The sequence below is a fragment of the Cupriavidus sp. IDO genome, assembly GCF_000812465.1.
GTDB lineage: Bacteria > Pseudomonadota > Gammaproteobacteria > Burkholderiales > Burkholderiaceae > Cupriavidus.
Window position 1 is genome coordinate 57,349 of the sequence record NZ_JWMA01000033.1, and the last position, 56,885, is coordinate 114,233.

Genomic DNA, 56,885 nt, shown 5'->3' on the forward strand with positions numbered 1-56,885 from the left:
ACCGCCGACACCAGTCCATCCCCGATCCTCCTTCTTTATCTCCTTTCCCCGCTGGTAACGCGAAATGCCTTTTTCCTAACTTTGCTTCTATGAAGCGGTCGTCGGGGAACTGATCCAATGTCATAGGCCAGAAATGCCAGCACGAACTGCAGTCCGACGATTACCGGCAGACCGGCGAGCATGACTGTCCCAGCAGACGCAGGTGTGTGATCCTTGAAGGATTGCGCCCACTCGACGACACCAAAAATGAAACCAAATGCCAGCATTGCCAGGCCGAGCGGAAGCTCGAGGGAGGCAATCGAGAGATCACGGAGATAATAATTGTAAAACACACGTTTCGCGAAATTTCGAATATGCTTTACAAGAAACTCACCGACTATCTTGCCGATCTTCAGGTTGCTGATTTCGTCGCCATATCTCGAGTTCATCGGAATATCGACCGCAACCGCCCGCAGCGTATTCAGCCTGAACAACATGTCTGACTCGAAAAAATACCGCCGGCTGATCTTCTCCATTGGCAGCTGCCGAGCCACTTCGCTATGGATGGCGGTATACCCGTTGGTGGGATCGAAGAGATCCCAATACCCGGATGACAGCTTGCTCATGAAGGACAATGCAGCATTTCCAAGTAACCTGACCCTCGGCATTTGATTCAGGCTATCGAGATTGAAGAAGCGGTTTCCTTTGGTGTAATCGGCTTCACCGGCCAGGATGGGCTCGACGAAATCGCCGATGTATTGCGGGTCCATCTGGCCATCACCATCGATCTTGACCATGATGTCCATCTCTTCCTCAATGGCAGCCCGATAGCCGGCCATGACGGCCCCCCCAACTCCCAGGTTCTTGGGCAGCCTGATCACCTTCACCCTGGCGTCCGCGCATTCGCTTGCGACGAGTGCGCCGGATTCCTCCGGACAGCAATCGTCAATGACATAGATGCGGCTGACCAGATCACCGATTTCTGCGATGACGCCCAGGATGTGACTGCGGACGTTATATGCCGGTATTACAACTGCGATATTTGGGGGATGACTCATTGTCATGTTAACTTGGCATCAGACTCGTATGCTCAGTGCTTCGCCTGCACGAGACGAGCGACAACGCCATCGTACTCATCCAATATCCTGCGCCAAAGAAACTGATCGATGCAGCGCTGTTGTGCTGCACCAATCATCGCCGTACGTGCTGCCGGCGCAGGTGGATTGTCCAGGTGCGCGGCCAAGTCCACAGCCTCCTTGAAGTACAGTCCGGACGCATCGCCGCCAAGAACCCACCGATTGAAAGGATTGTCGTGAGCTACCAGCAGCGCACCGGCAGCCATGGCTTCAATCAGGGACGGATTGGTGCCTCCGACTGAATGACCATGGATGTACAGTTTGCTGCGACGCCTCAGTTCATTGAGCACGCGCGTGTTGTAGACGCCACCGGCGAAATGGACATTGGGGTGCCTAGCACGAAGCTGGCGGCCGTAGTCGTTCACCTCGAAGTTGCCCAGAACGACCATCGGACTATTCTTCCGGCTTCGTTCAAATGCCTCGAGTATCACGTGGATCTGGTTTTCCGGTTCCGCGCGTGCAACGACGAGGGAAAAGCTCTGATCCGGGTACTGCGCGAGCAGGGGATGCGAAAGATCGCTCCTGTCGTCAGGCTGCAGGGCATCGTCATCCACACCATAAGCAATCATGGTGGAATCCTTGCCAAGCTCCTCCTGCAGGTAGCGCTGGATTTCGGGGTGATCAGCTATCAGGATATTTGCCTTGCTGGCCGCCGCCCGCTCATTCATGCGCAGCCAGATGCGCGCAAGACGTCCCCACTTCTCGCGCCGCCACTCGATGCCGTCCATGTTGACGGCATGCGGAATACCGCGCTGATTCAGATAGCGCTGGAATATCCCGGTGCCATAGCCAAAGATCAGTGCGACAGCACCTGCCGGGACCTCTTTGAATGAACGCCAGTCATATTCGACGGTGCCGAGCGGGCCACTGCTTCGCACCGGAATGAATCTGCGTCTTACTCCCATCCAGAAGTCCTCGTCAACCCCATCCTTGTTGACAGTAGGATCCTGATTGCAAAACACAGTTACATCATGGCCTTGGCTTACCAGGTGCGGTGCAAGAACCTCTACCAGTCTTTCAAAACCTCCGTAGCGGTTCGGAATGCCGCGTACCCCAATCAGATAAACAGTCGCCATAGCCCTGACTTAGCGTAGATACCGTCCGCGCAGGACGTCACTCATTATTCGAAAAAGACCCGCAACGCCACCGACGCAATACCGCAGAAGACCAGTAGGCCAAGGTGATTTCAAGAGAACCCGACGCGCTGCGAACTCGCCCTTGCGCATCTTCCATATTGCGCCAGATAATCCGCCACTGGTGCCGGCCGGTCGATAGACAATAGATAATTCCTGCGGAAGAAAACAAATTCGAGTGTCGGATTGGACGTAGCGAAGAAGAAAGCACCAGTCCTCACAATGCCGAAGTCGCTCCAACCCGAGTCGCCGCTCTCGACGAATAACCAATGCGGGCGTGACTACGGGATTAAGAAGTGCAATCCACCAGCCGAACGGCATCCAGTTGCTCAGCGCGTTGGTCCAAAAACGGGCAAGCTTACCATATTTCGGCATCCCCTGAACACCATGAAACAGCAGATCAATCGGGGCGTTATCCAGTTGCTGAAGTACGAGATCGATCTTATCTGGAGTGAACGCGTCATCAGAGTCCAAGAAGGCGATGTGGCTGAATTGTGCTCTCCTTATGCCCAGATTCCGCGCTGCCTGTGGCCCTCGATTGTGCACGAACCGATAGCAACGGATCGGAATGTTATGATTGTTGATTTTCGGGAGCTGCGGCCGCAAATCCTCTTTAGAGGCGTCGTCGATGACGATGATTTCGACGCGGTCAGTCTGGTCTGAAATAACCGACTGACATGCCCGAAGCACCATATCCAGGCGATTTAATGTGGGAATCACTACCGACAATCCAGTCGGTCTCGCAGGAGCATTGAATTGCATAATCACCCGAAAAAAGGAAGCTCGCGCATGTAGGTCGAGCCGGCTGCCCAGGTGAGCAGGATTGCAATATTCATCGCAGATAGTGCAAGAAAATTCTTGCCAGATTCGGCGTATGAATCGAGCGAAGGGCTGAGTGTGAGGAAAAGGATTATCGGGTACGTGCCATAGATAAAGCGATACCCAAAATAAGGCAAGCCAAGGAACAGTGTGCAAACAATGGCCAGCCGTAGTGCTATCGCATATGGCTTGTACGACAGGATACCCTCAATCGTGGTCCCAGCCCGACGGGACAGCAACGGCGCCAGCAATGCAGCGATTACGCACGCAAATGCAAGAACACGAATCCAAAGTTCGCTGCTTTCGTGTGCCGCATACTTGTTGATTTCATACAGAAACCGCGAGACGAGCGGTAGCTCAACCGAACTGTGGAGGGAGTGCAGGGTAATAATAATCAGGCCTGCGATCAAGGTCAGAAAAATCTTCCAGTTCTGCCGCGCCAAAAAATACCCCAGCATCACCAGACCGGCACTGGTGTGAAAAGCCATGGCAAGCGCGCCAAACAGCAAGGTAAAAAGCAGACTGACGGGAGCCAACGATACGGCCAGTACCATCAGTCCTACAGACAAGCCCTGCCTCAGTGCATTTGTAGACAGCTCGATACCAATAAGCGACAGCAGGAATGCCGATAGGTAGCATAAACGGACGCGCCACGGTGCAGGCAAGACGAACACTGGCAAAACGATCAGGAAGATCCACACCGCAGGCAGAAGACTCGTATCGCAACTGCCAAACATGGTGTAGTTCAGAACGTTCGTTGCGATCTGAAAACTGGATTCGCGATCTCCGATCAAGCCGCCTTTACAGAAGTCGGTAAAGATCTCGGCGTATGCAACCGTGTCCACCCCAAAACTGAGGCTGCGAAAACACATCATCACGACGATGAAACTGGCTGCCGTGACGCCGCCGACCAGATGCGGCGATGGCTGCCGGACGTTCAGCAGGCGCACGCCGAAGCCCGACGACAGCCCCAACACAGTGGCCATCAGGACAATGTCAGTCAGAAACATAGGATGGTGCGTCCGGTTGCAGCATGCTCAAGGCGAGCCTGACTTGTGCCAGCAGACAACGCTTCATGAGCCGCTCTTCGTCAGTTCCAGTTTCTTGCCCATCTTCCTGATGTGCTGCGAGGCAACCTCAAAAGCTTGCTCGGTATCCAGCACGTCGCGAAGTACCACGGTATTGTCCGGGAGAAACCGTTTCAATTGACGCTGGGCGATCGCGCGTCCGATGCGAGTCGCCTCGCGCACAGCTGCACCAACGAGCTCAAATGTCGTTGCCAGAATGCCGTTCTTGCGTGCGTGCTGCAGCAAGCAGCTCATCACCATGTCTTTGTATTGCGGATCACTGATCAGGCAGCGCAGATACAACATCGAGAAATCCGCCTTCCCCAGCCATTGCGGCTTGTCTTCAATGCCCTTGAGCAGGGAGTATCCCCATACCGTCGGAACGCTGTAGTACTCCGGTACACGGCTGTCCCATACGAGATTCTTGAACGCGCCAATATGTGCGTTATCTCGCAAGCCCCCGACATGGCGGCCTCGCGCGCTCTTTCCGGAAGTGCTCCCGGCACAAGCGCCAGGCACCACGATCGGAAAATTGACGCGATAGCTCTTCCTGCTTTCTATGGAGATCAACGCAGCACTATAGATATCCGGGCTGACACCGCCAAACAGCGCACCGTGCGTCTCGATTATGCGCTTGACCAGTTGACGGGAAATCATTCCCGCATATGCCCGGGGCATGCCCAGCACGCCAGCCCCCATATTGCGCAGGGCTGTTGACAGTTCTTCCTTCGCGTCGAATGGCGTAACCCGACCGTCAAAGTCACTCACCACGAGCGTGCTTCCCTCGGCCTTCCATCGCGTCGTGCTGGCAAAGGTCGGCCAGTAATACAGCATGGGGAAGCTGAAGCTGAAGGCATCGACATTGTTGGCGACGCCCCAATGGGCGATCTCCGCGATCTGCGGAGACACCAGATCATCATCCCCGATGAATGCGAGGTACTCTCCGCTCGCGTGGCTCAGCGCGTAATTGAAGTTGTCCACCACGCTGAGCGGCTCGCCGGGCCGAAGTAGCTTCAGGCGAGGGATACCCTGGCCCCCAAAATGCGGCGATATCCTGTCCTCAGTGCTGGTGTCGCTGACGACAACCTCTAGCTCCTCGGAGGCCGCCAGCACAGCGCGAATCGTAGAGACTGCGCATTCCGGGCGACCGTGAGTGGGGATGATGACTGATACAAGCGGCCGCATTACAGCTTCACCTGTTTACGAACATATGAAAGTGTTAGCAGCAGTTGTTTGATGCGTTCCACATTCAATCGCTCGGTGTTGTGGGAGGTGTAGTCGTCAACGTCGTTGGCGTCGGGCTGGCCTTCCAGAATAAACTTGTCATAGTTCAGGTCGCGATTGTCCGCAGGGATTCGGTAATAGCGGCCCATATCTTCCGCCTTTGCCATTTCTTCGCGGGATACCAGGGTCTCATAGAGCTTTTCGCCGTGCCGCGTACCGATAATTTCGACGGGGGCGGAGCTATTGAGCAGTTCCTTCAGAGCTTGTCCCAGATCCTCGATGGTGGAGGCTGGGGCCTTCTGCACGAAGATGTCGCCTTGCGTGCCATGCTGGAAGGCGTGCAGTACGAGATCGACGGAGTCTTCCAGCGACATCAGGAAGCGGGTCATCTTGGGATCGGTCACGGTCAGGGACTTACCGGCCTTGATCTTTTCGATAAATAGCGGAATCACCGATCCACGCGATGCCATTACGTTGCCATAGCGGGTGGCGCAAAGAACCGTGCTGCCCTCGCGGATGGTTCGTGACTTTGCCACCATGATCTTTTCAGCCATGGCCTTGGAAATACCCATTGCATTGATCGGGTACACCGCCTTGTCGGTGCTCAGTACGACAACACGCTTGACCTTGTTGGTGATAGCGGCGTTCAGGACGTTTTCAGTCCCGACGACATTGGTAAGCGTCGCCTCCATCGGGTAGAACTCGCAGGATGGTACCTGCTTCAGAGCCGCTGCATGAAACACATAATCGACGCCTTCCATGGCACGGGCGACGCTTTCATAGTTGCGAACATCGCCAATATGAAATTTGACCTTGCGGTTATTGATGGCAATGCGCATGTCTTCCTGCTTTTTCTCGTCACGACTGAAGACGATGATTTCTTTCACAGAGGAATGCAGGAAACGATTCAGAACCGTATTGCCGAACGAGCCGGTGCCCCCGGTGATCATCAAAACCTTGTTATCGAACATTTGTGAAAATCTCTCAAAAATTAATAATCAAAAATTGAGCCAGGGCGGCAATGACCATGAGTGGTACTATGAGTTGCAGTGCTAATACCGCGGAATATCTTGCCGTCGAACCGACCTTTTCGAGGGTAAGTGCCCTAATCCAACTGCTGGCGGTTGACGATATGTGATAGCCTGCGTACACATAGCATACGGCTTCAACACTCTGTTTATAGGCTGCCAGCGCGGCCAATGCCAACGTGACGATACTCAGAATCATCGAGGCTACTGCCTGGAAGCGAAAGTCCTTCGCGTAGAGCAGCAATGTGTACGGAATATAGCCAAAGGCGCCCACGACAAAGCCCGGCAAGAGAATCTTTACGTAGTGGGATATTATCTCGTTGTCATGATTGTGGCCAACCCACAGGCCAATCAGGAGATCCCGCGCCAGCCAGAAGACAAGGCAAGGTACGGTAGTGATCAGGATTGTGCAGAGTACGAATCTATAGATCGTGGCTTTGGGGAAATCGTTGCCTGCGATATTCTGATTCAGCACACGGGGCTGAAAATACTGGCTGATGGGTCCGCCCAGCAATGATAACGGAACCATACAAACGGTCGTCGCCAGAAAGTAGGGCGACACGCTGTTGGCGGAAATCATGCCGGATACCAGGGGCTTGTCCAACTGCGTAACGGCTGCGCCTGCAGCCGAGAAGAGTACCAGTGCACGCCCCTTTTTTATCAGCTCCCACGCATCCCGGATACTGGCGTGTGGCAGGCTGGACTGTCGCGAGGTGGCGCCGCGCCAGTATGCGAGACAGTAGTGGCGCGTGACCAGTGCCTGCCCCACGGCAAATATGAGCTGTGTGGCGATGAAGGCGGACATCGTGTTCGAGATGGTCGCCAGAACATAGGCCGTGACGCATGCGCGGGCTGCCACGCCAATCACCTGAATCGTACTTGCCGCCGCATACTCGCGGCGGGCTAGCATCGTCCCGTAGTACGTGTTCTGGAGAACCAGCACCCAAAAGAGCACAATCGTACCCACGATTGTGCTCCACTCAATGCTGGCGAAAGCCCCCAGAGCCTTTAGGCCTACGGCGATCGGTAGCAGCAGGAGATAAAAGCCGGTGAGGCTAACCTCTGCCGTATGCACAAGCGACACTAGTTCGGGCGAGCTAGAGCGGTTGACTGCCACCTCACGACCGAGCAAGGTCGACATGCCCAGATCCAGCATGATCAGGAGACTCTGGAGCGACAGGATTACGGCAACAATGCCAAACTGTTCAGGGCCGAGTTGGTGTCGATAGAACGGCAGGAAGATGAACCCTACTAGCACTGCCGACACTTTGCCGGCATACAGCATCACCATGTCGAGTGCGGCGGCACGGAGCAATTTCATCAGTACCTTTCAGCTCTGTCCGGAATTCAGCGACTCGACTGCCGAGCGCGCGAACACGTCGCCGATAGTGTCAACGTCAGTCTGGGTCAGCCACCATCCGCAAGGAATGGCGACAATATGGTTTTGCAAATAGGCGGTATGAGTGAGCGGGCCCAGGCGGTTCGCATGGAACCCGCTATAGGTGTCATTCCGATGGTGCAGGATGGACGCGGAAATGCCCCGGTCTTTCAGTTGCTGAAGCAGCGTGTCCCTGTTTTCGGCCAGGCAGAGCATTACCCAATACGCCGGGTCTGCGCCATTGGCGGCGCGCACGGTGCTAATACCCTCGACTTCCGCGAGCCGTGCCGTAAGCCTGGTCACGTTGGAGCGGGCCTGCTCGACTTTTTCCCGTGCGGTCTCCAACTGGGCGTATCCGAGTGCCGCGCACAGATTGTTCATCGTGTAAGCCCACCCGATCTCGGGGATATCGGCGTCCGGATTGATTTCCCCTTGCGTGGTGCGGAACCCTGAGCTCTCGATGCCAAAGCGCCTGAGCTGAAGAGCCTTGCGTGCCATTTCCGCCGATTTGCACGCCAGCGCACCTCCTTCGGTGCAATTGATCTGACGATTCGGATAGAAGGAATAGATCGAGAAATCCGCGAGACCGCCGACGTGAGCGCCGTCCTGCGTGGCAAACAGGGCGTTGTTGCAGTCTTCGATAAATGCAATGCCACGCGCCTTGCACAGCTCGGCCATTTCCCTGGCCGGGCCAGGGTAGCCGGCTACGTGATACATGATCACGGCCTTTGTCTTGTCGCTGACCTTTCGCGCGGCATCGGCGACGTCCATTTCAACCGAGCGCGGAAGTACATCTACCCATACCGGTGTGGCCCCGCAATGCGCAATCGCGGAATTGGTGGCCATGCAGGAAAAGGCGGTGGTCAGGACTTCGTCCCCGGGGCGGACCCCGGCGAGATGCAAGGCAAGAAACATCGCGCTTGTCATATCCTGGGTGGAAACCACGTGGGGTTGGCCGACAAGGTCGCCAATACCCTTTTCAAACTTTGCCACGTACTCGCCGCTGGCGATGCGACCGGAGCGCAGGACTTCCAGAGCCGCAGCCTCCATTTCGGGGGTGTGGACGACTCCGAACAATGGTATTTGCTTCATTTTGGGTTTCCTTAGCCTTTCCTGATCGCATCGACGATACGCTCGCGATCTTCATCGCTGACCCACCAGCCGCACGGGATGTGAAGCAGCCTTTTGTAGAACGCCTCCAGGCCGGGCAATTCCCTGCGGGATGCGGCGAAGATGCTGTGGAGACTGTTGGGGCGATGAAGTTTCGATGCGGCGATTCCTGCAGCGTTAAGCGCCTTTTCGACGCTCGCGCTGTCGTCGCACAACAGGGTGTAAATCCAGTAGCTTGGCTCGGCGACGGCATCGCAGCGCGCAAAGTCGACCCCGCTGACCGATTCCAGCTGGGCGTCGTAGAACTTGCCATTCTCGATGTGCCGATCGAGGACGGCCGAGATGTTCTGCAACTGAACCAGTCCGATCGTGGCGTTGACGTTATTCATGTTGTACTTGTAGCCAACGCTGGTGATATCGATCTCGGTGCGCGGAACACCCTTGAGCATTCCGAACCAGCGGAATTTCTTTGCCGCGTCCAGTTGCGATTCGTCGCTGAGCGTCAGCAGGCCACCATCGACAGTGGTCATGTGTTTGATGGCCTGGAAGGAATAGATTCCGTAGTGGCCGATCGTGCCGATGGGCCGGTCCTGATAGCGTGCTCCCAGAGCGTGGGCGCAATCTTCGATGAGAGCGATTCCGTGCTCGTCGGCGAGCCGCTTCAGCTCGGCAAGGCGCACCGGGTAGCCAGCATAGTGAACGCAAAGGATTGCCTTGGTCCGGCTCGTGATGCAATTGCGGACCGATTCGGGGCACATATTGCCCGATGCCGGATCGACATCGGCCCAGACCACTTTTGCGCCGTTGTAGAGGATCGACGTATTGGTCGGCTCCGCAGTCATTGGCGTGGAAATCACCTCATCGCCAGGGCCGACACCGGCCAACGTCAGCGCCGCGTGAAGCGCGCCGGTTCCGCTGCTCATTGCGAGCGAATGCTTCAATCCGAATTTCTTGTTGAACTCTGACTCGAATCGGTAAACGGATTCTCCCTCGGCAATCATGCCGCTGTAGAGAACCTCTTCCAACGCGGGCATGAGGGCCGATTTGGCGGGCATTGCTACCTTGACGATCGGGATCATATTGAATATTTCACTTAGATGCGGTTAAGCAATGATATATATGGCAGGTCCGGGAGGCTCTTGCCCGAGAGATTGCTGATCATTCGCTGGGAACTTGCTTGCAGTTCCGAGCGGTAACCCCGATTGACCAGCTCTGCGTAAATTTCCGAGTCCGCCGGAGCATTTAGATTCCATCTTTCTGGAAGAATCTTGTCGATGATCTCAAAAATGGCATCCCAATTGCCGGTCCACTCCGCCAGGGTGTATCCCTGCATGGTCGGGAGTACCGTTATGGAGGCCACGTGATTGCTGAAAGTCACCACGCTTTTGGCGAACGCCGGGACGCCCTGAGTTGACCTGTTCTCTACTGTTATATCGGTCAGGTCGTGACAGAAAACGCTGTCATCGTCAGCCGCCGGATGCCTCCACACAGTTCCATACCTGTCGTGGCTGTCCACGACGAAACCGTGCCTGGCATAGACATCGGGCTTGTTCGTCCAGAGGATCAGCGAGTTGTAGGATTTTTCCTTGCCGACTTCCGTTGCAGCAGCAAGGAGTTTGTGGCTGAGCCCTTGGCCCCGGAACGCTTTGCCGACACAGACCATGCCAACTAGTCCGACGGTCTCGGCGTTGAGAAACGTTGCCTCTTTGATGATGAGAGCCGCAGCCGTCGACTTCACGTCGTTCCCGTCATCCTGACTGATCAGGACAGATGTCACCCCGATCCCGGCGTCAATCCACGGGTAATGCGTGGGCAGGTCGATTCCGCGCCCTCTGGAGCTGAAAAATACCTCCCAGATCAGCGCCTGGGCAGCCGGTGGCACACCTCGATGTACCGAGTACTGCAATGACAGTTCGCTCAATTCACACCTCGTCCCGTTAGTCTCGGCTGGAGAACATCCTGATCGCTGACCCCGGAATCGGCAAACCGCTCCGGTACCCCTGATTTAAGCCTCTTCTTTCCTTTTCGCATTGAAGTCGCCGTCTCCAACTTCGGCCCGCAAGGCCTCGATTTCCGACTTCAGCAGTTCGTACTCTTCCATCTTGCGTTTCAGGAAACGGCTGGTCAGGGCTGCCTTTTCCGCAATACCGCGTGGCGTGAGAATGTATACATAGCCAAACTTGTTCTTGGATTGGCTAAAGTTCTGGACCTTGATCCAGCCCTTTTCCATCAGGGCCCTGAGGCAGTAATTCAGACCTCCCACGCTTACGCCCAGCTTCTCCGCAAGCTCGCGCTGGGTGAGGTCCGGATTCTCCTGCAAGATGCGCATGATCCGAAAATACGTGTCTTCTTGTATCTTGGCTTGGCGACTGGTCATGGGTTGGAGACAATGCTCATTTGCAGAATGACAGTCGCAAGCAAGGTAGCATTCAGCCTCGTCACTGTGAGGCTGTTGACGAGGTGACTAAAGTGCCTTAGACAGTATGTTTGTTTGAAGTTGAACAATTCTACTTGGATCCCGCCGCGCGGTCCAGCGCCTGAGGCCAGCCCCGGCCCTTCCGCCTGCGGGGGATCTACCGATTGTTCTACGTCTGTTGTCTGGCGGCCCCATTTGCCTGTGATAGTTTCCACGGGAAATTGCCTTGCCTTCGTTCTTCCTTGGGTAGCTCTAGCCGTTCAGTCATGCCTGGCTCGCGAAGTTGTACCAGCACGTCAGCAAGTGCAGCTTCGTCCTCGGCGGGAACCGGCATGCCTTGATAAGTCGTCCTACCGACAGGACGGTCCTGGCACCGCGAGGCGCAAGCGATTCTTGGATGGGGAACTGTAGAGGGTTGGGAAGGTACTCGCACGCCGGCGCAAGCGATGCGGCGATCAGCACGATCGATTGCGCAAACTGGAAGTTGCCGAACCCCATCGGTGCCAGCGCGCGCAGGCATGGCCACCAGGCCGATAGCTACGCCGACCTGAAGGCCGCGCTTGGCCAGAATCCATAGCAGATTGCCTGCCACTTGCTGGCGTCAGGCGGCCTCCGGATGGAGCACGCTCGCCGCGCTGGACAGGTTTGCGTAGAGCGTGAGCCAACGCTGTGCAACCGCTTCGATTGAGAACGACGACAGCACGCGATCGCGCCGTTCAGCGGCCTGTGTCGGTGTCCCGCGTCCTGCATGCAGCGCGGCGGCGAGGGCATTGGTGAGTGCCGTCACATCGCCTCGTGGGACGATGGTGCCCTGGCCGCGTAGCACTTCGGCCACGCCCGGGGCATCGGTCGCTACGACCGGGCATCCGCAGGCGAGCGCCTCGACCAGAACCATCGGCAGGCCCTCGATGTTCGACGAGAGCACGAATGCATCGGCAGCATTGAGCAAGGCGGGGATGTCGTCGCGCGGGCCCAGTAGCGTAATGCGTGGGGCCAGGCCATGCGCGCTGATCTGGTTGGCCAGTGCGTGGCGGAGTGCGCCGCCGCCGGCGATCAGCAAGTGCGCAGGCATGGAGGCATCCAATTGCCCGAACGCGCGGATCAGCAGATCTTGCGCCTTCTCCGGCGCCAGCCGTCCCACATTGAGCACCAGCCTCGTATCGTCTGTGATGCCCAGGCGTTCGCGTGCGGTTATGCGCAACGCCGGCTCCGGGCGGAAGCGGCAAACGTCGATGCCATTCGGTATCACAACGATGCGGTCGTCCGGCACTCCGCCGGCTGCGATCATGCCGCTGCGGCCGTCGGCGCTGACGTGCGTGGTCAGGTCTGTCCACCGATCGGTCAGCCGATATGCCAGCATGCGCATACGCCCGCCCTCCCGGAAGCTATGGGCGGTACAAACCAGCGGCGGGCAACGGACGATGCGGGTAAGCAGGCGGGCAAACAGGTTGGCATGCACCATATGCGCATGGATGACGTCCGGGTGCCATGCCTTGATCAGCACGCGCGCCCGCAACAGGGCCCGTGCCATGTCCATGGGCGTTTTGCACATGTTCAGTTCGACCAGGCATGCGTCTGCTGGCAAGTCGATTTCCTTGCCGGACGACAGGCTCAGAATGGTCACGGCGTGTCCCAGCGCAAGGAAAGCGCGTGCCAGCGCGGCTACCTGGAGTTCGGCACCGCCCACCTTCAATCCGGTAGTAACCAGGAGGATCCGCATTGGCGCGATATCGCCGACGTTGGTCGATGCCATCACCGCGCCCCATACCCCGTCAATAACGTCCGCACCGTCTTCACCGCGATCAGCAGATCCAGCGCAAACGAGCAATGCTTGACGTAATACAAGTCATAGCTCAGCTTGGTCACCGTTTCCTCATGCGTGCCGACATACCCCTGCTGCACCTGCGCCCACCCCGACAATCCCGGCCGGACTAAATGGCGGTACGGATAGTACGGAATCGTCCCTGAAAACTCCTCGACCATCGGCGCCTGCTCCGGCCGCGGTCCGATCAGGCTCATATGCCCGACCAGCACGTTCCATAGCTGCGGAGTTTCGTCGATGCGGTATTTGCGGATGATCCGGCCAACCTTGGTGACGCGCGGGTCCTGGCGTGCGGCGAACTGCGCCGTGGTGCTGGGATCCACGCCCATGCTGCGGAACTTCAGCATGACAAATGGCTTGCCAAAGAGGCCGACTCGTTCCTGGCGGAAGATGGCCCGGCCAGGCGTTTCCAGTCGGATCGCAAGTACGACGGCAAGGCCGACTGGCACAACGAACGGCGCCAGGCAGACGACAGCTGCGATATCGACGGCGCGCTTGAGGTAGCCGTAGAGGTAATGCGCCGCGTAGTCATCAAGAAAATTCTCGTCGATATGCGCAAGCCCGACGCGGCCCGTAAGCATCTCGCCGACGCGTTCCACCGAGTACATGCGCACGTGGCTCATCTTGTACTGGGCCAGTTGTCGGGTGCGCTCGGGATCGGCGGTGGTGCTGCGGTCGACCATCAGGCCGTCGCAGTGCCTGGCGTCTTCCAGCGAGCCGATTGGCTCGAAGCGTGTAGGCGAGGGAGGCGCGGCACCTGGCATTGCCAGGATGGACTCGAGTTGTTCCAGCGTATGCGGATCGGTGTAGCCAAACAGCGGCACGTAGTTCTGCACGTAGCGGCGATATCCGATCCAGATCCACGCGAGCGTGGTCACGTAGCTCAGCAGAAGGGCGCCGCGGGAGTACTCGATGTGAAATGCGGCAAAGACGAAGAGCAACGCGACAAACGGGAAGGTTGACGCAAGCCCGGCCAGGCTGTTGCCCTCCATTGCCGGCAAATGCAGCGACCGGTGTAGCATCAAGAAGGCGAACAGGTAGGGGACGATGGACCACAGTAGCGTTCGCGTGAACACGTAGGTCACGACACCGGCATGGTGTGCGACCTCGGCCAGCACGGTGTTGATGCCGAACAGCAACAAGCCTAGGCAGGCCCAGCCTAGCATCCTGCTCACGCGGCGGACGGTCTCCGAGCCGGCAATATGCATGCCGGTTGCGTGGCGGCGCAGGGGTTCGCTCTTGATGATTTCGGTCATGTCTGCATCCGTGCTGCGCGGGGCTTGTCGTCCAGGGCGTCCTGATATACGGCCCATGTGGCCCGCGTCATGCGATCCAGGCCGTAATGCTGTTCCCATCGATTGCGTGCAGCATTGCCCAATGCTGTACGCCAGCTGGCATCAGAGGCCAGGCGCGACAGTGCTTCGGCAAGCGTGGCCTCGTCGTTACGTTCCAGCAGCACGCCGCAACGGCCGTTGTCGAGCTGCTCGCGGATGCCGGGCAGGTCCGATGCAATGACCGGCAGGCCTGCACGCATAGCTTCCAGCACGGATAGCGGGAAGCCTTCATGATCGGAGGTGAGGACGAAGATCTGGGCAGTCAACAATAAGTTAGGGACGTCGCCGATGCCGCCGGTGAAGCGGACCCGCCCCGGAGCAACCTGGTCTGCCAGTTGCTGCATGGCGGAGCGCCTGGGGCCGTCTCCTGTGATCACTAGTTCGCACGCTGGCAAGCTCGCTTGCGCGAAGGCGCGGATCACCAGGTCAGGACGCTTCGGCGCGGCAAGACGGGCGACCATGACGATCCTTTGCACGGGTGCCTCTGGTCGTGCGCGCGCGTTCGTGTCGGCAATGCCATTCGGAATCACGGCAATATGCCGCGCCCGAATTGGCAGTGTCCGGGCCAGGTGCTTCTCAGCCTCGGCTACGCAGATCATGCGCGCGGTCAGCGGCGCTAGCAGCCACTCGGCAATGCGTGCGGCGACGCGCTGCCGCGCGGGAGCTTCGGGCTTGAACGCGAAGCCGTGCACGGTATAGATCACAGGGATGCCAAGCAGGAAGCCCGCAATCCTGCCCAGCGCTCCGGCCTTGGCACTGTGGGCATGGATAAGGTCCGGCGCGGCCTGTCGCAGGGCCAGCAGCAACTCGCGCAGGGCCGTCAATGCACGGGCTGGCGAGAGGGTGTTGTCTAGCTGTTGCAGCCGGATGACGGGGATGCCGGCGCGTTGTGCGATGTCAAGAAGCGGTCCGTCCCCGCCGGCCAGTAGTACCATGTCGGCCTGGCCGTTTGCCGATTGCAGCAAATCCGCCACATGCGACTGTGCGCCGCCGATCTCCGAATTGGTAATCAAGCAGGCTACGCGCGGCCGGTTGGTGGTCTGGGTGTTGGATGGCAAGGGTGAGAGCGCAATCGCTGGCGCGGATGACGGCTGGCAGTGGCGAACCGGGCCGGCTTCAGGTAGTGAGCCGCTATGTGGGTGGCAAGAACAGTGGCCACCGTTCCCAAAGCGGCGATTATACCGCCCGCCCGCCGTGCAATCCGGCAAAATACCTCCTTCGGCACGCAGTGGTTGACCCTTGGGGGCGCGCGGCTGAGCCATTACTTCAGGAATCCCCATGAGACTTGATCCCTCCATCTTCAAAGCCTATGACATCCGCGGCATCGTCGGCAAAACCCTAACCAGCGACGTGGCCCGCCAGATCGGCCTTTCGTTCGGTTCGGCTGCTGCGGAAGCCGGCGAAAAGGCCGTCGTAGTCGGCCGCGACGGCCGCCTCTCCGGCCCTGACCTCATCGGCGGCCTGGTCGAAGGCCTCCGTGCCGCCGGCATGGACGTGATCGACCTGGGCATGGTCGCCACGCCGATGGTCTACTTTGGGACCAATGTCGAGCTGGATGGCGTGAAAGCCACTTCCGGCATCATGGTCACCGGCAGCCACAACCCGCCCGACTACAACGGCTTCAAGATGGTGCTGGCGGGCAAGGCGATCTACGGCGAGCAGATTCAGGCGCTGCGTCAGCGGATCGAGGCCGGCAACTTCACAAGTGGAGCCGGATCCTACCGGGAAGTGGATGTGCGTCAGCAGTATCTCGACCGCATCATCGGCGATGTGAAGCTGGCACGCCCCATGAAGATCGCGCTGGACGCCGGCAACGGCGTCGCCGGTGCCTTTGTGGGCGACCTGTTCCGTGGCCTGGGCTGCGAGGTGACCGAGCTGTTCTGCGAGGTCGACGGCCATTTCCCCAACCATCATCCGGACCCGGCCCACGTCGAGAACCTGCAGGACCTGATGAAGTGCCTGCGCGAGACCGATTGCGAGCTGGGCCTGGCCTTTGATGGCGACGGCGACCGCCTCGGCGTGGTGACCAAGGACGGCCAGGTGATCTTCCCGGATCGCCAGCTGATGCTTTTTGCCGAGGAGATCCTGTCGCGCAACCCCGGCGCGCAGGTGATCTACGACGTCAAGTGCACGGGCAAGCTAGCCCCGTGGATTCGCCAGCATGGCGGCGAGCCCCTGATGTGGAAGACCGGCCATTCGCTGGTGAAGGCCAAGCTCAAGGAGACCGGCGCGCCGATCGCCGGCGAGATGAGCGGGCACGTGTTCTTCAAGGATCGCTGGTACGGTTTTGACGACGGCTTGTACACTGGCGCGCGCCTGCTGGAAATCCTGTCGCGCCACGCCGGCCCGAGCGCGGTGCTGAATGCGCTGCCGAACGCCAACAACACGCCCGAGCTGCAGCTCAAGTGCGCCGAGGGCGAGCCGTTCACGCTTCTGGACAAGATCAGGGCCAACGCGAAGTTCGAGGGCGCTCGTGAAGTCATCACCATCGACGGCGTGCGTGTCGAGTACGCCGATGGCTTCGGTCTGGCCCGTCCGTCCAATACCACCCCGGTGGTGGTGATGCGGTTCGAGGCGGACAACGACGCCGCGCTGGCGCGGATCCAGGCTGAATTCAAACGTGTGATCCTGGCCGAGAAACCGGATGCTCAGCTCCCGTTCTGAGCGCGTGGCGGTGCCGCAGGCATCGGCGGGGACGACCGGGATTGTCCAGTCCGCACCGCTGGTCGCGCCGTTCCCGCTGCCCGATAAGCCGCGGATCCTGCTGGTGAAGGTTTCCTCGCTGGGCGATGTGGTGCACAACATGCCGCTGGTGCATGACCTGCGCGCGCGCTGGCCGGGTGCCGAGATCGACTGGGTGGTGGAGGAGGGCTACGTCGACCTGGTGCGTCTGCTGCCGCAAGTGCGGCGCGTCCTCCCGTTTGCGCTGCGGCGCTGGCGCAAGCGTCTCTACCAGCCCGCTGTCTGGCAGGAAATGGGTGCGTTGCGCGACGCCTTGCGCCGGGACAGCTATGACGCGGTCATCGAAAGCCAGGGCTTGCTGAAGACTGCGGTGGTGGCGCGCGTGGCCAGGCGTACGGCGGATGCGCCGATTATCGGGCTGGGCAATGCGACGCAAGGCTCGGGCTACGAGCCCGCGGCGCGGCTGCTCTACACCGCGCCGGTGCGGGTGCCGCGCCAGACCCACTCGGTGCGGCGTTCGCGGCTGCTGGGTGCGGCGCTGACCGGTGTCGAGCCGGCCGAGCCCCCGCAGTTCTTCGGCTCGGTTGCGCAGACACTGCATGTGGACGATCCGATCTGGGCCGCGCTGCCTGCGCGCTACGCCGTGTGTTTCCACGCGACGGCTGGCGCAAAGAAGAAGTGGCCGGTATCCAGCTGGCATGCACTCGGACGCCAGCTTCAGGCTGAAGGCCTGACCATGCTGCTGCCCTGGGGCAACGAAGCGGAGCGTCGCGCCGCCGAGGAGATCGCCGCAGGTGTGCCACAGGCGCAGGTACTGCCGCGCTTCTCGGTCATGCAGGGCTTTGGCCTGATCAATCGTGCCGAGGTGGTCATCGGTGTCGATACCGGCCTCGTCCATATCGCCGCGGCCCTGTGCCGGCCTACCGTGGAAATCTATACCGCGACCTGGCGCTGGAAGACCGAGGGCTACTGGTCCGAGCGCATTGCCAACGTCGGCGATGACGGCGTGGTGCCGTCAGTCGGGGAAGTCTATGAGGCGGCCTGCCGCGTACGCGGGGTGGGGCGCTAATGCTGCGTTTTGTGTATAGCCTGCTGTGGCTGGTGGCGCTGCCAGCCGCGCTGCTGCGCCTCGTCTGGCGCGCGCGCAAGGAGCCGGGCTACCTCGAGCATGTCGGCGAGCGCCTTGGCGCCTATGGGCATCTGCCGGCAGCCGGGCCGTGGCTGTGGGTGCATGCGGTTTCCGTCGGCGAGACGCGTGCCGCGCAGCCGCTGATCGAAGCGCTGCTGGCTGCTTATCCCGGTCATCGGCTGCTCCTGACGCATATGACGCCGACCGGCCGCCAGACCGGTGCTCAACTGTTCGGCAAGGAGCCTCGCATCATGCAGTGCTACCTGCCCTATGACCTGCCCTGGCTGGTGAGCCGCTTCTTGCGCTACTTCCGGCCCGCGGGCGGAATGCTGATGGAAACCGAGGTGTGGCCCAACCTCGTACATGGCGCTCGCCGCGCGGGCGTGCCGCTGTTCCTGGTCAATGCCCGGCTGTCGCCGCGCAGCTTCCGCCGCACCGCCCGCTTCGGGCGCGCCGCCGCAGCCATGTATGGCGACTTCGCCGGCATGCTGGCGCAGACGGTGGGCGATGCCGAACGCTTCGAGGCGTTGGGCGTGGCAGCGGTGCAGGTCACCGGCAACCTGAAGTTCGACATGCAGCCAGCCCCGGCCAGCGTGGAGCGGGGCAAACGATTGCGTCAGGCATTTGGCGAGCGCGCCGTGCTGGCGGCTGCCAGTACCCGTGAAGGCGAAGAGCCGCTGCTGCTGGATGCCTTCTCGCGCTGGCAGCAGTTGTCCGGCAATACCCCAAGGCCAGCCCTGTTGCTGATACCGCGTCATCCGCAGCGTTTCGATGAAGTTGCGGCGATGGCTGCGCGGGCCGGCTTCACCGTGCAGCGACGCAGCGAGCTGGACATCGACCAGCTGTCCGCGCCGGTCACGGCCGATGTGGTGCTCGGCGATTCGATGGGCGAGATGGCGATGTACTTCGCCGCTTCCGACCTCGCCTTTATCGGCGGGAGCCTGATGCCGCTGGGCGGGCAGAACCTGATCGAGTCCTGCGCGGTCGGCACGCCGGTGCTGATCGGCCCGCACACCTTCAACTTCGCGCAGGCCACGGAAGACGCCATTGCGGCCGGCGCCTGCCTGCGGGTAGCCGATGCCGAAGACCTGGTCAGGACGGCGTCGAAGGTGCTGTCGAACTCCGCCTCGCTGGCTGACATGCGCGCCCACGCGCATACCTTCGCTGGCCTGCATCGCGGCGCGACAGTGCGCACGCTGGCGGCGCTGGCGCAGGCACTTGGGACCTGAGAGGGGCGCCCTGCGAAGCCGCTAGCCCTCGGGACAGGTGACCGTCAGGAAGGGTCCGCCGTGCGCCTGGCTTCCGCGTTCGCAGGAGCTCTCAGCAGAGCGTCCCACCGGGCGGCAATCTGTTCCAGGGCAAAGTCGCCGGCTCTTCTTCTGGCCGCGGCGCCAAGGCGACTGGCGTCTTCCGGCTGGTTGATCACCCGCAACAGGGCATCCGCAAGCGCATCAGGGTTGTCGGTCGGCACGACCAGCGCATCCTGGTCAGGTGTGAGCAACTCTCGCGGTCCCGTCTCGCAATCTGTCGACACGATCGGCAGGCCGAATGCCATCGCTTCGATCAGCACCAGGCCAAAGCCTTCATAGCGGGAGCTCAGGCAGAAGACCGAGGCGCGCGCATAGGACTGCGTCACGTCAAGGCAGACCCCGGGCATGCTGACGCGGTCGCTCAGCCCCAATTGGCCAACCAGTGCAGCAAGAGCGTTGCGCTCCTCGCCTTCGCCATGGATGACCAGTTCCCATTCCGGCACCCGCGCCGCCACTTTCTGCCAGGCGCGCAGCAGCACGTCGAAGCCTTTTGCCGCGACCAGCCGGCCCATGGCGAGAACCGTCTTGCCCGTACGCGCCGATGGTGCAGCGGGCATGGGGAAGGGGAGTGGATTCGGGATGCAGACGACTTCGCTGCGGGGCTGCAGGGCTTCGATCCACCGCCGGCGATCGCGCTCCGTCAAGACCACGACCTGCCTGCAAAAGCGCGCGGCAAGACGCCGGGCCAATTTGCGCGCGGGCCTTCCGAGATCCTCGTCGAAGTGGCAATGCTCCCAGGCAATGTGGTGCACGCCGAGTCCGATGCTCGCCGGCAGTACGAACAACGCCAGCATGGTGTCGACCTGTATCAGCACATCGATCTGGTGCCTGACGCAATGACGGCGAATGCCGGCAACGGTGGCGAAATACGCGCGCTTGAACGAAGGGCGATGTGCGAACAAGGCTTCATGCTGAATGTTCGGATGCAGCGGGAAGCAGCTGGCCGTATCGAACAAGGTCAGGATGGTGACGTTATGGCCGAGTCCGGCAAGCGCATTGGCGACGGTAGCCGTCATTCGCTCGGCGCCGGCCATGACATTGAGCGTGCCGGTAAGAAGGCAGATATTGCGGCCCGCTGTCATGCGTTGACCTCCCGTGCTGCCGCGGCGCTGCGCCCTTCGCGCAGCCAGACACCGAGTCCGAACAGGACGGAAAGCAGGTTCGCGACTGCATAGCCAAGGATCGCGCCATACGCGCCAAGCACCGGTATCGCGACAATATCGATCGCAATGGTGACGACGAACACCAGTCCCCACTTGATGGCAACCAGTCGGGGCCGGCGCAGGTAGACGGGTAACAGAGTCAGGGCGACATCGGCAAAGATGAGCATCGATGCCATGGCCGTCAATTGCAGCAGGCCGGCGGCGGAGGCAAACGCCGAGCCATAGAGCAGGTGAACGATCCAGTGGGCGCTGAGGGCAATTGCAAGCGCGCCCACTGCACCTACGATCGTCATGCCCGCGACAATCTTCATGATGTTACGCCGGGCCTGGGCCAATGAGGGCTGCGCATAGACATAGATCGGGGCGATGCCTGCGCAGAGGATGGTGGCAACCACCACGTAGTTGTCCAGAATCTGCATCGACGCCGCGTAGGCGCCGAACTCGCCAAGCGGTACCAACGGCTTGAGTAGCAACTGGTCGAGACGGCGGGAGCTCATCATTAGCACGAAGCTCACCCAGAAGAGGGCGCCATTGTTGAGCAGCTCCCGGATCAGCGTCGCATCCATGGCGACGCGGGTACGCGGCGCGCGGCCCAGGTAGTAGTGGCCCAGCAGCACCGACGAGAGCGCGGTTTCAAGCACAATGGCTGCGGCATAGGCCGGCACGCTTTGTACCCCGAGCCAGAAAAGCAGCGCCACACAACCCGCCTTGACGGCCAGCGAGGCCAGGCTGACGAGCGCATTGGGCCGGGTGCGCGTATGCGCCTGCATCCAGGCCGTAATGACGCCGAACGGTTCGCGCAGCAGCACGGCCAGGCCAAGGATCATCGATGGCACCCAGAATTCTGGGCCCTGGCGGGAGGCCAGCATGAACCCGCCGATCAGCAGGTAGGCGAGCACGCCGGCTGCAAAGCGCAAGCCAAAGCCGTGCATCAGCAACCGGTGCTGGGCGGTGGGGTCGGGATTGGCGACGAGCCTCGGAACGATGACCTCGCTACCGCAGATCAGCACGAGCGAGGCGGCGATATAGACCACCGCCTGCGCATACTGGAAATGGGCGAAGCCTTCCGGCCCCATGCCGCGTGCCAGCATGGCTACGATGCCGATGCCGCCCGCCACCTGGAGGCCGCGCTCGATCAGCATCCAGGCAAGATTGCCGGCAACCTTCCGTCTTGTCACGCCGGCTCCGTGCCGCAGACCTCCACCTTCACGCACGCCGTGGCGGCGACGTAGAAGACAGGTGTTGTATTCGTGACGGTAGCAGGAGTGCTGGCGGTCAGATGGGCGGACACCATAGGGGGTGAATGATTCGCGACCGCCACTTTCTCACAAATTGGTACATTTGCCAAAGTCGATGCGCAGCTGGCGCTGGCGGGCTGGCCAGTTGGATGGGGCGTAGCCGACATATATGGGTGGCATTCTGTCGGCGGGGCGGGTTCGGGTGGCAGCGGCTGAAGGCGAAGCCGCATAGGCCAGCAGCGTAGGGGCGTCGCCCCTTTTCAGCGTCACTGCGTTCCCGCCTCCTCAGGAACTCCAGTGGTTGACTGCACTGTAGGGTATTGGCGGACCAGCGCGTCCTTTCTGTGGTGTCGGGAGTCCTGGCTCAATGGGCCGCCTGTGCTGCCAACGTATCCTTGCGTGCCACAATGTAGGCAAAACATACAGACATGACAAGGCTGTAGAAGGCATTGATCAATGTCGTGGCGAACATGACCTCGGTAAGGCCGAAGACCATAAAGCCGCAGCACAGGGCCAGTCCCATGGCGCTAGCAACCTGCGTATCCCGGTCTTCGCTGCGAAGGTGGCGGAGGAAGAATGCGGCTGGTACGAGATATAGTGCGAGGATCGCCAATAGACCCGGGGCTCCGAGAGTGGCTGCGGCGTGCAGGATGTCGTTGTGGGCGTGCGGCAACGTGGCTGCCACGGGTGTAACTACGTGCTGTACCGCCAGGGCTTGTAACTCCTGTGGGAAGTTGTCTGGCCCCACGCCAGTCCAAGGATGGGCCTGCAACATCTTGAGCGATGCTCGCCACAACTGAAGCCGTATCCCGGTTGACGTGTCCAGTGTTACATGGTGAGCAAATTTAGACAATTCAGATACAACCTCTGTCGTGCGCTGCTGCACGCGGGTGCTCCCAAACCACGTGAGCGTCATGAGGCCAGCCAGTCCGACCATGACCCCAGCCTTGTGCATCCGTGTCAACCGACGCGATGCGGCCAGCGCAATGAGCGCCAGCACTGGGATGGCGAGCCAGCCGCCACGCGTGCCGCTCATGTATGAGGCGTACAGGCCCGCAAGAGCGGCCAGCAGTTTCAAGCCTGACTGCAGATACTCTCCGGAGCGATTCCACCCGATAGAAATCAGTGCCAGCATCCCCATCAGCAAGGCGAGATTGCCGAAGGGGATGACATTGGAGAACCCGACATGGCTCGGCCGGCCGGCAGCGGCTACCTCATGAAGCCAGACGGCAGACATGAGCGCACTGGCTACAAAGCCCCACTGGACGCTCCGTATGCCGCTGGGGCCCAGCCGCACCATGCCAATGGTCAGCGGAATGAACATGGCAAAGCGCAGGTAGAGATATGGGACATGCGGCGCCTCCACCTGCGTCAGCAGTTGCTGCAGCAGCACTGCAAGCGGCAGCGCCGCCATGGCCAGCATGAACGGCCAGTATCGGCGCAGCAGCGCGCCACATTCCGCCAGGCCCGCGCGTCCGGCGGCAACGATGGCGCAGGCGCTCCAACCAAGCAGGAGTCCATAACAGGTATTGCTGAGCGTCGGCTGGACAAACATCAGCGCTGGGAATACAGCCAGGACGGCGCAGGCGGCCAGGTATAGGGCTTTGTCGATCCCGTGAGATTGGGATCTCTGCAATCTCGTCATCAAGAGCATGGTGGAGGAGCATTCCGATGGAAGGGCTTGTGCACCCCGGGGTGTGCCGTTCCATCCTTCATTGTTGTCACCGCCTTTGCGGCGCCGGAGCCCTTCGGCCAGTTGCTGCGCCAGGCCGGGCGATTATATCGGATGGCCGTGGTGGTATTTCGGGATAACCCACATCCTAGCCGTCTGATCAGGTAGAGGCGTTACAGGATGTATGTGTTGTTTTCGTTGCTTTGGTGGTGACGGTGGGCAGCCGCTTGCTAAGCTGATATTCCCCCGGGGGGTGTGCACTTTCCGGCGGGCACTCTGTCTACCAATTGCACAAGCCATGCGACCGCCCTTTACGTGGCACATTACAGGAGTTCTTCATGCACAGCCGCACCCGCTTGTTTCCCTTCGCTTTGGCTGCCCGCGGCGCGGCTGCTTTGATGGTGGTAAGCGCACTGAGTGCCTGCACGACTGCCCCGGCACCGGACCTGCCCTCCGCCGGCGCCACCCTGAACCAAACCCAACCCTCCGGCCCCAGCCGCTGGGAACTGGTGCGCTGGCAGCAGGCCGACGGCACGCTGCGCGATATCCCGCATGGTGACAACGGGCAGCCGGTCATCTTCGAATTCAATGGCGGCATCGATGCCGCGCAAGGCACCGTCAGCGGCACCAGCGGCTGCAACCGCTTCACCGGCGGCTATGGCAAGACCGATACCGGCATCCGTTTCGACCGGATTGCGGGCACGCGCATGGCCTGCCCGCTGCCCCGCATGGAGCTGGAATCGGCGTTGCTCAAGGCCATGCAGTCGCCGTTCGTGACGGTTGGCACGCAGCCGTCGGCCGGGAGCACGGGCCGGCAGATCATCTGGAAGACTGCGGACGCCGACTTGCTCCAGTTTGTCGAGCGCGAAGGCGTGGGTCAGCGCGGGGCGCGTGTCGAGGCTGCTTCCGGCGTTGAGAAGATCGTCTATATCGATTCCCAACGGGTGGAGTGCAGCGGCGCCGGCAAGATGACCTGCTACCGCTGGCGCGAATCCCCCGATGCTCCGTGGCAGCTCTGGTACGGTCCGATCGAAGGCTTGGACTTCGAACCTGGCGTCGCCTACAAGCTGCGCGTACGTGAGTACCAGGTGCCGAATCCGCCGGCCGATGCTTCGTCGATCCGCTGGCAGCTGCTGAATGTGGAGTCGAGGACGCGGGCGAAGTAGCCTGCCAGGCAGCAAGCACGGCGGCCGCGTTACCAGCGGTGCTGGTACATCGCCGTCAGCGTGATGCCGGCGGCCGGCAGGCGGCTGGTGTTGTTGCTGTTGCGCATGAGCTGGCTGTACAGCGGGTAGTAGTAGCGGTTGAACAGGTTCTCGATCCCCACGGTGACCGTGTCCTTCTTGCTGACCTGGTAGCGGCTGATCAGGTCGACCGTGGTGTAGCTGCTGACATCGCGCCGTCCGAAGCTATTCTGGTCGTTGAGCCGGTAGTCGCGGGCGCCGTAGTAGGTCACCTGCAGGCGGTTGCTCCACTGGCTGAGCGGCCGGTACTGGACGTAGGCGGTCAGCTTCAGCGGCGGAATGCGGTAGCCCGTCATGTTCTGGAAGCTGCTGCTGCCCTGGGGCTGCTCGCGGCCGTTGATCCAGGTGAAGGTGCCGCCGGCCCCCCACATCTCGCTGTCGCTAAGGTAGTCAGCGGAAGCTTCCACGCCCGCGATGTTCTCCCTGGTGCGGGTCAGGATCAGGCCGTTGTTGAAGCTCTGCACATCCCCCAGTTGCGAGGTGGTGTAGAAGACGGCGAGGGTTGCCAGCGTATTGCCGAACGCGCCGCGCCAGCCAATCTCATAGTTGTTGGTCTTGACCGGCTCCAGGCTGGACGAATTGATGTCGAAGCCCGGGCGCGCATTGCGGATCTGCAGGCCGATATCGGGCAACTGGAAGCCCTGGCCGAACGAGGCGTAGAACTCATGGCCTTTCACCGGCGAATAGGCGCCGCCGAGGTTGAACAGCCAGGCGCCGTAGTTGACCGTGCCGCCCTTGACCGCGACGGGGTTGCTGACCTTCGACTGCGACAGCGGCACGAAGTCATCGAAGCTGGCATTGGCGCGCTCATAGCGCACGCCGCCTTCCATCGACCACTGCTCGCTGAACTTGTGCTGAAGCTGGCCGAAGATCCCGCCGCTGCGGGTGGTCAGCGGCGGCATATAGGTCAGCGAGCCGGTCTTGTTGATAACCAGGCCGCCGCTCTGCTCGTAGGCCTTCGGGTCGAACACGTCGAGCGGCATGTCGCTGCGCTCCTGGTTGTAGTCCGCGCCCCACAGCAGCTTGGTCTTCTTGTCGGCGCCCAGTGGAGTGCTGATGGTCAGGCGGCCGCCGAAGACGTCGCTGTTCTGGCTGACCTGGTCCACGTTGCCGCCGCGCGTGGCCACCGCACGCGCATCGAACGGCGGGAAGCGGGTGAAGTAGTCGCGGTAGTAGACCTGGGTGGACAGCGTGCTGCCGAACAGGTCCAGGTTCTGGTAGCCGAGGTTGACCACGGTGTTGCGCAGCTCGTTCTGGTCTTCGAGCTGCAGGCCCTTGATCGCCCGCGCCGCCGCGGTGCCGGGCGGCAGCCTGGCCACCAACGGATCGGAGGCATAGTCGGTGTTCTGCCTGGCCTGGTACTGGCTGACGCTGAGTTCGAGGCGCTGCTGGCTGTCGATGCGCCAGCCCAGCTTGCCGCTCACGTTGTAGACGTTGGAATCGAACAGGTCGCCCTGGCTCGGCTCGGGCGCGATGCGGTGGCCGTGGGCGTCATAGGGGCTGCCGATGTGTTGCGCGCCCAGATGGAAAGCGTAGTCGATCGGCCCCTGGCTGCCCGAGAAGTGCTGCTGGACATTGGCGCTCAGGCCATCCTTGCTCAGCTGCGTCAGCGGGGTGCCCAGCGTCACGGTGGTATCCGCGCTGGGCGGGCCGCCGGCGGGACGCGTGGTGATCGCGATAATGCCGCCATTGGCGCCGGCGCCGTAGATGGCACTGCTGCCGCGCATGATTTCGATGCGCTCGATATTGCTCGGGTCGATCGTGGCCAGGTTGCGCGCGGAATCCCGGTTGGTGTTGAGCGGGATGCCGTCCACCAGGATCAGGGTGCCACGGCCGCGCAGCGTCTGGCCGAAATCGGTGACCGTGCGGCTGGAGTCCGCCATGCCGGGAATGAGCTTGCTCAGCATGGTTGCGAGGTTGTTCGAGCCGGCCTTCAGTTCCTCGATTTCGTCGCGCTCCAGCACCGTGACCTGCCGGGTCGGGCTGACAAGGTCGCTCTTGATCCGGTCGACCCGGACTTCCACTGCATTCAGCTCGCCGCCATCTGCGTTTGCCGGCGGCGCGTCAGGCTTCGTTCCCGCGCCCGAAGCGCGCCCCCCACCACTTTGCGAGACGATGGGTACTCCGGTCCCGCCAGATTCGGCATTGACGGCCTGCGCCTCGGAGAGCAGGGGGGTGCCCGCTCCAAGTGCTGCGACGAGGAGTGCGAGCGGACGCGCCCGGCAGCGGCCGGTTGGACCTGCCAGGGTTTCAAAGCTTGTAGCGGTTTGCATGGAGTGAAGCAGATCGGTGTAATGTGCTGTAATAAGTCCATGCAAATGGTAATGGGAAGTATTCGTATTTACAAGAAATTGTGATGCTCTGTGGATATCTGTCACAGATTCCATCTGACTTGTCCTGGCGCATTCGGGGTAGCCGAACAGGGTGGCTTTGGTCGCCCAGGTCATTCAGCGCTTCAGGAGAGAGGACCTGCTGGTCCCGGGACTGTCCGCCGCGATCGGCCACAATGAAAAACGCCCATAACGTGGGTTATGGGCGTTTGGGCCGCCGACGGCAGCGCTCGTCTACCTTGTCAGGGCGTTCTTACACAATCTCAGTGCGGCTCGTTCTACGCTCGGCCGACCGGATCAGGAACGCGGCGCACCGCTGGCGATCGATTCACGCCGGCCAGCGCGGCGCTCGGTCGCGGCAGATGCAGCTGATGGCGTTGCCACTGCGCCCACCTTTGTCTTTGCCGGCAGCTTGTACATCGCGCCCGGCGACGAGGTCAGCAGCGTATTGATCTGCACGATATCGTCCTCCTGCAGTACGCCCGTGGAGGCCTTCAGCCGCAGGCCGTTCATGATGGTGTCGTAGCGGGCCTTGGCAAGGTTGGCGCGTGTCTGGAACAGCTGGGCCTCGGCGTTCAGCACGTCGATGTTGATGCGCACGCCCACGTCATAGCCGAGCTGGTTTGATTCCACTGCGCTTTGCGCCGAGCGCTCGGCGGCTTCCAGCGCCTTCACCTGCGCCAGGCCGTTGGATACGCCCGAATAAGTCTGGCGCGCGGTCTGCGCGGCGGTGCGTCGGGCGAACTCGAGGTCGCTCGCAGCCTTGTCGGCCAGCGCCAGGGTCTCGCGCACGCGCGACTGGATCTGGCCGCCGGCAAAGATCGGCATGCTCAGCTGCACGCCGATCTGCGAGGCGGTGTAGTGCGTGGAGATCGCCTGCGTGGCACTGCCGGTCTGGTTGTTGAAGCCGTAGGAGGCGACCAGGTCGACGGAGGGCAGATGCCCGGCACGCGCCTTGTTGGTTTCGCGCTGGGCCGTTTCGAGGTTGTAGCTGGCCAGGCTGACCTGCGGATTGGAGGCTTCTGCCTGTGAGGCCCAGGCGTTGACGTCGGCCGGCGCTGGCGCGGGCAGGGGCGCCTCGGGCCGCAGGCCGAGCAGTTCATCCACGGGCTTGCCGGTGATCTGCTGCAGGTTCGCGCGCACTACTTCCAGCGCGCTCTGTGCTGCGATCTCGGTCGACACCGCCAGGTCGTAGCGTGCCTGCGCATCATTGGCATCGGTGATGGTTGCCGTACCGACCTCGAAATTGCGCTTGGCCTGCGCCAGCTGTTCGGAAATGGCCTTCTTCTGGGCGCCGGCCAGATACAGGTTGTCCTGCGCGGTCAGGACGTCGAAATACGCCTGCGACGAGCGGGTGATCAGGTCCAGCTGGGCCTGCTGGAAGGTGACTTCGCCAGCCATCGCCGCCAGTTCACCCTGCTTGTAGGTTTCCCAGCGGTCCCAGCGGAACAGCGGCTGGCTGAGCTGCAGCTGCCAGTTGTTGTTGTTGAAGAAGCGCGTGCCAGAGGCACTGGGACTGGCGCCGATTGGCAGCGAAGCCGTCTGTTCGAGCCTGGTGCGCGACGCGCCGGCGGTGCCGACGACCAGTGGCAGCAGCCCGGCGCGGCCCTGCGGCAGTTTCTCGCGCGTGGCCAGCAGCTGCGAGCGCGCGCTGGCGAACTGGGCATCGTTGGACTGCGCGTCGCGGTAGACCTGCAGCAGGTCGGCGGCGCTGGCCACCGGAACCTGCAGCAGCGCAAACAGCGAAACCGCGATTGCCAGGCGCGTCCTGGTCACTCCGGACACGGCGAAAGGCGCAAACGTCATGACATCTCCAGGTTGCCGGGCACGCGCACGGCCAACGAATTGGTTCTTCTTCGGGTTTTACTTCGCGGGCCGGGTTGCGCTCGGCAAACTGTTTGCAGCGGCCTCTCAGTACTTCGGCATGGCAGGGTCTACCTCATGCGCCCAGGCGTCGATGCCGCCGGTGAGGTTGTAGACCTTTGCATAGCCCTGGCGCTCGAGGAAGCCGGCCACCTGCATGCTGCGCATGCCGTGGTGGCAGATGCAGACGATCTCGGCGTCCTCGTCCAGTTCGGCGGCGCGCGCCGGGATGTCGCGCATGGGGATGTGGGTGATGCCGGGCATGGCGCAGGTCTGCACCTCCCAGCCTTCACGCACATCGAGCAGGACCGGCCTGGCACGGCTGGCGTCAGCCAGCCACTGGGCCAGTTCGGTCGCGTTGATGACCTGCATGGATAACTCCGTACTCAGAACTGGAAGTGCGACGGCTGGGCCGCGCCTTGCAGCGGCTTGACCGCGGTTTCGAACAGGTTGACGACCTGGTACTCCGTTTCGGACAGGCGCGTGACCAGGCGTGCTTCCATTACCGGCAGTTCGCCGACGAAGGCGGCGATGCGGCCGCCAACCTTGACCTGCGACAGGATCGACTGCGGAATCGACGGCAGCGAGCCCGAGATGCAGATCACGTCGTACGGCGCGGCGGCGCTCCAGCCGTCGGCGGCATTGCCTTCGGCCACGTCGACGTTGGTGACGCCGGCGTTGGCCAGGTTCTTGCGCGCCAGCTCGACCAGCTCGGGAACGATATCAACGGTCAGCACGTGGCGCGCGCGGTGGGCGAGCAGGGCGGCCATGTAGCCGGAGCCGGCGCCGATTTCCAGCACGTTCTCGTGCTTGCGCACGGCCAGGTCCTGCAGGATGCGGGCTTCCACGCGCGGGGGCAGCATGTTCTGGCCGGCCGGCAGGGGGATCTCCATGTCGACGAAGGCCAGTGCCGAGTACGCCTGCGGCACGAACTGCTCGCGCTTGACCACTGCCAGCAGGTCCAGGATTTCCTGATCCAGCACATCCCACGGGCGGATTTGCTGTTCGATCATGTTGAATCGGGCTTTTTCGAGATCCATCTTGCCATTCCTTACCAATGCAAACCGCTGTCGGTTCTGTGTAGCGGCCGCGCGGTGCCACGGCCGGACAGTCTTGTTAAACAACCCGGTATTTTAACCTTCCGCGATGTCCGGGCCTACATGACAATTAGCGCAATTAGCGGTTTCATTCCGCGCTTGCTTCCCGCGCCGGGCTGCCGGCCGTACCGGCGGGCTGTCCGGGCAGGGTGGCGGTGGCACTCTTGCCTTTCCACAGCCGCCGTAGCCAGGCAGCGAAGTCATCAAGATACGTATAGATCACCGGAACCACCACCAGCGTCAGGATCGACGAGGTGATGATCCCGCCGATCACCGTCTGGCCCATCGGCGCGCGCTGCTCGGCGCCTTCGCCCAGGCTGAACGCCAGCGGCACCATGCCGAAGATCATGGCCAGCGTGGTCATCAGGATCGGGCGCAGCCGTACGCGGGCGGCTTCGATCAGCGCTGCCTCGCGCGACAGCGGCGCCTTGCCGTCGGCGCCGTCCACATGCCCGTGCCGGGCCTGGTTGGCAAAGTCCACCAGCAGGATCGCGTTCTTGGTCACCAGTCCCATCAGCATGATGAAGCCGATGATCGAGAACATGTTCAGCGTGGAGCGGAACAGCAGCAGCGCCGCGAACACGCCGATCAGCGTCAGCGGCAGCGAGGTCATGATCGCGATCGGCTGGAAGAAGCTGGCGAACTGCGAGGCCAGGATCATGTAGATGAAGATCACCGCCAGCGCCAGCGCGGACACGGCGTAGCCGAACGACTCGTTCATCGACTTGGTCGAGCCGCCGAAGCGGTATTTGTAGCCGGCGGGCCAGCTCATGCCATCCAGCGCGGCCTTCACGTCGCGTGCGACCTCGCCCGCCGAGCGGCCGGCCACGTTGGCGGTCAGCTCCACCTCGCGGTTCAGGTCGCGCCGGCTGATCTGGTTGGCGCCGGTGGTGGGCACCAGGTCGGCGATCTGGCGCAGCGGCACCATCCTGGGCGAGCCGTCGGCGTTGGTCTGGCTGCTGGCGATCATCAGCGCGCTCAGGTCCGCCATCCCGGTACGCGCGTCCTTGGGCAGGCGCACGCGTACGTCGTAGTTCTGGTCGTCCGGGGCGCGCCACGAGCTGATGGCGTCGCCGGCCAGCAATGGCCGCAGCGCGTTGCCGATCTGCGCTACGCCCACGCCGAGGTCCGACGCCAGTTCGCGGCGGATGCGCACCTCGATCGTCGGCCGGTCGTCCTTCATGCTCGAATCCAGGTCCGCCAGCCCGCGTATGGCGGTCATGCGCGCGCTGGCCTTCTTCGACAGCCGCCGCAGTTCATCCAGGTCATCGCCCTGGATCGATACCTGGATGGCCTTCTGCCCGCCCGCGCCGTCGGGCATGCCGACCATCGTCAGCGTGATGCCGGCGATGCCCGCCAGCCGTTCGCGGATCAGCGGGTTCAGCTGCACGGTCGACAGCTTGCGCGCACGCCGGTCGGTCAGGCGCACCGACACCAGCGCGTTATTACGCCCCGATGTGTTTCCCGAATTGATCGTGGCGTAGGTGTAGGCCACTTCGGGGAAGGACTTGAGCGCTGCCTCGACCTGCCGGACCTTGGCTTCCGTGACGTCGATCGACGTGCCGACCGGCGTGGTGAAGCCGACCTGCGTTTCGCCCAGGTCAGCGTTGGGCACGAACTCCGTGCCGATCAGCGGCACCAGTGCAAAGCTGCCGAAGAAGGTCACCACGGCGATCAGTGCCGTGGCCAGGCGATGTTTGAGCGCCCAGCCCAGCATCGCGGCATAGCCATTGCCGAGCTTGTCCATGCGCGCCGAGAACCAGTCCAACAGTCGGCCGACCGTGCGGCCATACCAGCTCTTCTTGTTGCCGGTGCCATGCAGGTCGGGGTCATGCCAGACCGAGGACAGCATCGGGTCCAGCGTGAACGAGACGAACATCGAGATCAGCACGGCCGCCACCACGGTGATGCCGAACTGGTGGAAGAAGCGCCCGATGATGCCGCCCATGAAGCCCACCGGCAGGAATACCGCCACGATCGAGAAGGTGGTGGCCAGCACCGCCAGGCCGATCTCGTTGGTGCCGTCGAGCGCCGCGGTATGGTGGTCCTTGCCCATCAGGTTGTGGCGCACGATGTTCTCGCGCACCACGATGGCGTCGTCGATCAGCAGGCCCACGCACAGCGACAGCGCCATCAGCGTGATCACGTTGAGCGTAAAGCCGCACATATACATCACGCCGAAGGTGCCGATCAGCGCGATCGGCAGCGTCAGGCCGGTGATTACCGTGCTGCGCCACGAGCCCAGGAACAGGAACACAATCGCCACGGTCAGCAGCGCGCCTTCGAGCAGCGTGGAGCGGACTTCCTTGACGCTGCTGCGGATGCCGCGGGCGGTGTCGTTGACCACATTGAGCTGCACGCCGGCCGGGACCAGCTTGCGCGTCTCTTCGGTCATGCGCACCAGCCCGTCGACGGTGTCGACGGTGTTCTGGCCCTGTGCCTTGACGACGGAGAGGAAGAGGGCGCGCTTGCCGTCGAGCAGCGCCAGGCTTTCCTGCTCTTCCTGCCCGTCGCGCACGTCGGCGATTTCTCCAAGCGTTACCGGATGGCCGGCGCGGCGCGCGACGATGATGTGACGGAAGGCGTCGGGGGTCGATACGCGGCCCTTGATCTGCACCACGGTTTCCGTCGCCGAAGAACGCAGTTCGCCGGCCGGCAGCTCCTGGTTCTCGTTGCGGATCGCATTCATTACCTGATCGACGCCGATGCCCAGCGCTTCAAGCTGGGCAGGGCGGATGCGGACCTCGACCTCGCGCTTGGTGCCGCCGACGATATTGATGGCGCCCACGCCGCGCACGGTTTCCAGCCGCTTGCGCACGATCTGGTCGGCGATGGTGGTCAGCTCGCGCTGGCTGCGGTTCGCGCCCGGCGCATTGGAGACCGACAGGTAGAAGATCGGCGCATCCGACGGGTCATAGCGCAGCACGCGCGGCTCCTTTACCTCGTCGCGGAATTGCGGGCGGATCAGCGCGATCTTGTCGCGCACGTCCTGCGCGGCCTGGCCCACGTCGACGCTCAGGTCGAACTTGATGACCACGACCGACGTGCCCTGGTAGGAGTGCGAGAAGATCTCGTCGATGCCGGAGATCGTGTTGACGATCTCCTCGACCTTGCGCGTGACGTCGGACTCCACCGATTCCGGCGCGGCGCCCGGGTACTCGGTCTGCACCACCACCACGGGGAAGGTGATGTCGGGAAACTGGTCTACCGGCAGGCGCTGGTACGAGAACAGGCCGACCACGATGAAAGCCATCATCATCATGGTGGCCAGCACCGGGTTGCGGATCGAAAGGCGGGTGAACCACATGGCGGCTTGCCCTCCGGCCCTCAGGCCTTGACGCGCTTGACCTGGCTGCCCGTGCGCAGGGTGCCGAGGTTGTTGCGCACGATCTCGGTGCCGGCGTCGAGGCCGGAAACGATCTCCACCAGGCCGCTCGCTTCGTCGCGGATGCCGAGCTGCACGGGACGTTCAGTCAGCGTGTCCTTCTCGATGACATAGACGAAGGCACGGTCGCCCTCGGTGCGTACCGACGAGGCAGGCACGGCAATGACACCGTCACGCTTGCCGAGCACCAGCGCGCCGCGCGCGAACATGCCCGCGCGCAGCCTGCCGTCTGCATTCTCGACCCGCACATAGACCATGACGCTGCGCGTGCCCTGGCTCACCGCCGGGTTGATGCGCACCAGCTTGCCGGCAATGCGGCCGGTGCCTTCGACGTCGAGCTGGACGGACTGCCCGACCGAGGCGCGCGCGACATCCGCCATCGGGATCGGCGCTTCCAGTTCCAGCACGCGCAGGTCGACCACATCGATCAGGCGGGTGTCGGGCGAGACCTTCTCGCCGGGCTGCACGGCCCGTGCCGCGACCACGCCGTCGAGCGGCGCCTTGACCACGGTGTCGGCGAGCGCCTTCTGCGCAACCCCCAGTCCGCCCTGGGCCGCGTCGAGATTGGCGCGGGCGACATCGAGGTTGGACTGGTAGTTGTCGAACGCCGTCCTAGAAATAAAGCCCTTGCCGACCAGCTCGCGATTGCGCTCCCAGGTCTGGCGCGAATTCTCGTACTGGCCCTTGGCCGCCAGCATCTGGCCGCGCGCCTGCGCAGCCTTGGCTTCGTACTCGGTCGGGTCGATGCGCACGATGACCTGGCCCGCGCGCACGGCCTCGCCCTCGCGCACCAGCACCTGCTGCACCTCGCCCGACACCTTGGCCTTGACCGAGGCCTGGTTCAGCGCGCGCAGGCTGCCCGACAGCGGCAGCGAAACCTGCAGGTCCCGTGCGGCCACGCTGACGAGGTCCGTCTGCAGGAATTCCACCATGGCCGCGGCCGTCGACTGCGCGGCGGCCTGCGCCTGCCTTGCGCTTCCCGCCTTGCGCACGGCAGCGGTGGCGCTCAGTACCGCGATGGCGCCGAACACGGCGATCAGGATCTTCTTGCTTCGTTTCATTGTTGTTTTGTCTCTGGTCCGCGGCGGGACTTAGCCGTCCGCTTTGTCGTCTGCGTTCTCAGCCGTCCGCTTTGTCGTCTGCGTTCTCGCGCTGGGCCAGCATTTCCTCCCGGATCCGCTCCCAGGCATAGGGTCCCACCTGCGGGGGCAGGGGCCTGTTGCGCGCTTCGCCGGTCGTCAGCCCGAACAGCAGCATTTCCAGCAGGTTGTCCAGGAAGGCATCGGGATCGATCTCCTTGGTTGCGGTCGCGCCAAATGCGCGTTGCCACAGCATCAGGAACACCAGCGGCGCGCAGATCAGCGTGGTGGTGGGGTTGGGCGGCATATCGCGCAGTTCCCCGCGTGCCACGCCGCGCGCCAGCACCCTGGCGAACAGCTCGTCGCCCGGCACCATGACTTCCTCGTGGTAGAAGCGGGCGATGTCAGGGAAGTTGCCGGACTCCGCCATGATCAGCTTGGTCAGCCCGGCCACGGGCGTCGCGCCGATCAGGCCCCACCAGCCACGCAACAGCTCGCGCAGCAGTTCGGGCGTGCTGCCCTCGAAGTTGTCGACCAGGTCGGTACCCCTGGCCAGGGCCGGCACCAGGTTTTCGCGGACCACCGTCTTGAACAGTTCTTCCTTGTTGGCGAAGTAGAGATAGACGGTGCCTTTGGAAACGCCGGCGGCCGCGGCCACGTCTTCCAGGCGCGTGGCGGCATAGCCGCGTTCCACAAAGAGTTCGAGGGCGGCCGCCACCAGTTCCTGCGGGCGGGCTGCCTTGCGGCGGCTCCAGCGCCGGGAATCGGCGTCCTTCTGGGGGGCGGAAGACTTGTTCACGTGGATCTGGTCTGTGTCGGCAGGCCGTTGCGAGGGCAGCTTAATGTTAATAACTTGTGGGTCAGTAATGTAGAGTAGCCAATCTGGAGGGTCAAGCAAGCCCGGCGGAAGGAGGGGGCTCGGGCGAGGTGTGCACGCGACAGGTGATCTGAAGGCTACGTTTTTGCCGCTGTTGCCCGATGTTTCAGATTTCCGTCTGGCTCCTCAATCGGCCTCGGGCACAATGGCGCCTTTGCTTCGCCTTGCCGGTTCGCCTGAACCATTGCCATGACCTGCCTGTCTGACGTTTCCTGCCGCGAAGGCTGCGGCGCCTGCTGTATCGCGCCGTCGATCGCCTCGCCGTTGCCCGGCATGCCTGACGGCAAGCCGGCCGGTGTGCCCTGCGCCCAGTTGTTGCCCGATTCGCGCTGCGCGGTATTCGGGCGGCCCGAACGGCCGGCATTCTGCGGTGGCCTGAAGCCTTCCGCCGAAATGTGCGGAGACTCGCGCGAGGCCGCGCTGCACTGGCTGACGCGGCTGGAAATCCTTACCGCGCCGGGGCGCCCGCAATCGGGTGCATGCGATTCGCGCTGAACCCCACTGCAATCGGAGGCAATATGACCCGGATCACCCGCCGCCGCTGGCTTGCCATTGCGGCCACGTCCACGGCGGCCGCCTGGCTGGCCGCTTGCGGCGCCTTCCGCAACGAATACACCTTTTCGCAAAGCCAGCTGCAGTCGGCGCTGGAGCGCAAGTTTCCGTTCAACAAACGCTATCTCGAACTGTTCGACATCCAGCTCGCCAACCCGCAGCTGACGCTGGATCCGGCGCGCAATCGTGTCAACGTGCAGTTCGACGCCACCGTTGATAACAAGCTGTTCTTCCGCCAGGCGCTGACCGGGCGCTTCGCCCTGGACAGCGGCCTGCGCTATGACCCGGATACCCGCTCGGTCGTGCTGCAGGACCCGGAGGTGCGGCAGTTCGACGTGCAGGGGTTGCCCGGCCAGTTCTCGCGCCAGCTCAATGCGCTTGGCGGCATCCTGGCCGAGCAGCTGCTGCAAGGCTATCCGCTGTATACGTTCCGTCCGGACCAGTTGCACATCGCGGGCGCCAATGTAGAGCCCGGTACAATCACCGTTTTGCCTGACGGCATTAACGTCAAGGTCAATCGCCCCTGAAGGCAGCGCGGTCCGGGCAATATCCGGGTCTCGCTTCACGTCAACGTTTTCCGATCCCGCATGGAAATTGCACTCGCCCTGAAAGCCGTGATACTCGGCATCGTCGAAGGACTGACCGAGTTCCTCCCCATCTCCAGTACCGGCCACCTGATCCTGGCCGGCCAGTTGCTGGACTTCAATGACGAGAAAGGCAAGATTTTCGAGATCGTCATCCAGTTCGGCGCGATCCTCGCGGTGTGCTGGGAATTCCGCCGGCGCATCGGCGATGTAGTGAGCGGGCTGGCGTCCGATCCCAAGGCGCAGCGGTTTGCCATCAACGTCATCGTTGCGACCGTGCCTGCCATTGTGCTGGCGCTGGTGTTCGGCAAATGGATCAAGGCCCATTTGTTCAATCCGGTCACGGTGGCACTGGCCTTCATCGTCGGCGGCGTGGTGATCCTGCTGGCCGAGCGGCGCGAGGCCCGCCGCGGCCAGGTTTCGCATCCGAAGGGCAATGCGCTGCTGGAGGCGGCCAAGGCCGGCGCGCCGCGCATCGAATCGGTCGATGACCTGAACTGGCGGGATGCGCTCAAGGTGGGCCTCGCCCAGTGCTTCGCGCTGGTGCCGGGCACGTCTCGCTCCGGCGCGACCATCATCGGCGGCATGCTGTTCGGGCTGTCGCGCCAGGTGGCCACCGAGTTCTCGTTCTTTCTCGCGATTCCGGTGATCTTCGGCGCGACTGTCTACGAACTGTACAAGGCGCGGGCCCTGCTGTCGGCGGACGACATCGGCCTCTTCGGCGTGGGCTTCGTGTTCGCGTTCCTGTCTGCCTTCCTGTGCGTGCGCTGGCTGCTGCGTTTTGTCGCCACGCATGACTTCAAGCCCTTTGCCTGGTACCGGATCGTCTTCGGCATCATCGTGCTGGCAACGGCGTACTCGGGGCTGGTGTCCTGGCACGCCTGAGCATCCAGGGCGTCAGAAATGAAAAAGGCGTGGCCGATGTGCCACGCCTTTTTGCATTCCGGCCGCTGCGCGTTAGGCGCGCTTGCGGAAAATCACGTCCCACACGCCGTGCCCCAGCCGCACGCCCCGGCGCTCGAACTTGGTGATGGGGCGGTAGTCCGGTCGCTCGGAAAAACCGTCGGCGGCGGATGACGTATTGACCAGGCTCGGCTCGCCGGCAAGCACTTCGACCATCTGGTGGGCGTACTCCTCCCAGTCGGTCGCGCAATGGATGTAGCCGCCGGGCTTGAGCCGGCTGGCGAGCAGCTTCACCAGCGGCGGCTGCACCAGCCGGCGCTTGTTGTGGCGCTTCTTGTGCCAGGGATCGGGGAAATAGATGTGGACGCCATCGAGGCAATCCTCGGTCAGCATATGCGCGATGACCTCGACGGCGTCGTGCTGGATGATCCGCACATTGGCCAGGCCGCGCTCGTCAATCAGCTTGAGCAGCGCGCCCACGCCGGGTTCATGCACCTCGCAGCCCAGGAAGTTGTCCAGCGGACGCAGGCCGGCGATATGCGCGGTGGTCTCGCCCATTCCGAAGCCGATCTCCAGGATCGACGGCGCTTGGCGGCCAAACGTCGCTTCCCAATCGAGCGGCTGCGGCGCGTACGGCACCATCATGCGCGGGCCGACTTCCTCGATAGCCCGCTGCTGCCCGGTCGAAGTCCGTCCCGCGCGGCGCACGAACGAACGGATCCGGCGCGGATGCGCTACGCCTTCGGGGTCGGCGGGGGAGGGGACGGGCGGCTGCTGGGCGTTGTCGACCTGTGTGGCGTCATCGGCCGGCGTCGGTTCAGTGCTGGGGTCTTGGGGAAGCATGGCAACAAAAAAGCCGCCGGGCAGATCACCGTAACGGTGACAAAGGCGGCCTATCTCGACGGGAAGCGCAAGGGGTGGTGGGAACATAACACAGCCCCAGCCCAGGGAACAAAAACGGTTAATTCTCGTGCCCATTGGGTGGGGCCGTATTATGTACTGCGACGTCCTTCTTCGGCAAGCGAAGCTAAAGGTCTTCAGACGTCCCCAGCTCATGCGGATGGGCGAGTCCTGCTTTGAAAACCAAGACAGTATTGGATATGCGCATCGACGATGGGATGCCATGGCCTACTTGCTGGGCAGATTTTGGGAGCCTGACATCTGGGTAAGCGAGGCTGCCCGCCTTGTCTGGCAGCATTCCCACAGGCCACCGCTCAGGACGCACTGATTATGCCTCCAGGCGCAACAATTCATGCAAAATCGGTCTTTGTCAAATGCTGGCAGAGCAGGTCTAATCACGCAGGTGCGCCCCGCGGCATATGTCGATGTGACTGTTGCGCATCGCCTGCCGGAAGAGACCCAGTATCTGCATATAAGCGGTCCTTGGGAGTTGTTGCGTACGCCCGGTTCGCGACGCCGAAGGCAACAGGTGTGCCGAGACGGAAACTCGCGAGATCGCATGCAGGGATTCCAGACTGGAGACTTGGGTGCACGCCTTATTGCCCACTGGCAATAAGCCGGGAACCTACGTTGTCTGCGTAGCGGTTCGAGCGACTGGCAATTTCACTATCCACCGCGGCAGTGATGTGGTCCAAGGCATTGCGCATCGACATTGAGCCGGCTCCAACGGAGTGACGGATACCGACACACAAGGATAGCTAAGACCAAGGAGTAGCGGGAGAAGGCCGAGTTACGCACGGCGCGCTATCCCTTCCCGGCCTGAAGGCCGAGGTTTCCCGCGCATCCGGATGAATCCTCGGGACAATGACGACAAATTGAACGCCGCCAACTTCCAGCGGGCCGTCCCTTCGGTAACAGCTGGGAGCGATCCCATCGCTGGCACATCGATGATTGTGACGCTGGACCAATTGCGCTCGTATGAGCACGATCCGCGCGTTATGCGCAATCCGGCTTATGAGGAAATCAAAGCGTCCATCCGAGCGCGCGGCTTGGATGCGCCACCGGCGATAACTAGGCGCCCAGATGAAGCGCATTACATCATTCGCAACGGTGGCAATACGCGACTGGCAATACTTCGCGAGTTGTGGGCAGAGACCAAGCAGGAACGGTTCTTCCGCATCTCCTGCCTATTCCGTCCGTGGCCGGAACGGGGCGAAATCGCCGCCTTAACGGGCCACTTGGCAGAAAACGAACTGCGCGGCGGATTGACTTTCATCGAGCGCGCCCTGGGAGTCGAGAAGGCGCGCAGACTTTACGAGCAGGAGGCAAGTAGCAAACTGAGCCAGTCCGAACTCGCCCGGCGCCTGACGGCCGATGGCTATCCGGTGCAGCAATCACACATCAGCCGCATGCAAGATGCGGTGTGTTATTTGCTGCCAGCGATACCTACCGTGCTGTACCAAGGGCTCGGCCGGCATCAGGTGGACAAGCTCGTGGTGCTGCGCAAGGCGTGCGAGCGAACCTGGGAACGAAGGGCTCAGGAGGGTCACCTCGTGGTGGACTTCGCCTCGCTGTTCCAGGATGTGCTGTCGCAGTTCGACGCGCTACCGGATGGCTTTTCGCTCCAGCGGGTAAAGGATGAACTAGTGGGCCAGATGGCCGAGTTGCTGGGCACAGACTATGATGCGCTGAGCCTCGAGATCGACGGCAGCGAAAGCCGGCAGCGCGCGCTGAGCAGCGAGCCGGCGCCGGCGAAATCGACGGTCTCTACCATATTCTCGACGCCAAAGTCGGCATCCCTTCCTCAGGCGGCGACAACTGCCCAGCCGGGCGGCGTATCGACTGGACTGGCGTTCAAAGGGGCCTCAACACGGGCTGCAATGGTGTCTGCGGCTGGCAGCGGGCTAGCGGAGGAAGAAGCAGCCGCGCCAGTACGGGCCGACCGTGATGGGCAGCGCGTGCAGGGGCGCATCGTGTCTCCGGCGCCGACCACCGAACGCATGCAGTGCGTTCAGGGCCAGGTCTCGAGCCAGTTGGGCGACAGGCTATTCGACTTTGACACGAATGCCTCTTGCGCAATTCCGGTTCTGGCCGATGGCCTCTACCCGATCTCGGATGTCTGGCATATCGAGCCAGGATTGGACGAGCCAGGCCGACTTCGGGTGCATATTGCACAGTTTGCCCGTGAAATTGCCGAAGAGGCGGCGGTTGCCGAACAGATCGTGCCAAGTGACAGTGGTATCGGCTTCGTTTGCATGACCCCCCGCGTTGGGCAGGTGAGCGTTTTGCCTGATTTCCCTGGCGCGCTTCTGGCGCTGTTGCATGCGTTGAGCACGCCCGAGTCAATCGCGACGGGATTGAATCGTGCGCGACTGGATAACGACCTGGCGCCGCTGCTGTATGGTACGGGCGCAGCGTCCACGCGACTGAGCGACACTGGCCTGATCAAGTTGTTCCGGCTGCTGCGTCTGGCGCGACGGCTGCGAGACCTGGAGCACGGTACGGGATTCGCCGACCCGGGCCGCGACTCCTGAGGGGCCACCATGTCGTCACCTCACCCGCTCAACCAGGCTGTCATCGCCCAAGCGTTGAACGATCTGCGCAATGGCCAATTGCGTCGGTGCAAAGCGATGGGATTCGGCGAAGAGGAACTGGAGGCGCTCAAGCATCCGGCGCTAGTCAGTGTGCTGGTCAACGCCACGGTGTCGTGGTGTTCGGTATCGGTCAATCGTGAGGTCCTGAAGCGGCTGCTAAGCCAAGTGCATGACGTGGAGCAGGAAATTGCCACGGTGGATCGCATGCTGCGCCTGGGCGCGAGCACGGAGATGGTGAGCCACTTCTACGGCCTCACGCATCAAGAAATCGCGCTGCGGCGCGACATTCTCGGCTTGCCCAAACGCAAGGGCCGGCACCCGGTGCTAGACGAGGCACAGGGCATCGCACTGTGGAAACACTGGAAGGCCGGAGTCGGCGAGCGTAATCTTGCGCTGGACGACGATCTGCCCATGCTGGGCCTGTCGATGGACCTGGCCGAGAGCCTGACGTTACCGATGTCGGTGGTCTGGGCGTCGATCCGAAATTGGATCGACGAGGGGCTGGTCTAGACTCTTGGGAAGGGCAGTGCGCCATGGCGTGATGGCCCCCTAGTACTGTCGGCATGGTTCCTCGATACACAAGGGAACTGGTATCGGCCCCATCGATCGCCCAAACGGCATCGGGAGCAACGCCGCGTATGGATGCAGCACTAGCGCGCAACCGGTTCATGAGCTTGACTGTTCGAGCTACGCTGCCTACGTGACGCTCAGAGGGCCACCTGGTGTGCAGAACATGCGAGGTATAGCTCCCACGGCTCTCCATGAAAATGGCTGACCGCCAGCTATCCCCAGGGGATAGCTGGCACACCCGGCCTTCCGCATCGAATAAAGCGGGCAATCCCGGTCTGCGGTTTTTTGACTGACGCCCTTCCGGCCGACGCGGATGCTAGCGACTCATTCCTCCTTCTTGAGTCGTCCCTATGGCTAATGAACCCCTGCAACTAAATCTCGGATCGTTGCGCAGCGCGATATCGCTGACGCTGCACACTCACCACGCGTCCCGTATCTGGCATGGCCGCCCCGCAGCCGAGGGGCGGCCCGGCATCATCGGCCTCAACGGCTACATCAGCGTGATGAGCAAGATGAAGCGCGGCGCCGAGCAGGACGATCCCTACTCCGACTGGTGGATGCTTCGCATCGAAGACAAGCTGGACGACACTAAGAGGCGCCTGCAGACGCTGCGCGAGCAGGTGGAGCAGGCGCTCACCAGCGTACCTCCCGCGCTCAGCCTTGGTGAGAACCTGAATCTTCAACCGGTGAAACTTCCGCTGTTCGTCAACGCCCAGCTCGGCTTTGCGGCCATTTACTTGCTGGCTGATTACGACGACCTCGCGCGCAAGCTGATGCTCGCCCACCATACGGCGCTGATCGACCGAAGCACGCTGGAGCGCTGGCTCAACGATGGCGCGCACGCAATGCGCAGCCTGTTTTCGCTCGCCCAAGAGTATTGCTCCTCTGGCGCAACCCGCGCTGACTTTGCGGAGAACAATGCGGCGGCGCAGGCGGCAGTGCAGAAGTTCGGCCAGCTGCCACAGGAGGTGCTCGAAGGCACGCGCCGTTCACGCTTTGCACCGCCTATTGCGCGCCGAGGCGGTAGTCGCGAATCCGCAGCCGCGCCCACCGCGGTGGAGCCGACTTTCGGCGCCATCGATGACCCAACCGGCACTGCCGCACGCGACGAGGATGCGACGAAATGACGGTACGTACCATGCCCGTCCAGCCGAGGCGCTTTACGGCGCTGGAACAGGCGGACTTCCAGCGGCTGGAACACGCAGGCTACCTAAAAGGCCTTTTACAACCTTTTAAAGGTAAGGGGAGTTTGGAGGCTTGGGCCGGTCAATGCCTGGCGCTGCGCGACAGCGTGATCGTCCTGGCGCAGCGGCGTGTGCTGCCCCAAGCCAGAGCCTATCCCTTCAACCTGCTCAATGTGCAGCTGGCCCAGCAAACGACTGGCGCAGGGACGACCTTCCTACGCTGGCGCAATGTCGACCGCTCATCCATGGGCGTCGCCTTGTGGGAATCCCTGATCGGCAGTCCTGCGATACCGGCCTCGCTGATTGACGACCTGTATGCGATGGAGCTGCAGCGTATTGCGCTGAACATGCAGATCAGCCTGACCCACAGCATCGCCCGCCACGCCTTGGAATGCGCCAACAAGATGGCCCAGGCTGAGGCGGTTTACCTACGGCGCACCCATAGCCATGCCACGTCCACTGTCACCATTCCCAAGGAGTCGCCATGAGCCCATCGTTTGTCGGCGAAGGCAACATCGGCTTTGCGCCGGACTACCGCGAGTTTGCCAATGGCAATCGCAAGCCGGGCCGGCTGCCGCGCCACACTGTTCCAGCTCGGCGCGCGGGTCTGCGGCGAAGAGCGGGTTCCGACGAGAACGCTGTCGTATACAACCGCCGTGCACCAGTGTGGTATCGCCCGGGAAAGATTCCCGGCGGTCGACTCGCTCCCATCCGCTCTCCCGAGGCAAGCTTGCGGTCCCCTCGCTGGTTGCAAACAATCGACGCGTGCTGCGACAATTGTCCCTTCGACGGTCATGAATCGGTGCCCATGCCGTCCGGCTTTTTTGTGGCCCGTCTCATTCGGCGCAGCCATGCTGTCACCCATCCGACGAACCGCCCATCGACAAGGAGCCTTCATTGTCGGATCCAGATACCGAGGATGAAGATCTCGCCCGCAGGGCGGCGCATCTCGCGGTGGCGTACATCAGCCAGGTCTCCATGACAGGTGGCGCTGGCCTCGCGAACCCTGCGCTACGCCGGCTGCATTAGCCGGCGTGGCCAATTGCCCGCATCCCGCGGGAAATCCCAGCGCATGTTACCTTCTGCAACGTTGCGCGCGTCTCACGGTGCCGTTATGCACATGCGAGGCGAGAAGGCCGTTCCTTGATAGACCGCGCTCGGCGCGGTTGCGCTGGTCCAGTTGATTCCGTCGATGGCGAAGGGTCTCCTGGCGGCTTGCGGGCCTGTGCCGCAGCGAGCCTCGAGGAGACCCTTCGGGTCGTCGGTATTCGTTGCCGGTGCCCGCCGGTGGAACAACGGGCTCCCTTTGTGCACGGATGTGTGCCCAAGGATGTCGACCCCAGCCACGATACGGGTCGAGTGCGACTGCTGGCGCAGCAAATGCCGTTGACAGGACTGCAGCAGCCCACAGGTGGCGCCTTTGTCCAAGGCTGAAAGCCTGGTGCTTTCAGCCGATTGTTCTTTGCCTGGTCAGAAAGTGGCGCGGCCCCGGGCATGGCGGCTGCCGCCCGGTCAGCGCGAGGCGAGACCGCCAGGATTTTCAAGTCTGTAAGACGTGATCGCCGCATGCATCGCAACGGTCCGCTTCGCATTGTCTCCCTGCGGCGGAGCGTCTTCCCGACGCCGATGCGCTTTTCTGTAAGCCTTTGGGACGATTCCGTTTCCGTCATGGTGTGGGGCTTTCCGTCCCTTCGCAGGCGTAACTATGTCACTTGCTATCGCATCGGCGCCACTGAGCGCCCCACAGGCCTGTCCCGTGTCCATCGGCCATCTGGCCAAGGCCTACACGGGCAAACACCTATCGTTGCAGGTGCTTTCCAGCGCCGCCGGCCACTACATCGGCACTGCCGACCGTGAAGGATCGGTATCACGTGAGTCAGTGGAGTATTTCCCCTCACGGGAGGCGGCAGAGGCGGCCCTGCCGACGGGGCACTGACAACAGCGGTGCCAGCCATGATCCCAGCCTGCAGGCGTGTCTTGGGGAGTCTTTGTCCCAAGACGTGATTGATCACACTGTGGCGGAAGAACGGCCCCGCGGCGCTAACTGGCTCTCCACGATCCCGTGGCTGCATCGCCAAACCGGTGACGATGCGGTTCCCATTTGGTGCTGCCGTTTGCATCGAATACGGCGAAGGTAATGGCTGCATGTTTCGGAAGCCAATATCAATGCGACTGTCCGCCTATTCTCTCCCTCTCGCCGGTCTCGCCGGGGCCATCCTTATCACGGGTTGTGCCACCACCGTACCACCGGCCGATCTGACACAGACGCCCGGGCCACCCGAGCAATCCCAAGCGCTGATATCCGGGACGAATACTCCAGGCGCCCCTGTGCCCGTCGTCCGCTACGGCCGCTACACCTTGACGGAACTGGTGGCGGAGCCGGGGCAGCGGGAACTAATGAAGCAGGTCGTGGACATCACCATCCCGCCCTCGCTCGACTCCACGGTCGGCGACGCCATGCGCCATGTCCTCCAGCGGTCGGGATATCGGCTGTGCGAGGGCTCGCAGGCCGTAATGCTGTATGCGCTGCCGTTGCCGGCGGCTCATCTACGGTTGGGGCCGATGGTTCTGCGCGATGCGTTGCTGACGCTCGCTGGTCCGGCGTGGGACATGGCCGTTGATGAAACCTCGCGCCAGGTTTGCTTCAAGCACGCGGTGGCGCCCGTTACCCCCACCCCGACGGCACCGGCTCTGGATCGCGCCGAATCCGTCGAACGCATCGATACTCCGGAGGGGTAACCATGAACGTCCCGAACATTCCGGCTCCGTCCAAACGCGATCGACGCGTACGCTGGCCGTGGGTTGTCGCCTGCATCTGGCAGCTGCTTGTGAGCACACTGACGATCCTCAATAGCGTTGGCTTGTCGCGTCTGACCGAGCATAGCCGCGCCAGCGCTCAGAATGCCCATGTCCAGGCGCTGGCGACGCGTGTCGACGGTCTGGAAAAGCGGGCCGAGGCCGTCAAGCTGCAGCCCACGCCCGTCATCCGGGCCGATCTCGATGCCACGCGCCAAGAGCTGGATGAGCGCCTGTCGCGGGTTGAGCAGGCTCAGACCGCCGATGATAGCGCCAGCGGGTTGCAGGCGTTGCAAGCGCGCGTCAGCGCCATTGAGGATCGCCTAAAGCGGACAGCGCCGACCATGGCCGTGGTACCACGGAGCGACGCTGAACGTCCCAAGCCAACGGTACCCGAGCCGCCCTTCAATGTCATCGGTCTGGAGCTGCGCGGTGGAGAGCGCCTTGTATCCGTCGCGGCGCGGGGCGCAGCTTCGGCGCGCGAAGTGCGGTTGCTTCGTGAGGGCGACACCATGGGCGCCTGGCAGCTCCAAGCCATCGAAGCGCATGCCGCGGTATTCCGCATCGACGGCCACACGCTGCGCATCGCAATCCCGTAGGTGCGGACTATGACGCAAGTACCTGTGGCCGTCCTTGCCGTGATCCTGGTAGTCGGCTTACCCTGTGCGTACGCACAGACAGCGCCGCTGGCGACCCCGCGCGTCGCTCAGAGCCAGGTGATGAAAAGCATTGACGCCGCGCTCGACGAGCGCCAGGCCAGGGATTGGGGCTTGCGTCCCGAAGAATGGACGCGCTACCGGCAACTGATGCAAGGGCCGCTGGGCGTTTATTCCCCCAACCTCGATCCTCTCACGACCTTGGGCATCGAGGCACGCAGTGACGAGGAGCGCAACCACTACGCCGAGCTGCAGGTGCAGGTTGAGGCACGGCGCGTGAACAAGACCCTCGCCTACCAGAGGGCCTACGACGCGGCTTGGAAGCGCCTCTATCCGGGCCAGCAACGTGTCAATCTCCCGGGTGCGCAGACACTGAGCGCTGGTAACAGCGGTTCTGGTCGCCTGGCCGTTTTCGTCAGGGCTGACTGCGCGCCGTGCGACAAGCGCGTGCGCCAGTTGCAGACGGCGGGCACGGCGTTCGATGTCTATATGGTCGGCAGCCGCCTGGACGATGCTCATATCCGCCAGTGGGCGACTCGGTCCGGCATCGACCCGGCCCGAGTCCGCGCACGCACGATCACTCTCAACCATGATGCCGGACGTTGGCTGTCCCTCGGCGTGCCGGGCGAGCTGCCGGCCGTGGTACGTGAGCTGAACGGCAGATGGCAGCGGCAGTAAATCCGCAATCCGCGTTGCGTGTCGCGCTCCTGCTAGGCGCCTGCGTCTGGGCATCGGTTGCGCCCGCGCAAGAGGAGCCGCCGCCGGCCTACCAAATTGCCGCGAAGCACGCAGGTCTGCCGTCGCCAGTACTGTACGCGGTGGCCTTGCAGGAGAGCGGCACCAGACTGCGTGGACGGTTGATCCCCTGGCCGTGGACACTCAATGTTGCGGGAAGGGGCGAGCGTTATGCCACGCGGGCTCAGACGTGCGCGCGCTTGCGCCAAGCGCTCAGCCGCATCCCAGCCAACCGGATCGACGCCGGCCTCGGGCAGGTCAATCTCGGTTACCAGGCGCATCGCTACAGTCATCCCTGCGAGCTCCTCGACCCTTACAGGAATCTCGCGATCGTCGCGGAAATTCTCAAGGAGCAGTACATAGAGGGCGAGGACTGGCTGGCCGCCATCGGCCGCTACCACCGTCCAGCCGGCGGCGCACCGTCCGCTCGTTATCGCCGTAGTGTTCATCAGCACCTCGTTCGCGTGCTGGGGCCGCGCACAACGCCTTCCGCTATCAAGTGACCACGCCATGAACCGGATGCTCTGCACTTGCGCCCTGGGGCTGCTCATTGCCACCACCGTCCTGGCGAAATCGACCGCCCAGCCCCTGATCGTTGTCGAGGACCGCGGCGGCGCCTTGGCGCTGCCGTACTACCAGGCACTGAATGCCGAGAGTGAGGGGGCACCCGGGCCGACAGCACCGAAGCGGACACCCCGCATCGGAGGTCTGGCAGAAGCCGAGGCGGCCATGCTGCCGGTGCGCTCGGCACGGCTGTCGCCGGGTAATGAACCGCGCCGCGTCATCCGCGCGCCGGGCCTCACACCATTGTTCCTGATTGGCGACGATGATCGCTCCCGCGCTTGGCTCCTGCAGCGCCGGGGGGCGTTGCAGGAGCTGGGCGCGATGGGCCTGGTGGTCAACGTGGTGTCGCCGGAAGCCCTGGCCGCGCTGCGCCGCCTTGCGCCGGGCTTGATGCTGTCGCCTGCCTCGGGCGACGATCTGGCTCAGCGGCTGGGCATCCGTCACTATCCAGTGCTGATCACTTCCACCGGCATCGAGCCATGATGTGAAGCGCCGACCATGGCCAAGTCCCGGACCATCGAGGTTTTGCTGCGGCCAGCGGTGGAGCTATACACCGTCGGGGTTTGTGCGGGAGCCGCATTGCTGTGCCTGGTGGCACCGTGGTCGCTCGCGCTGAGCCCCTTGCTGGGGCCGGGCAGCGCGCTGCTGTTCCTCGCCTTCGGCGCCATCCGGCTGAGGGACGCCTGGGCCATCCTCCGCTACCGACGCAGCATCCGCCGGCTACCGCGCTACGTGATGAGCAGCCGCGACGTGCCCGTCAGCCAACAGCGGCTATTTGTCGGCCGGGGCTTTCGCTGGGATCAGCGCCACACGCACCGGCTGATGCAGACCTACCGGCCGGAGTTCCGCCGCTACGTGGAGCCGACAGCGATCTACCGAGCGGCACGGCGGATTGAGCAGCGGCTTGAGTTCGCGCCGTTACCTGTTGCCGGGCTGGCGAAAGCTCTGGCCTGGGACAGTCCACTCAATCCGGCGCGGCCGCTGCCGCCGGTCGGCGGCCTGCCACGTCTGCACGGCATCGAGCCAGACGAGGTCGACGTTACCTTGCCGTTGGGCGAGCGGGTCGGCCACACGCTGGTGCTGGGCACCACGCGCGTGGGCAAGACGCGCCTGGCCGAGTTGTTCATCACCCAGGACATCCGCCGCAAGGTGGGCGGCCAGCACGAGGCGGTGATCGTCTTCGACCCAAAGGGGGACGCCGACCTGCTCAAGCGCATGTACGTGGAGGCCAGGCGCGCCGGCAGAGAAGGGGAGTTCTACGCCTTCCACCTGGGCTGGCCGGACATCTCGGCACGCTACAACGCCGTGGGCCGTTTCGACCGGATATCGGAGGTTGCCACGCGCATTGCCGGCCAGCTTTCGGCCGAGGGCAACAGCGCAGCGTTTCGCGAGTTCGCCTGGCGCTTTGTCAACATCATCGCGCGTGCATTGGTCGAATTGGGCCAGCGTCCTGACTACCTGCTGATCCAGCGCCACGTCATCAACATCGACGCGTTGTTTATCGAGTACGCTCAACACTTTTTCACCAAGAGCGAGCCGAAAGCCTGGGAGGTCATCGTCCAGCTCGAGGCGAGGCTGAACGACAGAAACATTCCGCGCAACATGATCGGCCGCGAGAAGCGGGTCGTGGCGCTGGAGCAGTATCTCTCGCAGGTGCACATCTACGACGCCGTGCTCGATGGCCTTCGCAGTGCCGTGCGCTACGACCGCACCTATTTCGACAAGATCGTCGCGAGCCTGCTGCCGCTGTTGGGGAAGCTGACCACTGGAAAGATCGCGCAACTGCTCGCGCCGAACTACTCGGACCTGAACGACCTGCGTCCCATCTTCGATTGGATGCAAATCATCCGCAAGCGCGCAGTGGTCTACGTCGGCCTGGACGCGCTGTCGGATGCGGAGGTCGCGGCTGCCGTGGGCAACTCGATGTTCAGCGACCTGGTATCCGTGGCTGGCCACATCTACAAGTTCGGTATCGATGAAGGTCTGCCGGGCGCATCGAGCGGCGTGAAGGTGCCCATCAACGTCCACGCCGACGAGTTCAACGAACTGATGGGCGACGAGTTCATACCAATGATCAACAAGGGCGGCGGCGCCGGGGTTCAAGTGACGGCCTACACGCAGACGCTCTCTGACATCGAGGCGCGCATCGGCAACCGCGCCAAGGCCGGGCAGGTCGTCGGCAACTTCAATAACCTGTTCATGCTGCGCGTGCGCGAGACCGCGACGGCCGAACTGCTGACGCGGCAACTGCCGAAGGTGGAGGTGTATGCCTCCACGGTGACGAGCGGCGCGACCGACAGCTCGGACCCGCGCGGCAACACCGCCTTTACCTCCAATACCCATGATCGCATCAGCAGCACCAGCGTGCCGTTGATCGAGCCCGCGCACGTGGTCGCGTTGCCCAAGGGGCAATGCTTCGCGCTGATCGAAGGCGGAAATCTATGGAAGATCCGCATGCCGCTCCCCGCCCCCGACCCCGATGAGGCCATGCCAAAGGATCTCCAGGAACTCGCCGCCTACATGCGGCAGCACTATGTCGAGGCCGGTGACTGGTGGGCGAGTCAAGGCGTCCCTGTCTCTCAGAAACAAGCGCTTCCAGACGATCTGCAAGCGAACGCTCAGCAGACTGCCGCGGCCAATGAGGCTGGTGGCGAAGACGTCGTAACATGAGCGATCCGGTCGTCGCAGCGCAGCGCCAGCAGGTCTACCAACAGGGGCTGGTCGCGAGCGTCATCACCTTGCCGTTCCGCATTTTTGGCGTGCTGTGCGGCTCACTGCTTTTGTGCATCGTGGTCGAGTGCATCGGTGTGCAATTCTTCTGGCCGCAGGAGGGCTGGCGTCACGCCCAGGGCATGCTTAACCACGAGTTGGCCCAGGTATCGGAGAGCTTTACGCACAGCGTCCTGGTGCAGGAACCAGGCCGAACCGCGCGGCATCTTGTCGAGCTGGCCTACGACTGGCTTTTCGTGAAAAGCGGGCTGCTGGACTGGATACGCGATGCCGGCACACAGGCCAGCGCCGGTGTCCGCAGCCAGGCCTATGACTTGCGCCACTACCTTGGCGTGGTCTATGTGCATGTTGAGAGCTACTTGATCGCCTCCGCCTACACCGCTCTCGTGTTTCTCGTGCGGCTGCTGGTGCTGACGCTGACCTTGCCGTTGTTCGTGATGGCCGCCTTCGTCGGGCTGGTCGATGGCTTGGTTCGGCGCGACGTGCGCAGCTTCGGAGCCGGCCGAGAGTCGGGATTCGTCTACCACCGAGCGAAGGCCAGCCTGATGCCGCTGGCCATCCTGCCCTGGGTCACTTACCTGGCACTGCCGGTGAGCGTCCATCCGCTGCTGATTCTGGTGCCCAGCGCAGCTATGTTTGGCGTAGCAGTGTGCATCGCTGCAGCGACGTTCAAAAAGTACCTCTAGCAGGCGCTAGGCGGTGGACGTCTACAGGTTCGCCTTGCCACCAATCATCAACGTGTGCCTCGACCCGACGATGCGCTGGCGCCGCACAACTCCAGCTTTATCGAGACCGAGGGCATGGCGACGTTTCTGTGCGCTCATGCTTTCCGTGTTCAGCAGCACTGCCACGTCCGCTTTCCGATCCCTTGAGCAACAGCTTGCTGCAGTCAGTTGCACGTCGGACGAGATGTTGAATCGCACCAGCGTGGCCTGCCGGGCCTCGTCGTCGGCAAAGACGCAGCTTTCGAGGTCGGCCTTGCCGGAAATAGACGCGTGAATTGACCGGCAGGCCCGCTGTACCAATGCACAACTGGACCTGCTGTCGGGTTGGTGTGACAACGGGCATTGCAGCGCTCCCAAGGCGCTGCCGGGCTTGCTGTGCCTGCGCTTAGGCACGCGCTTGGGCAGGCGCTCGTCCATCAGCTTCAGGCCGATCTTGTCATTTGGCATGTCCAGCAGTTGTGGGTCGACGAGTAACAACTGCTTCCAAGGGAGCTCTAAGAAGAGGAACGGCCTTCCGATGAGCACCCTAAATGGGGCGGCTGGCGGGGCATGGCGCCATCAATCGGGTCGCGCAGAGGTTCTCTTTCTCTACTGCGCCTGACCGGGATGGGCCGCAGCATTGACGCCATTCACTTCTCCGGAGAGTGGCACGATGAAACAGACCTGCCGACGCACTGGTACCGGGCCGCGCGCAACGATCATGCTGCCCCTGGCGCTGGCCCTCTCGTTTTCGGACGTGCGTGTGGCCATTGGCTCCGATGGCGCTCTGGAGCGTGAGCAGCTCTCCGCTCTGGCACGCCAGATCGACATGGCTGACCGCCTGGCAGAGCAAGCTGCCAACACCGCGCTGAATGAACGTGCTCGCTACCACTTCGATTACGCCCGGCTGCGTGCGGACCTCAAGCGCGTCCGCGCTGGCGTGCAGGACTACCTTGCCCCGCAGCGAGCGCAGCCTCGCGATCCCGTCCCCCTGATGGGCGACTACCTGCACCGCGATGCACAGCAGAAGTCATCGCCATGACGCCTTCGGCCGATCAGGTTGCCGCCTTCCTGGCCAACGGCGGTTTCACGCCCGCGTCCGTCTCCGCCGTTGTCCTCGGCTTCGTCTTCGCCGTCCTGCTGCTGTGGGGCGTTTGGGCAATGCGTACCGCCTATGTCGGTTGGGCCGAGAACCGAATAGCCCTGCGCCAGTTCCTCGGCGTGGTCATACGCTTCGTCGCGATGTACCTGGTGCTGAGCTTCTTCCTCCTGTCCTGACCACGAAAGGATTGAATCGCCATGAATACCTGTTCGACTTCCCATCGCGCCGCACGCATTGCCGCCGTGCTCGTTCCGCTGGGCATCACGGTCACGCCGCGGGCCTCGTTTGCAGGCCTGCCGACCATGGAAGACCCTTCGCGCGGCACGGGCAAAGGCGTCCTGCAAACGCTGCAGAACTACGGCTACGATATCGTGCTGCTCATCGCGCTGCTCGTGGTTGCGTCGATGTTCATCGGGGTCTGCTACCACGCTTATACGCGTTACGCCGAGATCCACACCGGCCGCGCTACCTGGGGCCAGTTCGGCCTCACGGTGGCGGTGGGCGCCATGCTGCTGGTCGTCGGCATCTGGCTGCTGACCAAGGCCACCGGTGTGCTCTGAAGGCCGGCACCGATGGCCAGCTATTTGCAGATCCCGAGGCAGGCTCCACATGATGGGCAGGGGGATGGGCTCGTAACCTTCCTGCCGCATCGCTTGAACCGCCATCCCGTGGTGGTACGCGGATTGACCGCCGACGAGCTGTGGGTCTGCGCCGGCTTGTCGGCCGTGGCCGGCTTCCTGGCCGGCTTGCTGCTGGCTTGGCTGACACACAGTATCGCCATGGTCCCGACACTGATCGTCGTCGCCATCTGGATCGGCGTCTTCACGGGTGGCGGCTTGCTGCGTCGACAGAAGCGCGGTCGGCCCGAGGCCTGGCTGTACCGCCAGCTCCAGTGGCGGCTCGCGCAGCGCTACCCCTCGTTCGCAGCCTACGTAGGGGGGCGGCAGCTCATCACTCGCTCTGGCCGGTGGATCACGCGGCGTCAGCGGCCTACTACGTCCATCCGTCGAGGTGCCGCATGAGCCGGTTCAAGAACGAAGTCATGCACCTGCAGGCGCATGTCAAAACCTTGCGCCTGGGTGCAGCCGCGCTTCTTGCCGTGGCGCTGCTGCTGGGGTTCGGCTGGTGGAGCGCGCCGAAGACCCTGACCATCCACGTGCCTCCGGACCTGCGTTCGGGTAGCACCCGCAAGTGGTGGGACGTGCCCCCGGAAAGCGTCTACACCTTTACCTTCTACATCTGGCAGCAGGCCCAGCGCTGGCCGGCCAATGGCGAGGAGGACTACCCGCGCAACCTCAAGACGCTGTCCGCTTACTTCACGCCGAGCTGCCGGTCCTTCCTGCAACAAGACTACGAATGGCGGCGAAACAACGGCGAACTGCGCCAGCGCGTGCGCGGCATCTACGAGATTCCCGGCCGGGGCTACGGCGACGATCCCGCGTCGCGCGTGCAAGTCGTGTCGGCGAACGATTGGATCGTCACGCTCGAGGTGAGCGCCGACGAGTACCTGGGCGCCGAGCAGGTCAAGCGCGCACTGGTGCGCTACGCCTTGAAGGTCGTGCGCATGGATGTCGACCCGGAGCACAACCCCTTCGGCCTGGCCCTGGACTGCTATGCGAGCGCGCCGCAGCGCATTGAACCGGCGCCGGCAACTGCATCGGCCAGGCAGCCTGCCGCTGCCACCCCTCTGCAAGGAGGGGCCCTATGAAGCGCCTTGTCCTGCGGGCCCTGGCTGGCCTCCTGCTCGGCGTGGGGCTCGTCTCGACCGGCCACGCCTTGGAGATTCTGCGCTGGGAGCGCTTGCCCCTGGCCGTGCCGCTCGTGGTCGGCCAGGAGCGCGTGATCTTCATCGATCGTAACGTGCGCGTCGGCCTGCCGGAGAACATCGCATCGCACCTGCGCATGCAGAGCGCCGGCGGCGCGATCTATCTGCGCGCAAGCGAGCCGATTCCGCCCTCGCGGCTGCAACTGCAGGATGTGGACTCCGGGGTGCTGATCCTGCTCGACATTGCTGCCGAGCCGGCCAAGGCGGGCCAGCCGGCGCTGGAGCCCGTGCGCATCGTCGAGGGCGATGGGGCGCCGTCCCGCGCTGACGACTCAGCCGGTACCAGCGCGAGCGCGGGCGAGCGTCGCGACACGGCCAGCGCGGCCGCGCGGCGCGCGACCCCGGTGCCCGTGGTGCTGACACGCTATGCGGCACAGAACCTTTATGCACCGCTGCGGACCGTGGAGCCAGTGACCGGCATCGCCCGCGTGAACCTGCACCGGCATCTCAAACTGGATACCTTGCTGCCCGCACTCCCGGTGCGCGCGCAGGCGCTGGCTGCGTGGCGGCTCGAAGACCAGTGGGCGACGGCTGTAAAGCTCACCAACACCTCGGCACGGCACCTGGTGCTCGACCCGCGCGCACTGCAGGGTGATCTCGTCGCGGCCACCTTCCAGCATACGACCCTGGGGCCTGCCGGCCAGTCGACCGACACCACCGTGGTCTACTTGGTTACCCGTGGCCATGGCCTGGCCGAGTCGCTGCTGCCGAAGGTGGCACCCATCGACGCCGCCGTGAACCTGCCGGCGGCAGCCGCGGCCGGCCAGGCCGAAGGAGGAGGTGCCCCTAATGAAAAGTAACCCCCTCCTCAAGTGGTTGCTGATCCCGATGGTGCTACTGGTGGTCTTCGTCGGTATCAAGCTCTTCTCGGGTGATCGCGGCGTCAAGCCCGGCCAGCCCGGTGCTGCCAACCCGCTCACGCGTGAAGAGATGAAGGCCTTGGGTATCGAGGGCGACACGCCGCGCGACACCGTTGCCACGCTGGTCGCCCAGGTCAAGCAGTTGCGCAACGAACTACAAGCCGCGCTCAACGACAACAAGAACCAGAAGGCCGAGAACGAGCGCTTGCGTGCCCGCGAGAGCGCGATCGACCAACGCATCCAGGCCGCATTGGATGGCGAGCGCGGCCGCCAGCAGCAGGACCGCGATCAGATCGCCAACGATCGCCAGCAGACGCAGGGCCTGTTGCAAGACCTGCAGCGGCGCCTCGACGGGCTTTCCGGCAAGGGCGCGCCGTCCGACCTACCCATCGGGCTGGGCCTGGAAGAGGCCGATGGTAAGAATTTCGGCGGCGGCCAGGGCAGCGGTGCTGGCAGCAGCGGCGGCACGCGCTGGGTGGAGCCAGACGACGCCAAGCCCTCCAAGAATGGCGGTGCGGGCAGCGGCCCGAACTTCCCCACCAGCTTTGGACCCGCGCAGAAGACCCTGACGGGTACGGCCGACAGCGTTGGGAGCACCGTCGCCGATGCAGGCAGCCGGGTCGCGGGGGCTTCGGCCAAGCCGATCTACACCGTGCCGTCCAACTCGACACTGGTGGGGTCGATTGCGATGACGGCGCTGATCGGACGTGTGCCGATCGACGGCACGGTGAACGACCCGTATCCCTTCAAGGTGCTGATCGGTCCGGACAACCTCACCGCCAACGGCATCGACATCCCCGAGGTGGCTGGCGCCGTGGTCAGCGGCACCGCCTCGGGCGACTGGACGCTCTCGTGCGTGCGCGGCCAGGTCCGCAGCGTGACCTTCGTTTTCCAGGACGGGACCATCCGCACCGTGCCGGAGAAGAGCGCGCGCAGCCCGGACGCCAACGGTGGCCAGGCCAGCAGCAACGGCACGGACGGCAGCGCCACATTGGGCAACTTGGGCTGGATCAGCGATCCCTATGGCATTCCCTGCGTCTCCGGCGAGCGGCGCAGCAACGCGCAGCAGTACCTCGGTTCGCAGGCGTTGATTACCGCCGCCGGTGCCGGCGTGGCCACGCTCATCAAGTCCGACAACGGCAGCGTGGCAGTCGTCTCCAACACCAACGGCTCGCTCGGTACGGTGGGCATCTCCGGCAACGAGGCCATGGGCCGCATCCTGGCCGGTGGCGTGCGCGACATGGCCGATTGGGTCAACAAGCTCTACGGGCAGGCGTTCGCCGCCATCTACGTGCAGCCCGGTGCAAAGGTCGCCGTCCACCTGGAGCAGCCCCTCAACATCGACTACGACGCCAACGGGCGCCAGGTCAATCACCGTCTCGGAGGCACTCATGCGTCGGATCTTGACTGAAGCAGGCGCAATCCTGATCGCAGCCACGGTGCTGGGAGGGTGTGCCACCAGCAAGGACAAGCTGCTGCCGCAGGGCGATCACACCATGCGCGATGTCTGGAGCCAGGAGGCCGGCGGCAGTGCGGGCGGCGGCCAGCCCGCCCATCAACTGCTCGATGCGCGCCAGGGCTTGCGCCGGCCGCTGACCGAAGCCGACGTACAGGGCATGCCCGTCACCAATGCGGCCTACACCCGCACCGCCGCCAACGAGATCTATCGCCAGTTCCACCGACTGCCGAACCCGGACCTCGTGATGTATGTCTTCCCGCATCTGGCGGGCAGCGATCCGGTGCCGGTGCCCGGCTACACCACGGTGTTCGCGCTCTACCAGCGGGTGCCGTACGCGATGCCGGGCGAACGCCTGGAGGTCTACTGATGATCCGGTCCGTTCCCATCTTTCGGGCGCGCCAGGCCGAGACGCCAACCGCCGCCGACGCGCCGGCCGACGACGCCTGGACCCGGCATGTGTCGTCGCTGGCCGCGCATGGCATTGCCGAGCCCGGCAGCATACTGGACGGCCACCGCCACAAGCCAGCCACCGAGGCGGACGTCCAGGCGCTCTGCGACGTGGCCCCGTCCTTCGCGGACTTGCTGCCTTGGGTCGAATACCTGCCCGAGTCGAAGAGTATGCTTCTGGAAGACGGGCAATCCGTCGCCGCCT

General features: G+C 63.0%; 54 protein-coding genes and 1 pseudogene (1 of these 55 running past the window's edge). 29 read left to right on the top strand and 26 right to left on the bottom strand.

Annotated features, from left to right (window positions below; genetic code table 11):
• Positions 1-35: 35 nt before the first annotated feature.
• The 14 genes from RM96_RS10685 to RM96_RS10750 all read right to left on the bottom strand — a co-directional run bounded on the left by RM96_RS10685 (position 36) and on the right by RM96_RS10750 (position 15,726).
• On the bottom strand, positions 36-1,037 hold the full coding sequence (locus RM96_RS10685) for a glycosyltransferase family 2 protein (RefSeq protein WP_063925980.1): 1,002 nt from the start codon (positions 1,035-1,037) through the stop codon (positions 36-38).
• 32 nt (positions 1,038-1,069) lie between these two features.
• The gene (locus RM96_RS10690; protein ID WP_039010362.1) at positions 1,070-2,191 is read right to left on the bottom strand and encodes a DUF1972 domain-containing protein; all 1,122 of its coding nucleotides are present in this window, start codon (positions 2,189-2,191) and stop codon (positions 1,070-1,072) included.
• 9 nt (positions 2,192-2,200) lie between these two features.
• Positions 2,201-3,010 carry a glycosyltransferase family 2 protein gene (locus RM96_RS37005; RefSeq protein WP_082016501.1) on the bottom strand — a complete coding sequence of 270 codons (810 nt, stop codon included), beginning with the start codon at positions 3,008-3,010 and terminating at the stop codon, positions 2,201-2,203.
• 2 nt (positions 3,011-3,012) lie between these two features.
• Positions 3,013-4,077: an EpsG family protein gene (locus RM96_RS10700; protein WP_039010364.1), complete on the bottom strand. Its 1,065-nt coding sequence runs from the start codon at positions 4,075-4,077 to the stop codon at positions 3,013-3,015.
• A gap of 63 nt (positions 4,078-4,140) precedes the next feature.
• Entirely contained in the window at positions 4,141-5,319 is a 1,179-nt protein-coding gene (locus tag RM96_RS10705; RefSeq protein WP_082016502.1) for a glycosyltransferase family 2 protein, read from the bottom strand.
• Positions 5,319-6,329, bottom strand: a complete 1,011-nt coding sequence (locus RM96_RS10710; protein ID WP_039010365.1) for a polysaccharide biosynthesis protein — start codon at positions 6,327-6,329, stop codon at positions 5,319-5,321. The genes RM96_RS10705 and RM96_RS10710 overlap by 1 nt, the downstream gene beginning before the upstream one ends.
• Positions 6,330-6,342: 13 nt before the next feature.
• Positions 6,343-7,707: a lipopolysaccharide biosynthesis protein gene (locus RM96_RS10715; protein WP_039010366.1), complete on the bottom strand. Its 1,365-nt coding sequence runs from the start codon at positions 7,705-7,707 to the stop codon at positions 6,343-6,345.
• Positions 7,708-7,716: 9 nt separating this feature from the next.
• Positions 7,717-8,856, bottom strand: a complete 1,140-nt coding sequence (locus tag RM96_RS10720; RefSeq protein ID WP_082016503.1) for a DegT/DnrJ/EryC1/StrS family aminotransferase — start codon at positions 8,854-8,856, stop codon at positions 7,717-7,719.
• Between the two features lie 11 nt (positions 8,857-8,867).
• On the bottom strand, positions 8,868-9,953 hold the full coding sequence (locus RM96_RS10725) for a DegT/DnrJ/EryC1/StrS family aminotransferase (RefSeq protein ID WP_039010367.1): 1,086 nt from the start codon (positions 9,951-9,953) through the stop codon (positions 8,868-8,870).
• Positions 9,954-9,967: 14 nt separating this feature from the next.
• Entirely contained in the window at positions 9,968-10,795 is an 828-nt protein-coding gene (locus RM96_RS10730) for a GNAT family N-acetyltransferase (RefSeq protein ID WP_193752428.1), read from the bottom strand.
• 84 nt (positions 10,796-10,879) lie between these two features.
• Complete coding sequence (locus tag RM96_RS10735; protein WP_052279449.1) at positions 10,880-11,251, bottom strand: MarR family EPS-associated transcriptional regulator; 372 nt, start codon at positions 11,249-11,251, stop codon at positions 10,880-10,882.
• 640 nt (positions 11,252-11,891) lie between these two features.
• Positions 11,892-13,043 (bottom strand): glycosyltransferase, encoded by a 1,152-nt coding sequence (locus tag RM96_RS10740; RefSeq protein WP_039010369.1) that lies wholly within the window; start codon positions 13,041-13,043, stop codon positions 11,892-11,894.
• Positions 13,043-14,368, bottom strand: coding sequence for a sugar transferase (locus RM96_RS10745; protein ID WP_052279450.1), 1,326 nt, complete (start codon positions 14,366-14,368; stop codon positions 13,043-13,045). Before RM96_RS10745 ends, RM96_RS10740 begins: the two co-directional genes overlap by 1 nt.
• Positions 14,365-15,726 carry a glycosyltransferase family 4 protein gene (locus RM96_RS10750; protein ID WP_238587222.1) on the bottom strand — a complete coding sequence of 454 codons (1,362 nt, stop codon included), beginning with the start codon at positions 15,724-15,726 and terminating at the stop codon, positions 14,365-14,367. Before RM96_RS10750 ends, RM96_RS10745 begins: the two co-directional genes overlap by 4 nt.
• On the opposite strand from RM96_RS10750, the gene RM96_RS10755 reads away from it, so the two are divergent.
• Genes RM96_RS10755 through waaA form a run of 3 tightly spaced genes read left to right on the top strand, consistent with a single transcriptional unit; the run spans position 15,725 to position 19,486 of the window.
• Entirely contained in the window at positions 15,725-17,110 is a 1,386-nt protein-coding gene (locus RM96_RS10755) for a phosphomannomutase/phosphoglucomutase (RefSeq protein WP_039010371.1), read from the top strand. The genes RM96_RS10750 and RM96_RS10755 overlap by 2 nt on opposite strands.
• Positions 17,091-18,197 (top strand): lipopolysaccharide heptosyltransferase I, encoded by a 1,107-nt coding sequence (waaC, locus tag RM96_RS10760; protein ID WP_039010373.1) that lies wholly within the window; start codon positions 17,091-17,093, stop codon positions 18,195-18,197. The genes RM96_RS10755 and waaC overlap by 20 nt, the downstream gene beginning before the upstream one ends.
• The gene (gene waaA, locus RM96_RS10765) at positions 18,197-19,486 is read left to right on the top strand and encodes a lipid IV(A) 3-deoxy-D-manno-octulosonic acid transferase (protein ID WP_039010374.1); all 1,290 of its coding nucleotides are present in this window, start codon (positions 18,197-18,199) and stop codon (positions 19,484-19,486) included. The genes waaC and waaA overlap by 1 nt, the downstream gene beginning before the upstream one ends.
• A gap of 44 nt (positions 19,487-19,530) precedes the next feature.
• Here the strand turns inward: waaA and RM96_RS10770 are convergent, their stop codons facing one another.
• The 3 genes from RM96_RS10770 to RM96_RS10780 all read right to left on the bottom strand — a co-directional run bounded on the left by RM96_RS10770 (position 19,531) and on the right by RM96_RS10780 (position 23,622).
• The gene (locus RM96_RS10770) at positions 19,531-20,649 is read right to left on the bottom strand and encodes a glycosyltransferase family 4 protein (RefSeq protein ID WP_039010375.1); all 1,119 of its coding nucleotides are present in this window, start codon (positions 20,647-20,649) and stop codon (positions 19,531-19,533) included.
• Positions 20,646-21,908: a lipopolysaccharide biosynthesis protein gene (locus RM96_RS10775; protein WP_238587224.1), complete on the bottom strand. Its 1,263-nt coding sequence runs from the start codon at positions 21,906-21,908 to the stop codon at positions 20,646-20,648. Before RM96_RS10775 ends, RM96_RS10770 begins: the two co-directional genes overlap by 4 nt.
• Positions 21,909-22,332: 424 nt before the next feature.
• A complete protein-coding gene (locus RM96_RS10780) occupies positions 22,333-23,622 on the bottom strand; it encodes an O-antigen ligase family protein (RefSeq protein ID WP_039010377.1) in 1,290 nt (429 codons plus the stop codon).
• Between the two features lie 356 nt (positions 23,623-23,978).
• Here RM96_RS10780 and RM96_RS10785 point away from each other — a divergent pair, with 356 nt between their 5' ends.
• Positions 23,979-24,806, top strand: a complete 828-nt coding sequence (locus RM96_RS10785) for an META and DUF4377 domain-containing protein (RefSeq protein WP_039010378.1) — start codon at positions 23,979-23,981, stop codon at positions 24,804-24,806.
• A gap of 29 nt (positions 24,807-24,835) precedes the next feature.
• Here the strand turns inward: RM96_RS10785 and RM96_RS10790 are convergent, their stop codons facing one another.
• From RM96_RS10790 to RM96_RS10820, 7 genes are all read right to left on the bottom strand, one after another.
• Positions 24,836-27,157, bottom strand: a complete 2,322-nt coding sequence (locus tag RM96_RS10790) for a TonB-dependent receptor (protein ID WP_039010380.1) — start codon at positions 27,155-27,157, stop codon at positions 24,836-24,838.
• 354 nt (positions 27,158-27,511) lie between these two features.
• Positions 27,512-29,020, bottom strand: coding sequence for a TolC family outer membrane protein (locus tag RM96_RS10795; RefSeq protein ID WP_039010381.1), 1,509 nt, complete (start codon positions 29,018-29,020; stop codon positions 27,512-27,514).
• A 105-nt stretch (positions 29,021-29,125) separates the two neighbouring features.
• The gene (locus RM96_RS10800) at positions 29,126-29,449 is read right to left on the bottom strand and encodes a rhodanese-like domain-containing protein (protein ID WP_039010382.1); all 324 of its coding nucleotides are present in this window, start codon (positions 29,447-29,449) and stop codon (positions 29,126-29,128) included.
• A 14-nt stretch (positions 29,450-29,463) separates the two neighbouring features.
• Positions 29,464-30,117, bottom strand: coding sequence for a protein-L-isoaspartate O-methyltransferase family protein (locus RM96_RS10805; RefSeq protein ID WP_039010383.1), 654 nt, complete (start codon positions 30,115-30,117; stop codon positions 29,464-29,466).
• Between the two features lie 145 nt (positions 30,118-30,262).
• Positions 30,263-33,481: an efflux RND transporter permease subunit gene (locus RM96_RS10810; protein ID WP_039010384.1), complete on the bottom strand. Its 3,219-nt coding sequence runs from the start codon at positions 33,479-33,481 to the stop codon at positions 30,263-30,265.
• Positions 33,482-33,501: 20 nt separating this feature from the next.
• On the bottom strand, positions 33,502-34,620 hold the full coding sequence (locus tag RM96_RS10815) for an efflux RND transporter periplasmic adaptor subunit (protein WP_039010385.1): 1,119 nt from the start codon (positions 34,618-34,620) through the stop codon (positions 33,502-33,504).
• 58 nt (positions 34,621-34,678) lie between these two features.
• A complete protein-coding gene (locus RM96_RS10820; protein ID WP_039010387.1) occupies positions 34,679-35,437 on the bottom strand; it encodes a TetR/AcrR family transcriptional regulator in 759 nt (252 codons plus the stop codon).
• 267 nt (positions 35,438-35,704) lie between these two features.
• Here RM96_RS10820 and RM96_RS10825 point away from each other — a divergent pair, with 267 nt between their 5' ends.
• The 3 genes from RM96_RS10825 to RM96_RS10835 are packed head-to-tail and all read left to right on the top strand — an operon-like array spanning position 35,705 to position 37,536.
• On the top strand, positions 35,705-36,010 hold the full coding sequence (locus RM96_RS10825; RefSeq protein WP_039010388.1) for a YkgJ family cysteine cluster protein: 306 nt from the start codon (positions 35,705-35,707) through the stop codon (positions 36,008-36,010).
• 23 nt (positions 36,011-36,033) lie between these two features.
• Positions 36,034-36,594, top strand: coding sequence for a DUF1439 domain-containing protein (locus tag RM96_RS10830; RefSeq protein ID WP_039010449.1), 561 nt, complete (start codon positions 36,034-36,036; stop codon positions 36,592-36,594).
• Between the two features lie 60 nt (positions 36,595-36,654).
• Positions 36,655-37,536 carry an undecaprenyl-diphosphate phosphatase gene (locus RM96_RS10835; RefSeq protein WP_039010390.1) on the top strand — a complete coding sequence of 294 codons (882 nt, stop codon included), beginning with the start codon at positions 36,655-36,657 and terminating at the stop codon, positions 37,534-37,536.
• 72 nt (positions 37,537-37,608) lie between these two features.
• Here RM96_RS10835 and trmB read toward each other — a convergent pair whose 3' ends face one another.
• Positions 37,609-38,397 (bottom strand): tRNA (guanosine(46)-N7)-methyltransferase TrmB, encoded by a 789-nt coding sequence (gene trmB / locus RM96_RS10840; RefSeq protein WP_039010392.1) that lies wholly within the window; start codon positions 38,395-38,397, stop codon positions 37,609-37,611.
• A gap of 905 nt (positions 38,398-39,302) precedes the next feature.
• Between trmB and RM96_RS10845 the strand changes: the two genes are divergently transcribed.
• The 13 genes and pseudogenes from RM96_RS10845 (at position 39,303) to RM96_RS10895 (ending at position 50,969) form a co-directional block, all read left to right on the top strand.
• Complete coding sequence (locus tag RM96_RS10845; protein WP_039010393.1) at positions 39,303-40,988, top strand: ParB family protein; 1,686 nt, start codon at positions 39,303-39,305, stop codon at positions 40,986-40,988.
• Between the two features lie 9 nt (positions 40,989-40,997).
• Positions 40,998-41,558: a DUF2857 domain-containing protein gene (locus RM96_RS10850; RefSeq protein WP_039010394.1), complete on the top strand. Its 561-nt coding sequence runs from the start codon at positions 40,998-41,000 to the stop codon at positions 41,556-41,558.
• A 410-nt stretch (positions 41,559-41,968) separates the two neighbouring features.
• Positions 41,969-42,745 (top strand): PFL_4669 family integrating conjugative element protein, encoded by a 777-nt coding sequence (locus tag RM96_RS10855; protein WP_039010396.1) that lies wholly within the window; start codon positions 41,969-41,971, stop codon positions 42,743-42,745.
• Complete coding sequence (locus RM96_RS10860) at positions 42,742-43,290, top strand: DUF3158 family protein (protein ID WP_039010397.1); 549 nt, start codon at positions 42,742-42,744, stop codon at positions 43,288-43,290. Before RM96_RS10855 ends, RM96_RS10860 begins: the two co-directional genes overlap by 4 nt.
• Positions 43,287-43,382 (top strand): annotated as a pseudogene (locus tag RM96_RS38575) (single-stranded DNA-binding protein); the annotation flags it as partial. The gene RM96_RS10860 and the pseudogene RM96_RS38575, both read left to right, overlap by 4 nt.
• A gap of 1,125 nt (positions 43,383-44,507) precedes the next feature.
• Positions 44,508-44,738 (top strand): hypothetical protein, encoded by a 231-nt coding sequence (locus RM96_RS37010; protein ID WP_082016505.1) that lies wholly within the window; start codon positions 44,508-44,510, stop codon positions 44,736-44,738.
• 230 nt (positions 44,739-44,968) lie between these two features.
• The gene (gene pilL2, locus RM96_RS10865) at positions 44,969-45,541 is read left to right on the top strand and encodes a PFGI-1 class ICE element type IV pilus protein PilL2 (protein WP_052279451.1); all 573 of its coding nucleotides are present in this window, start codon (positions 44,969-44,971) and stop codon (positions 45,539-45,541) included.
• Positions 45,542-45,543: 2 nt separating this feature from the next.
• Positions 45,544-46,197, top strand: coding sequence for a hypothetical protein (locus tag RM96_RS10870; protein WP_039010398.1), 654 nt, complete (start codon positions 45,544-45,546; stop codon positions 46,195-46,197).
• A gap of 9 nt (positions 46,198-46,206) precedes the next feature.
• Positions 46,207-46,932 (top strand): TIGR03759 family integrating conjugative element protein, encoded by a 726-nt coding sequence (locus RM96_RS10875; RefSeq protein ID WP_039010452.1) that lies wholly within the window; start codon positions 46,207-46,209, stop codon positions 46,930-46,932.
• Positions 46,917-47,492, top strand: a complete 576-nt coding sequence (locus RM96_RS10880; protein ID WP_039010399.1) for a lytic transglycosylase — start codon at positions 46,917-46,919, stop codon at positions 47,490-47,492. Before RM96_RS10875 ends, RM96_RS10880 begins: the two co-directional genes overlap by 16 nt.
• Before the next feature lie 7 nt (positions 47,493-47,499).
• Complete coding sequence (locus RM96_RS10885; protein ID WP_039010401.1) at positions 47,500-48,036, top strand: integrating conjugative element protein; 537 nt, start codon at positions 47,500-47,502, stop codon at positions 48,034-48,036.
• Positions 48,037-48,051: 15 nt separating this feature from the next.
• On the top strand, positions 48,052-50,223 hold the full coding sequence (gene traD, locus RM96_RS10890) for a type IV conjugative transfer system coupling protein TraD (protein ID WP_039010402.1): 2,172 nt from the start codon (positions 48,052-48,054) through the stop codon (positions 50,221-50,223).
• Positions 50,220-50,969: a TIGR03747 family integrating conjugative element membrane protein gene (locus tag RM96_RS10895; protein WP_039010404.1), complete on the top strand. Its 750-nt coding sequence runs from the start codon at positions 50,220-50,222 to the stop codon at positions 50,967-50,969. The genes traD and RM96_RS10895 overlap by 4 nt, the downstream gene beginning before the upstream one ends.
• A 21-nt stretch (positions 50,970-50,990) precedes the next feature.
• On the opposite strand, the gene RM96_RS10900 is transcribed toward RM96_RS10895, so the two are convergent.
• Entirely contained in the window at positions 50,991-51,485 is a 495-nt protein-coding gene (locus RM96_RS10900) for a hypothetical protein (RefSeq protein ID WP_152624090.1), read from the bottom strand.
• A gap of 175 nt (positions 51,486-51,660) precedes the next feature.
• Between RM96_RS10900 and RM96_RS10905 the strand changes: the two genes are divergently transcribed.
• The 9 genes in view from RM96_RS10905 to RM96_RS10945 are tightly spaced (at most 21 nt apart) and all read left to right on the top strand, a layout consistent with a single transcriptional unit that may run on beyond the window.
• Positions 51,661-52,029 (top strand): integrative conjugative element protein, RAQPRD family, encoded by a 369-nt coding sequence (locus RM96_RS10905; RefSeq protein ID WP_039010406.1) that lies wholly within the window; start codon positions 51,661-51,663, stop codon positions 52,027-52,029.
• Positions 52,026-52,265 (top strand): TIGR03758 family integrating conjugative element protein, encoded by a 240-nt coding sequence (locus RM96_RS10910; RefSeq protein WP_039010409.1) that lies wholly within the window; start codon positions 52,026-52,028, stop codon positions 52,263-52,265. Before RM96_RS10905 ends, RM96_RS10910 begins: the two co-directional genes overlap by 4 nt.
• 21 nt (positions 52,266-52,286) lie before the next feature.
• The gene (locus RM96_RS10915; protein WP_039010411.1) at positions 52,287-52,649 is read left to right on the top strand and encodes a TIGR03745 family integrating conjugative element membrane protein; all 363 of its coding nucleotides are present in this window, start codon (positions 52,287-52,289) and stop codon (positions 52,647-52,649) included.
• Positions 52,650-52,661: 12 nt separating this feature from the next.
• Positions 52,662-53,111: a TIGR03750 family conjugal transfer protein gene (locus tag RM96_RS10920; protein ID WP_039010413.1), complete on the top strand. Its 450-nt coding sequence runs from the start codon at positions 52,662-52,664 to the stop codon at positions 53,109-53,111.
• Entirely contained in the window at positions 53,108-53,797 is a 690-nt protein-coding gene (locus RM96_RS10925; protein WP_039010415.1) for a PFL_4703 family integrating conjugative element protein, read from the top strand. Before RM96_RS10920 ends, RM96_RS10925 begins: the two co-directional genes overlap by 4 nt.
• A complete protein-coding gene (locus tag RM96_RS10930; RefSeq protein ID WP_039010416.1) occupies positions 53,794-54,714 on the top strand; it encodes a TIGR03749 family integrating conjugative element protein in 921 nt (306 codons plus the stop codon). Before RM96_RS10925 ends, RM96_RS10930 begins: the two co-directional genes overlap by 4 nt.
• Entirely contained in the window at positions 54,704-56,185 is a 1,482-nt protein-coding gene (locus tag RM96_RS10935) for a TIGR03752 family integrating conjugative element protein (RefSeq protein ID WP_039010418.1), read from the top strand. Before RM96_RS10930 ends, RM96_RS10935 begins: the two co-directional genes overlap by 11 nt.
• Positions 56,166-56,600 (top strand): TIGR03751 family conjugal transfer lipoprotein, encoded by a 435-nt coding sequence (locus tag RM96_RS10940; RefSeq protein WP_039010453.1) that lies wholly within the window; start codon positions 56,166-56,168, stop codon positions 56,598-56,600. The genes RM96_RS10935 and RM96_RS10940 overlap by 20 nt, the downstream gene beginning before the upstream one ends.
• Positions 56,600-56,885, top strand: the 5' end (the start) of a protein-coding gene (locus RM96_RS10945; protein ID WP_039010419.1) for a conjugative transfer ATPase. 2,609 nt of this gene lie beyond the right edge of the window; only the first 286 of its 2,895 coding nucleotides appear in the window; its start codon is at positions 56,600-56,602; the stop codon falls past the right edge of the window. The genes RM96_RS10940 and RM96_RS10945 overlap by 1 nt, the downstream gene beginning before the upstream one ends.

Coding starts and splice junctions, on each gene's coding strand:
- RM96_RS10685 (WP_063925980.1), bottom strand. CDS start 1,037: ATGAGTCATCCCCCAAATATCGCAGTTGTAATACCGGCATATAACGTC.
- RM96_RS10690 (WP_039010362.1), bottom strand. CDS start 2,191: ATGGCGACTGTTTATCTGATTGGGGTACGCGGCATTCCGAACCGCTAC.
- RM96_RS37005 (WP_082016501.1), bottom strand. CDS start 3,010: ATGCAATTCAATGCTCCTGCGAGACCGACTGGATTGTCGGTAGTGATT.
- RM96_RS10700 (WP_039010364.1), bottom strand. CDS start 4,077: ATGTTTCTGACTGACATTGTCCTGATGGCCACTGTGTTGGGGCTGTCG.
- RM96_RS10705 (WP_082016502.1), bottom strand. CDS start 5,319: ATGCGGCCGCTTGTATCAGTCATCATCCCCACTCACGGTCGCCCGGAA.
- RM96_RS10710 (WP_039010365.1), bottom strand. CDS start 6,329: ATGTTCGATAACAAGGTTTTGATGATCACCGGGGGCACCGGCTCGTTC.
- RM96_RS10715 (WP_039010366.1), bottom strand. CDS start 7,707: ATGAAATTGCTCCGTGCCGCCGCACTCGACATGGTGATGCTGTATGCC.
- RM96_RS10720 (WP_082016503.1), bottom strand. CDS start 8,856: ATGAAGCAAATACCATTGTTCGGAGTCGTCCACACCCCCGAAATGGAG.
- RM96_RS10725 (WP_039010367.1), bottom strand. CDS start 9,953: ATGATCCCGATCGTCAAGGTAGCAATGCCCGCCAAATCGGCCCTCATG.
- RM96_RS10735 (WP_052279449.1), bottom strand. CDS start 11,251: ATGACCAGTCGCCAAGCCAAGATACAAGAAGACACGTATTTTCGGATC.
- RM96_RS10740 (WP_039010369.1), bottom strand. CDS start 13,043: ATGGCATCGACCAACGTCGGCGATATCGCGCCAATGCGGATCCTCCTG.
- RM96_RS10745 (WP_052279450.1), bottom strand. CDS start 14,368: ATGACCGAAATCATCAAGAGCGAACCCCTGCGCCGCCACGCAACCGGC.
- RM96_RS10755 (WP_039010371.1), top strand. CDS start 15,725: ATGAGACTTGATCCCTCCATCTTCAAAGCCTATGACATCCGCGGCATC.
- RM96_RS10750 (WP_238587222.1), bottom strand. CDS start 15,726: ATGGGGATTCCTGAAGTAATGGCTCAGCCGCGCGCCCCCAAGGGTCAA.
- waaC (WP_039010373.1), top strand. CDS start 17,091: ATGCTCAGCTCCCGTTCTGAGCGCGTGGCGGTGCCGCAGGCATCGGCG.
- waaA (WP_039010374.1), top strand. CDS start 18,197: ATGCTGCGTTTTGTGTATAGCCTGCTGTGGCTGGTGGCGCTGCCAGCC.
- RM96_RS10770 (WP_039010375.1), bottom strand. CDS start 20,649: ATGACAGCGGGCCGCAATATCTGCCTTCTTACCGGCACGCTCAATGTC.
- RM96_RS10780 (WP_039010377.1), bottom strand. CDS start 23,622: ATGCTCTTGATGACGAGATTGCAGAGATCCCAATCTCACGGGATCGAC.
- RM96_RS10785 (WP_039010378.1), top strand. CDS start 23,979: ATGCACAGCCGCACCCGCTTGTTTCCCTTCGCTTTGGCTGCCCGCGGC.
- RM96_RS10790 (WP_039010380.1), bottom strand. CDS start 27,157: ATGCAAACCGCTACAAGCTTTGAAACCCTGGCAGGTCCAACCGGCCGC.
- RM96_RS10795 (WP_039010381.1), bottom strand. CDS start 29,020: ATGACGTTTGCGCCTTTCGCCGTGTCCGGAGTGACCAGGACGCGCCTG.
- RM96_RS10800 (WP_039010382.1), bottom strand. CDS start 29,449: ATGCAGGTCATCAACGCGACCGAACTGGCCCAGTGGCTGGCTGACGCC.
- RM96_RS10805 (WP_039010383.1), bottom strand. CDS start 30,117: ATGGATCTCGAAAAAGCCCGATTCAACATGATCGAACAGCAAATCCGC.
- RM96_RS10810 (WP_039010384.1), bottom strand. CDS start 33,481: ATGTGGTTCACCCGCCTTTCGATCCGCAACCCGGTGCTGGCCACCATG.
- RM96_RS10815 (WP_039010385.1), bottom strand. CDS start 34,620: ATGAAACGAAGCAAGAAGATCCTGATCGCCGTGTTCGGCGCCATCGCG.
- RM96_RS10825 (WP_039010388.1), top strand. CDS start 35,705: ATGACCTGCCTGTCTGACGTTTCCTGCCGCGAAGGCTGCGGCGCCTGC.
- RM96_RS10830 (WP_039010449.1), top strand. CDS start 36,034: ATGACCCGGATCACCCGCCGCCGCTGGCTTGCCATTGCGGCCACGTCC.
- RM96_RS10835 (WP_039010390.1), top strand. CDS start 36,655: ATGGAAATTGCACTCGCCCTGAAAGCCGTGATACTCGGCATCGTCGAA.
- trmB (WP_039010392.1), bottom strand. CDS start 38,397: ATGCTTCCCCAAGACCCCAGCACTGAACCGACGCCGGCCGATGACGCC.
- RM96_RS10845 (WP_039010393.1), top strand. CDS start 39,303: ATGAATCCTCGGGACAATGACGACAAATTGAACGCCGCCAACTTCCAG.
- RM96_RS10850 (WP_039010394.1), top strand. CDS start 40,998: ATGTCGTCACCTCACCCGCTCAACCAGGCTGTCATCGCCCAAGCGTTG.
- RM96_RS10855 (WP_039010396.1), top strand. CDS start 41,969: ATGGCTAATGAACCCCTGCAACTAAATCTCGGATCGTTGCGCAGCGCG.
- RM96_RS10860 (WP_039010397.1), top strand. CDS start 42,742: ATGACGGTACGTACCATGCCCGTCCAGCCGAGGCGCTTTACGGCGCTG.
- RM96_RS37010 (WP_082016505.1), top strand. CDS start 44,508: ATGTCACTTGCTATCGCATCGGCGCCACTGAGCGCCCCACAGGCCTGT.
- pilL2 (WP_052279451.1), top strand. CDS start 44,969: ATGCGACTGTCCGCCTATTCTCTCCCTCTCGCCGGTCTCGCCGGGGCC.
- RM96_RS10870 (WP_039010398.1), top strand. CDS start 45,544: ATGAACGTCCCGAACATTCCGGCTCCGTCCAAACGCGATCGACGCGTA.
- RM96_RS10875 (WP_039010452.1), top strand. CDS start 46,207: ATGACGCAAGTACCTGTGGCCGTCCTTGCCGTGATCCTGGTAGTCGGC.
- RM96_RS10880 (WP_039010399.1), top strand. CDS start 46,917: ATGGCAGCGGCAGTAAATCCGCAATCCGCGTTGCGTGTCGCGCTCCTG.
- RM96_RS10885 (WP_039010401.1), top strand. CDS start 47,500: ATGAACCGGATGCTCTGCACTTGCGCCCTGGGGCTGCTCATTGCCACC.
- traD (WP_039010402.1), top strand. CDS start 48,052: ATGGCCAAGTCCCGGACCATCGAGGTTTTGCTGCGGCCAGCGGTGGAG.
- RM96_RS10895 (WP_039010404.1), top strand. CDS start 50,220: ATGAGCGATCCGGTCGTCGCAGCGCAGCGCCAGCAGGTCTACCAACAG.
- RM96_RS10905 (WP_039010406.1), top strand. CDS start 51,661: ATGAAACAGACCTGCCGACGCACTGGTACCGGGCCGCGCGCAACGATC.
- RM96_RS10910 (WP_039010409.1), top strand. CDS start 52,026: ATGACGCCTTCGGCCGATCAGGTTGCCGCCTTCCTGGCCAACGGCGGT.
- RM96_RS10915 (WP_039010411.1), top strand. CDS start 52,287: ATGAATACCTGTTCGACTTCCCATCGCGCCGCACGCATTGCCGCCGTG.
- RM96_RS10920 (WP_039010413.1), top strand. CDS start 52,662: ATGGCCAGCTATTTGCAGATCCCGAGGCAGGCTCCACATGATGGGCAG.
- RM96_RS10925 (WP_039010415.1), top strand. CDS start 53,108: ATGAGCCGGTTCAAGAACGAAGTCATGCACCTGCAGGCGCATGTCAAA.
- RM96_RS10930 (WP_039010416.1), top strand. CDS start 53,794: ATGAAGCGCCTTGTCCTGCGGGCCCTGGCTGGCCTCCTGCTCGGCGTG.
- RM96_RS10935 (WP_039010418.1), top strand. CDS start 54,704: ATGAAAAGTAACCCCCTCCTCAAGTGGTTGCTGATCCCGATGGTGCTA.
- RM96_RS10940 (WP_039010453.1), top strand. CDS start 56,166: ATGCGTCGGATCTTGACTGAAGCAGGCGCAATCCTGATCGCAGCCACG.